Origin of the sequence: Cupriavidus sp. SK-3, from assembly GCF_000611145.1 — a bacterium.
GTDB lineage: Bacteria > Pseudomonadota > Gammaproteobacteria > Burkholderiales > Burkholderiaceae > Cupriavidus.
This window is the reverse complement of the sequence record NZ_JFJV02000049.1, coordinates 71,868-112,444: the sequence shown is the minus strand read 5'-3', so window position 1 is coordinate 112,444 and position 40,577 is coordinate 71,868. Positions and strand designations below refer to the sequence as shown.

Annotated in this window: 41 protein-coding genes; 26 read left to right on the top strand and 15 right to left on the bottom strand. The window is 66.1% G+C overall.

The features are described from left to right. The first annotated feature begins 399 nt into the window (after window positions 1-399). Window positions 400-1,119, top strand: a complete 720-nt coding sequence (locus tag CF70_RS05505; RefSeq protein WP_160172228.1) for a flagellar brake protein — start codon at window positions 400-402, stop codon at window positions 1,117-1,119. A gap of 229 nt (window positions 1,120-1,348) precedes the next feature. On the opposite strand, the gene CF70_RS05500 is transcribed toward CF70_RS05505, so the two are convergent. The 4 genes from CF70_RS05500 to CF70_RS05485 form a co-directional block, all read right to left on the bottom strand. Continuing rightward, window positions 1,349-1,711, bottom strand: a complete 363-nt coding sequence (locus CF70_RS05500) for a hypothetical protein (RefSeq protein WP_035861472.1) — start codon at window positions 1,709-1,711, stop codon at window positions 1,349-1,351. Between the two features lie 131 nt (window positions 1,712-1,842). Then, a complete protein-coding gene (locus CF70_RS05495; protein WP_035861470.1) occupies window positions 1,843-2,109 on the bottom strand; it encodes a hypothetical protein in 267 nt (88 codons plus the stop codon). Window positions 2,110-2,233: 124 nt separating this feature from the next. Beyond that, window positions 2,234-3,583 (bottom strand): NTP/NDP exchange transporter, encoded by a 1,350-nt coding sequence (locus CF70_RS05490; protein WP_035861524.1) that lies wholly within the window; start codon window positions 3,581-3,583, stop codon window positions 2,234-2,236. A gap of 7 nt (window positions 3,584-3,590) precedes the next feature. Further along, on the bottom strand, window positions 3,591-4,505 hold the full coding sequence (locus CF70_RS05485; RefSeq protein WP_035861521.1) for an aldo/keto reductase: 915 nt from the start codon (window positions 4,503-4,505) through the stop codon (window positions 3,591-3,593). 150 nt (window positions 4,506-4,655) lie between these two features. Between CF70_RS05485 and CF70_RS05480 the strand changes: the two genes are divergently transcribed. From CF70_RS05480 to CF70_RS33685, 7 genes are all read left to right on the top strand, one after another. Next, a complete protein-coding gene (locus CF70_RS05480; RefSeq protein ID WP_035861468.1) occupies window positions 4,656-5,123 on the top strand; it encodes a DUF3995 domain-containing protein in 468 nt (155 codons plus the stop codon). Window positions 5,124-5,275: 152 nt separating this feature from the next. Beyond that, a complete protein-coding gene (pobA, locus tag CF70_RS05475) occupies window positions 5,276-6,466 on the top strand; it encodes a 4-hydroxybenzoate 3-monooxygenase (RefSeq protein WP_035861465.1) in 1,191 nt (396 codons plus the stop codon). Between the two features lie 85 nt (window positions 6,467-6,551). Beyond that, entirely contained in the window at window positions 6,552-7,418 is an 867-nt protein-coding gene (locus tag CF70_RS05470) for a branched-chain amino acid ABC transporter permease (RefSeq protein WP_035861463.1), read from the top strand. Then, window positions 7,415-8,440: a branched-chain amino acid ABC transporter permease gene (locus CF70_RS05465; RefSeq protein WP_035861460.1), complete on the top strand. Its 1,026-nt coding sequence runs from the start codon at window positions 7,415-7,417 to the stop codon at window positions 8,438-8,440. Before CF70_RS05470 ends, CF70_RS05465 begins: the two co-directional genes overlap by 4 nt. Further along, window positions 8,437-9,189: an ABC transporter ATP-binding protein gene (locus CF70_RS05460; RefSeq protein ID WP_035861458.1), complete on the top strand. Its 753-nt coding sequence runs from the start codon at window positions 8,437-8,439 to the stop codon at window positions 9,187-9,189. The genes CF70_RS05465 and CF70_RS05460 overlap by 4 nt, the downstream gene beginning before the upstream one ends. Further along, window positions 9,182-9,883 carry an ABC transporter ATP-binding protein gene (locus CF70_RS05455; protein WP_035861455.1) on the top strand — a complete coding sequence of 234 codons (702 nt, stop codon included), beginning with the start codon at window positions 9,182-9,184 and terminating at the stop codon, window positions 9,881-9,883. Before CF70_RS05460 ends, CF70_RS05455 begins: the two co-directional genes overlap by 8 nt. Window positions 9,884-10,018: 135 nt before the next feature. Next, window positions 10,019-10,636 (top strand): DUF6869 domain-containing protein, encoded by a 618-nt coding sequence (locus CF70_RS33685; protein WP_051648055.1) that lies wholly within the window; start codon window positions 10,019-10,021, stop codon window positions 10,634-10,636. Here CF70_RS33685 and CF70_RS05445 read toward each other — a convergent pair. Both CF70_RS05445 and CF70_RS05440 read right to left on the bottom strand, forming a co-directional pair. Then, window positions 10,617-11,792: an ABC transporter substrate-binding protein gene (locus CF70_RS05445; protein ID WP_035861452.1), complete on the bottom strand. Its 1,176-nt coding sequence runs from the start codon at window positions 11,790-11,792 to the stop codon at window positions 10,617-10,619. The genes CF70_RS33685 and CF70_RS05445 overlap by 20 nt on opposite strands. A gap of 198 nt (window positions 11,793-11,990) precedes the next feature. Continuing rightward, entirely contained in the window at window positions 11,991-13,535 is a 1,545-nt protein-coding gene (locus CF70_RS05440; RefSeq protein WP_035861449.1) for a methyl-accepting chemotaxis protein, read from the bottom strand. Between the two features lie 391 nt (window positions 13,536-13,926). Between CF70_RS05440 and CF70_RS37375 the strand changes: the two genes are divergently transcribed. The 11 genes from CF70_RS37375 to CF70_RS05390 all read left to right on the top strand — a co-directional run bounded on the left by CF70_RS37375 (window position 13,927) and on the right by CF70_RS05390 (window position 20,421). Next, on the top strand, window positions 13,927-14,163 hold the full coding sequence (locus CF70_RS37375; protein ID WP_235184893.1) for a hypothetical protein: 237 nt from the start codon (window positions 13,927-13,929) through the stop codon (window positions 14,161-14,163). Then, on the top strand, window positions 14,094-14,297 hold the full coding sequence (locus tag CF70_RS37370; RefSeq protein WP_051648054.1) for a TraR/DksA family transcriptional regulator: 204 nt from the start codon (window positions 14,094-14,096) through the stop codon (window positions 14,295-14,297). The genes CF70_RS37375 and CF70_RS37370 overlap by 70 nt, the downstream gene beginning before the upstream one ends. 129 nt (window positions 14,298-14,426) lie before the next feature. Continuing rightward, on the top strand, window positions 14,427-15,059 hold the full coding sequence (locus CF70_RS05430) for a SagB/ThcOx family dehydrogenase (protein ID WP_035861447.1): 633 nt from the start codon (window positions 14,427-14,429) through the stop codon (window positions 15,057-15,059). 44 nt (window positions 15,060-15,103) lie between these two features. Further along, window positions 15,104-15,802, top strand: coding sequence for a dienelactone hydrolase family protein (locus CF70_RS05425; protein ID WP_414629425.1), 699 nt, complete (start codon window positions 15,104-15,106; stop codon window positions 15,800-15,802). After that, a complete protein-coding gene (locus CF70_RS05420; RefSeq protein WP_035861445.1) occupies window positions 15,799-16,431 on the top strand; it encodes a phosphoribosyltransferase in 633 nt (210 codons plus the stop codon). Before CF70_RS05425 ends, CF70_RS05420 begins: the two co-directional genes overlap by 4 nt. Before the next feature lie 290 nt (window positions 16,432-16,721). Next, window positions 16,722-17,159: a hypothetical protein gene (locus CF70_RS05415; RefSeq protein WP_035861443.1), complete on the top strand. Its 438-nt coding sequence runs from the start codon at window positions 16,722-16,724 to the stop codon at window positions 17,157-17,159. 90 nt (window positions 17,160-17,249) lie between these two features. Next, a complete protein-coding gene (locus tag CF70_RS05410) occupies window positions 17,250-17,456 on the top strand; it encodes a hypothetical protein (protein WP_035861442.1) in 207 nt (68 codons plus the stop codon). A 44-nt stretch (window positions 17,457-17,500) separates the two neighbouring features. Further along, entirely contained in the window at window positions 17,501-17,713 is a 213-nt protein-coding gene (locus CF70_RS05405; protein WP_035861439.1) for a DUF6566 family protein, read from the top strand. Window positions 17,714-17,787: 74 nt separating this feature from the next. Then, window positions 17,788-18,903: an alanine dehydrogenase gene (gene ald / locus CF70_RS05400; RefSeq protein ID WP_035861436.1), complete on the top strand. Its 1,116-nt coding sequence runs from the start codon at window positions 17,788-17,790 to the stop codon at window positions 18,901-18,903. Window positions 18,904-19,445: 542 nt separating this feature from the next. Then, a complete protein-coding gene (locus CF70_RS05395; protein WP_035861433.1) occupies window positions 19,446-19,883 on the top strand; it encodes a universal stress protein in 438 nt (145 codons plus the stop codon). A gap of 295 nt (window positions 19,884-20,178) precedes the next feature. Then, window positions 20,179-20,421: a hypothetical protein gene (locus CF70_RS05390; protein WP_035861430.1), complete on the top strand. Its 243-nt coding sequence runs from the start codon at window positions 20,179-20,181 to the stop codon at window positions 20,419-20,421. A 105-nt stretch (window positions 20,422-20,526) separates the two neighbouring features. On the opposite strand, the gene CF70_RS05385 is transcribed toward CF70_RS05390, so the two are convergent. From CF70_RS05385 to CF70_RS05355, 6 genes are all read right to left on the bottom strand, one after another. Then, window positions 20,527-20,994 carry an HU family DNA-binding protein gene (locus CF70_RS05385; protein WP_035861424.1) on the bottom strand — a complete coding sequence of 156 codons (468 nt, stop codon included), beginning with the start codon at window positions 20,992-20,994 and terminating at the stop codon, window positions 20,527-20,529. A 674-nt stretch (window positions 20,995-21,668) separates the two neighbouring features. After that, window positions 21,669-21,998: a hypothetical protein gene (locus CF70_RS05375; RefSeq protein WP_035861420.1), complete on the bottom strand. Its 330-nt coding sequence runs from the start codon at window positions 21,996-21,998 to the stop codon at window positions 21,669-21,671. Between the two features lie 272 nt (window positions 21,999-22,270). Continuing rightward, complete coding sequence (locus tag CF70_RS05370) at window positions 22,271-23,632, bottom strand: GntP family permease (RefSeq protein ID WP_035861417.1); 1,362 nt, start codon at window positions 23,630-23,632, stop codon at window positions 22,271-22,273. 117 nt (window positions 23,633-23,749) lie between these two features. Beyond that, window positions 23,750-24,142, bottom strand: coding sequence for a RidA family protein (locus CF70_RS05365; RefSeq protein WP_035861414.1), 393 nt, complete (start codon window positions 24,140-24,142; stop codon window positions 23,750-23,752). A gap of 103 nt (window positions 24,143-24,245) precedes the next feature. Then, window positions 24,246-25,739 (bottom strand): N-acyl-D-amino-acid deacylase family protein, encoded by a 1,494-nt coding sequence (locus CF70_RS05360; protein ID WP_035861412.1) that lies wholly within the window; start codon window positions 25,737-25,739, stop codon window positions 24,246-24,248. A 2-nt stretch (window positions 25,740-25,741) separates the two neighbouring features. Next, window positions 25,742-26,647 carry a MurR/RpiR family transcriptional regulator gene (locus tag CF70_RS05355; protein ID WP_035861512.1) on the bottom strand — a complete coding sequence of 302 codons (906 nt, stop codon included), beginning with the start codon at window positions 26,645-26,647 and terminating at the stop codon, window positions 25,742-25,744. 149 nt (window positions 26,648-26,796) lie between these two features. Here CF70_RS05355 and CF70_RS05350 point away from each other — a divergent pair, with 149 nt between their 5' ends. The 4 genes from CF70_RS05350 (at window position 26,797) to CF70_RS05335 (ending at window position 31,564) form a co-directional block, all read left to right on the top strand. Next, on the top strand, window positions 26,797-28,065 hold the full coding sequence (locus tag CF70_RS05350) for an amino acid deaminase (RefSeq protein WP_035861409.1): 1,269 nt from the start codon (window positions 26,797-26,799) through the stop codon (window positions 28,063-28,065). Window positions 28,066-28,136: 71 nt separating this feature from the next. After that, on the top strand, window positions 28,137-29,072 hold the full coding sequence (locus CF70_RS05345) for a sugar kinase (RefSeq protein ID WP_035861405.1): 936 nt from the start codon (window positions 28,137-28,139) through the stop codon (window positions 29,070-29,072). A 102-nt stretch (window positions 29,073-29,174) separates the two neighbouring features. Then, the gene (gene eda, locus CF70_RS05340) at window positions 29,175-29,819 is read left to right on the top strand and encodes a bifunctional 4-hydroxy-2-oxoglutarate aldolase/2-dehydro-3-deoxy-phosphogluconate aldolase (protein ID WP_035861402.1); all 645 of its coding nucleotides are present in this window, start codon (window positions 29,175-29,177) and stop codon (window positions 29,817-29,819) included. An 86-nt stretch (window positions 29,820-29,905) separates the two neighbouring features. After that, window positions 29,906-31,564 carry a phospholipase D family protein gene (locus CF70_RS05335; RefSeq protein ID WP_051648052.1) on the top strand — a complete coding sequence of 553 codons (1,659 nt, stop codon included), beginning with the start codon at window positions 29,906-29,908 and terminating at the stop codon, window positions 31,562-31,564. Window positions 31,565-31,677: 113 nt separating this feature from the next. Here the strand turns inward: CF70_RS05335 and CF70_RS05330 are convergent, their stop codons facing one another. From CF70_RS05330 to CF70_RS05320, 3 genes are all read right to left on the bottom strand, one after another. After that, entirely contained in the window at window positions 31,678-31,809 is a 132-nt protein-coding gene (locus tag CF70_RS05330) for an entericidin A/B family lipoprotein (protein WP_035861400.1), read from the bottom strand. Between the two features lie 157 nt (window positions 31,810-31,966). Further along, window positions 31,967-33,295 carry an EAL domain-containing protein gene (locus CF70_RS05325; protein WP_035861397.1) on the bottom strand — a complete coding sequence of 443 codons (1,329 nt, stop codon included), beginning with the start codon at window positions 33,293-33,295 and terminating at the stop codon, window positions 31,967-31,969. 286 nt (window positions 33,296-33,581) lie between these two features. Beyond that, on the bottom strand, window positions 33,582-34,895 hold the full coding sequence (locus tag CF70_RS05320) for a hemolysin family protein (protein ID WP_035861394.1): 1,314 nt from the start codon (window positions 34,893-34,895) through the stop codon (window positions 33,582-33,584). 392 nt (window positions 34,896-35,287) lie between these two features. Here CF70_RS05320 and CF70_RS05315 point away from each other — a divergent pair, with 392 nt between their 5' ends. Genes CF70_RS05315 through CF70_RS05305 form a run of 3 tightly spaced genes read left to right on the top strand, consistent with a single transcriptional unit; the run spans window position 35,288 to window position 40,335 of the window. Further along, window positions 35,288-37,432 carry a hydantoinase/oxoprolinase family protein gene (locus tag CF70_RS05315; protein ID WP_035861391.1) on the top strand — a complete coding sequence of 715 codons (2,145 nt, stop codon included), beginning with the start codon at window positions 35,288-35,290 and terminating at the stop codon, window positions 37,430-37,432. Between the two features lie 11 nt (window positions 37,433-37,443). Then, window positions 37,444-39,768: a hydantoinase B/oxoprolinase family protein gene (locus tag CF70_RS05310; protein WP_035861388.1), complete on the top strand. Its 2,325-nt coding sequence runs from the start codon at window positions 37,444-37,446 to the stop codon at window positions 39,766-39,768. A 60-nt stretch (window positions 39,769-39,828) separates the two neighbouring features. Next, window positions 39,829-40,335, top strand: a complete 507-nt coding sequence (locus CF70_RS05305) for an acetone carboxylase subunit gamma (RefSeq protein WP_035861384.1) — start codon at window positions 39,829-39,831, stop codon at window positions 40,333-40,335. Window positions 40,336-40,577: the final 242 nt, after the last annotated feature.

Below are 40,577 nucleotides of genomic sequence, written 5' to 3'. Positions count from 1 at the left end.
CCGCCCGTACACCACTTTCAACTCTAGCTCGGCCCGGCGCGGAGTCAGGCCCAGGCTGGCAAGCGAAAGCGGAAAGGAATGTGACCGCGAAACGACTCCTAACGGCGGGAGCGATCAAATCTTTAGCCCGCCGGGGAAGGGCGGAATGGCGCCGCGACGGAAAAGATGGGGAAGAGAGCGCTGGACTTCTCAAGAACCTGTCTGGCAATGCCGTTAGAGCGGTCGGCATGCAACGGAACATGCGAGGCAACGAATATGCCCTCGAAACTGGAAAGTCGCGAGAAACTTCCGATCAAATACCTTGAATGGGTTAGTCCCGATGAATCGTAGCGCTAGCGCCGCAGTGTTCCCGGACCAGTCTGCAACACCGTCATGGCCTCGAACGCCTTAGGCGCGCCTTTGCCGCTCCCGTGGGCGGCTGGCAGCGATATCGAACGGCTCAGCGATCCGGTCCGGATACTTCAGATCCTGCAGGATCTGGCCCGCGTGCGTACCCGGCTCCATCTTCAACCTGCGCAGGAGTGGCGGGTTGCTTCGTGCTTTCTGTCCGTCGACCCGTCCAGGGGCACCTGCGTGCTTGCCTGGTGCCGCAACGGCCTGGAACTGGAAGCGATCCTGAACGCCAGCGAACTGGCCGCCTCGGCATCGCTGGGTGATATCACGTTCCACTTCCGGTTCGCCACGCCGGCAGTCACCCGCTTCGACGGCGGACCGGCGTTTCTCGCTTCCTTGCCGGCCGGGATCTATATGGTTCCGCGCCGCAGGCATTTCCGCGTCCGCCTGCAGCAGGACAGGGACTTTCGCTGCCAGATCCTGCTAAGCGACGGCCAGCTTGTTGAAATGGAAGTCGCGGACCTGTCGGTATCCGGGGTGGGCTTGCGCTCCATGCGCATCGGACCGGGTCAGTTGCCGGTCGGGACCAGCATCCCGCAATGCTGCCTGGAGCTTGGCGACCTGGGTGCGATGAAGCTTGCGCTGCAGGTGGTGCGGCATCGAAAGGCATGGCACGGCAACGAGGCGCACAACCATTTCGGCTGCCGTTTTGGCCAGATGGATGGGCAGAGCGGCAAGTGGCTGCAGCGCGTGGTGTTTGCCCTGGAGCTGGCGGGCCGCCCGTGAGCAGGGCGTCCGGCAGGACCGCCATGCCACCCGGAGACGGGCCAGCCTGCGCCGGTCCCCGCAACAACGGCGCCACTGCATCCGGCACCGCCGCCTCGAAACGCGGTTGCGTACCGGCGAGCGCCTCGCTCAGCTTTTGCGCCCGCGGGCGCGCGAGGATGCCGGCGGTGCCATGGCCAGCGAGGCGGGCGCTGCCGATGGCATCGCCGGATCTGACGGGCCGTCGCGCTCAGTATCCTGGGTATCGCGGCAGCGGTGCTTCCTGATAGTAATAGGGCGCCGGCTGCGGCGCGCATGGCACATAAGCGCGATCGTAATCGCGATAGCAATATCCCGGCGGCGGCCCGTAAGCTGGCCCATAGGCCGGCCCATAAGTTGGCGCGGGCGGGGCGGCCACGACGACCGGCTGGCTGGCCACGGCGGTACCGACCACGGCCAGCCCGACGAGGGCGCCGATGGCCAGCGCGACCGCGCCGGCTGAGTCGCCGTCGCCGTGGCCGCGTCCGCGTGCGGAGGCGGGACCTGCGGCCAGCAGCGCGGCGGTGAGCAGGCCTGCGCCGACGATGCGGGCGGCACGATTGGGTTTGCGCATGACTGACTCCTTGTGGCTGCATGTAAGGGCCAGCGACAGTGACAGCGGCTGGCCTTGCAGGCATCTTAGGGGTCAGGCGTCGCCGGAATCTGTCCGCACGGTTAGCAGATGTAACGCCGGAGCCCTGGCGATCAGGGTGCCGGACTCGGCAGCGGCGGCGGCGAAGCGTCGGGTGACGGGGCAGCCTGCGGCGCCGGGGCCTGCTTGTCAGGCGTCTTTTGCTTGGGCTTCTTGTGTTTCTTATGCCGCGGCGGCTGTGGCGGCAGGGGCTTTTGCGTGGCGCGCTCGCCTTGCGGCGTTTGCGGCCCGGGGGGCGGCAGCGCGGCGCAGGCCATGCCACTGACGGTCAGGGCGGCAAGCAGGGCGGCTGCCTTGCGCATCGAAATTCCGGGCTTCATGAGGAGTTCTCCAAAAATAATCTGTCACAATCGTCACAACTCTCGGCAAATGCGGGGGCTGAAGTGCAGGAAAGCACCTGAACCGTGCATGGCATTTGCCTCCCGGCGTAGCTGGCGAGCGTACTCATGCACCGCCCCGGTCGCGAGGCACCGCCGCCAGGCGGGCGGTAGACGCCGGCGATGCGGCCCCGTGCTGGCCTTCATGCTGGCGGCCAAGCCACCATCCCAGCCAGGCCCATCCCAGTGCCAGCGCAGCCCCGGTGAGCGCCACCACGGCCGGGTGGCCGGATAGCCCGTCAATGGCGGTCTTGATCCAGGCGCTGACCGCATCGCCGGCGCGATAAACGGCGGTGTCTATCACGTTCTTGGCCTTGTATTTGGTTTCGGCATCCACCACCGTGAACAGCATCTCCCGGCCCGGCCGCAGCAATGCATATTCGCCCACCCGGCGCAGGATCATCACGCCGGCCAGCACGCCGAAGGCTGGCCATAGCGCCAGCACCAGGAAGCCCGCCGCCACCGCCAGCGGCACCGCGCTGAGCAGGGAAGTCACGCCATAGCGCCTGGCGATGCGGCCCGAGAAGAACACCTGCACCACAATGGTCAGCGCCTGCACGATGGCGTCGATGGCGCTGAAGACCTGCGTCTGCTGCGTGCGGCTGGGAAAGGTCTGTGCCACCAGCCTGGCCTGCTCGAAGTAGAGAAAGGTGCTGGCGGTGGCCAGCAGGATCACGAACAGGCTGATGCCCAGCAGGTAGTGCGAACGCGCCACCAGCGTCAGGCCGGCCCAAAGCCCGCCGCCTATGGGCCGGGCCGGGTCCTGAGCCGGGACCGGATCGTCCGCCGCCGGCACCCCGGCACCGGCGCGCCGGCGCCAGCCGAACAGGTAGCCCACGCCGGGCAGCGTGGCCGCCAGCAGCGCGGCGGACAGCAGCATCAGCCCGGTCAGGCCGATGCGCGGCACCAGCCAGCCGCCGAGCAACGGCCCGGCGAGTCCGCCCGCGCTGGCGCCGGCGGCCAGCAGGCCGAACAGGCGCCGCGCCTGGCCGGGACGGAATACATCGGCCATCAGGCTCCACGCCACCGACACCACGAACAGGTTGAATACCGACAGCCAGACGTAGAACACCCGCGCCAGCCAGATACTGTCTGGCGCGGCGCGCGTGGCCAAGGCAAAGCCCAGCAGGTTGGCGATAAAGAACGCATAGACCCACGGCACAAAGCGCCGGCGCGGCAGGCGCGCGCTGCACAGGCCATAGCAGGGAATCGCCACCAGCATGACCACGAAGGTGGCGGTGAACAGCCATTGCAGGTTCTGCACGCCGCCGGCGATGCCCATGGTCTCGCGCACCGGGCGCAGCATGAAGTAGCTGGCGAACAGGCAGAAGAAGAACACGAAGCCGGCCGCCACCGCGCTGCCTTCGCCGGGCTGGATGCCGAGGCCGTGGCGGGCCGCTTGCGTGGTGCTGGCCATGACAGGATCAGGCCAGCAGCGCGGCGATGCGCTCGCGCTGGCGGGCATCGGGCATGCGGCCCAGGCCCGCGCCGAGGTTGTCGCGCATGTTCCTGGGCTTCGACGTGGCGGGGATCGCCGCCGTCACGGCGGGATGGCTGACAATGAACTTCAGGAAGAGCTGGCCCCAGGAGTCGCAGTCGATCTCGCCAGCCCAGGGTGGCAGCGGGCGGTCCTTGACCGCGCGGAACAGCCGGCCGTCCTGGAACGGGCGATTGACCAGCACCGCCACGCCGCGCTCCTGGCACAGCGGCAGCAGCGTGCGTTCGGCATTGCGCTCGGCGACCGAGTAATTGAGCTGGACAAAATCCACGCGTTCGCTGCGCACGATCTGGGCCAGCGCCTCGTGCGCGTCCTCGCGGTAGTGGGTGATGCCGGTATAGCGCGTCTTGCCGCGTTCCTTCAACTGGCGGATAAAGCGCAGGTTGTCGCGCCAGTCGATCAGGTTGTGCACCTGCAGCAGATCGACGTTTTCGCTCCGGAGGTCGCGCAGGGATTGCGCCCATTGCGCCGGCGCGTTGGCGGCCGACGCCGAGATCTTGGTGGCCAGGAAGACCCTGGCGCGAGCGCTGGCATCCAGCAGCAGGTCGCCGGTAACGGCCTCGGCGCTGCCGTAGCTGGGCGCCGTGTCGATCACCGGGCCGGGCGTTTGCAGCAGCAGGGCCATTACCTCGGCCAGCGGCGCGCGCTCGCCGGGCTCAGTACCCACGTTGAAGGTATCGGCGGTGCCCATGCCGATCACCGGCAGCGTTTCGCGGCCGCCGGGCAGCGCACGGCGCAGGGGGGCCGGGGAGGGCAGGGCAGCAAGCGTGGCGACGGGCGAGGCCAGGCCGGCGGCAAGCAGCATGCTGCGGCACAGGAAGCGGCGTCGATCAGATGGCATGACGGTCTCCTTGCTGGTGGGCACGGATTCTGGCGGCCGGGATTCCCGGTACTGCGGCATATGGTCACGGCTTCGCATCGCGCACCCCAGTTGGATTAAGCTGGATGCCCCGGTCCGGGGCATCTTCTCACAGATAGGAATCCTGCTGCTATGGTCGCTTTGGTCGCTCTTCTGCTGGTCTGCATCTACCTGTTGCTTGCCGGCGTGCATGTCTACTGGGCGTTGGGCGGCTCCCTGGCCAAGGATGCTGCGGTGCCCCGCATTCCGCGCAAGGTATCCCCAGGCGAAGGGGCTGCTGCGATGGCTGCGATGGTTCCCGCTTTCACGCCTTCGCGCACCGGCACGCTGATGGTGGCTGTCGGGCTGGCGGTGGTGGCATCGATGGTGGCCGCGCGCGCCGGGCTGTTCGCCGCGCCATCCACGGGGCCGCTCCTGCAATGGGCCATCGGCCTGGTGGCGGTGGCCATGCTGGCGAGGGCGGTGGGCGATTTCCGCCTGGTTGGTTTCTTCAAGCGCATCACCGGCTCTCCGTTTGCGCGGCTGGACACGCGGGTCTATTCGCCCCTATGCGCAGTCCTGGCCGCCGGTCTGGCGTACGTGGCGATCCTGCCAGCCTGATCGTCCTGCCCGCTCCCGCCGGTGGCCCGCGCGGTATGGCCGGAACCCCCGATTGCAAATTGGGGGCGAGCGCCTGAAAATGCCCCTCATCCAAGACCGGGCGCCGCAGCCAGGGCCGTGGCAAGAGGCTGAACGGGAGACGGGAGACCACGATGCGCACCCAGGTAGCGATCATCGGTGCCGGGCCGGCGGGCCTGCTGCTGGGGCATCTGCTGCGCCGCGCCGGCATCGATGCCGTGGTCATCGAGGATCGCAGCCGCCAGCACGTCGAGGCGCGCATCCGCGCCGGTGTGCTGGAGCAAGGCACCGTGGACCTCCTTGTGGCCTCCGGCGCGGGCGAGCGCCTGCAGCGCCAGGGCCTGCGTCACCACGGCATCGACCTGTTGTTCGGCGGACACCGCCACCACATCGACCTGTCGGGGCCGACCGGGGGCCGTGCCATCACCGTGTACGGCCAGCACGAGGTGGTCAGGGACCTGATCGCCGCGCGCCTGGCGGATGGCGCGCCACTGTTGTTCGAGGCCAGCGGCGTGGCGCTGCATGGCATCGATGGCAAGGCGCCCGGCGTCACGTTTGCACACGGGGGGCGGCGCCACACGCTGCATTGCGATTTCGTCGCCGGATGCGATGGCTTTCGCGGCGTCTCGCGCGGAGCGATTCCGGCATCCGCGCTGCAGGTGTTCGAGCGGACCTATCCCTTTGCCTGGCTTGGCATCCTGGCCGAGGCCGCGCCCGCCGCGCGGGAGCTGATCTATGCCAGCCATGCGCGCGGCTTTGCCCTGTTCTCGATGCGCTCACCGCAGATCACGCGGCTCTACCTGCAGTGCCGTCCAGACGAGGATCTCACCTTGTGGCCAGATACGCGGATCTGGCAGGAACTGCACGCCCGCCTGGAGACCGGCGACGGCTGGCGGCTCAACGAAGGCCCGGTGCTGCAAAAGGGCATCACGCCGATGCGCAGCCATGTGGTGGAGCCCATGCAATATGGCCGGCTGTTCCTGGCCGGCGACGCGGCGCATATCGTCCCGCCGACCGGCGCCAAGGGCATGAACCTGGCGGTGGCCGACGTGCGCACGCTGGCACGCGCGCTGGCGGCACACTATGGCGATCGCCGCGAAGACCTGCTGGCGGCGTACTCCGCCACCTGCCTGCGGCGGGTCTGGCGCGCCGAGCATTTCTCCTGGTGGATGACTTCGCTGCTGCATCGTTTCCCTGACCAGACCCCCTTTATGGCGCGGCTGCAGCGCGCCGAGCTGGAATACGTTGCCGCTTCACCGGCCGCGGCCGCGTCTCTCGCGGAAAACTACGTCGGGCTGCCCTTCGCTGCCTTCGAGGGCGAATGAACCCCATCCATCCCTTTGGAAATTCAGGAGACTTCATGACTGAGCGCAGTGGACGGGCCTCATCGCAACGCGGGGAGGGCCGGCGATGATCGCCAGCTTCCTTGGCGTGCTGTTCGACGGGCTGGCCTATGGCTGCCTGCTGTTCCTGATCAGTGTCGGGCTCTCTGTCACCATGGGCCTGATGAATTTCGTCAACCTGGCCCACGGCGCATTCGCCATGTTCGGCGGCTACGTGGCGGTGGTGCTGATGAGCCGTGCCGGCGTGCCCTTCCTGGCGGCCCTGCCGCTGGCCTTCGCGGGTGCCGCGGTGGTGGGCTGGGGGCTGGAGCGCACCTTGTACCGGCGCCTCTACCGCGCCAGCCATCTCGACCAGGTCCTGTTTTCCATCGGGCTGACCTTCATGGCGATCGCCGCCGCCACCTACGTGTTCGGGCCCGGCCAGCAGCCGGTGGAACTGCCCGCTTTCCTGCGCGGGCAGGTGCGGCTTGGCGGGCTGGATCTTGGCGCCTATCGGCTGTTCCTGATCGGCGTGGTGGTGGCGATCACCGCCGCGCTGGGCTGGCTGGTAGCCCGCACGCGCTTTGGCGCGCAGGTGCGCGCGGCGGTGGACAACCAGCAGGCGGCGCGCGGCCTCGGTATCAATGTGGAGCGTGTCTTCAGCCTGACCTTCGCGCTCGGTTCGGGACTGGCGGGCCTGGGTGGCGGGCTTGGCATCGATGTGCTGGGCCTCGATCCCTCCTTCCCGCTCAAGTACATGGTGTATTTCCTGCTGGTGGTTGCGGTGGGCGGCGCGGGCACCATCCGCGGTCCGCTGGTGGCGGCGCTGCTGCTGGGCGTGGCCGATGTGGCCGGCAAGTACTACGTGCCGGCGGTGGGCGCCTTCGTCATCTATGCGCTGATGGTGGTGTTGCTGGTGCTGTTCCCGGCTGGTCTCTACGGGAGGCGGGCATGAGCGCGCTGGACAAGGTATCCGATGTGGCCAGCGCGGGTGGCGGAGTACTGCGCGAGCGCCTGCCGGACGGGCGCTGGCGAGCCGGCGAGATCGTATTCTGGCTGCTGCCGGTGGCGGCCTGGTTCCTGTTGCCCGGCTACCTGATACTCGGCAGCCAGGTGCTGATTACCGGCCTGTTTGCGCTGTCGCTGGATTTGTTGCTGGGGTACGCGGGCATCGTCTCGCTCGGGCATGCGGCGTTCTTCGGGCTTGGCGCCTACACCGCCGGCCTGCTTGCCGCACATGGCTGGGGCGAGCCGTTGTCGGGTCTGCTTGCGGCGGGCGCGGTGGCCGGCGTGGCGGGCTGGCTGGCGAGTTTCCTGGTGGTGCGCGGCGGCGACCTGACCCGGCTCATGGTGACGCTGGGCATCGGGCTGATGCTGTTCGAGGCGGCCAACAAAGCGGCCTTCCTCACCGGCGGCGTGGACGGACTGTCGGGCGTCACCATGTCGCCGCTGCTCGGGTTGTTCGAGTTCGATCTGTTCGGCAAGACCGCCTACCTGTACAGCCTGGTGGTTGTCTTCGTCTTGTTTGCGCTGGTGCGCAGGCTGGTGGACTCCCCCTTTGGACTGTCGCTGCGGGGCATGCGCGAAGGGGCGCGCCGCATGCCCGCGCTGGGCGTCAACGTGCCGCGCCGGCTCGGCGCGGTATTTGCCGTGGCGGCGGCGCTGGCCGGCGTGGCCGGCGGGCTGCTGGCGCAGACCACGCAGTTCGTCGGCATGGACGTGCTGGGCTTTCCGCGCTCGGCGGAGTTGCTGGTGATGCTGGTGCTGGGCGGCGCGGGCAGGCTGTACGGCGCCCTGGTTGGCGCGGCCGTCTTCATGATCGCGCAGGATGTGCTGGCGGGCCTCAATCCGGTCTACTGGCAGTTCTGGATCGGCCTGTTGCTGGTGGTGATCGTGCTGTTCGCGCGCGGCGGGGTGATGGGCGCCGTTGACGCCTTGCGCGGCATGCGCCGCAAGCCGGACGGAGGCCAGCCATGACGGCCATCTTGCGCACGGAAGGGCTTTCCAGGTCCTGGGGCGGGTTTGCCGCCAACAGCGAGATCTCGCTGCGTTTCCCGCCGGGCGCGCGCCATGCCCTGATCGGGCCGAACGGCGCCGGCAAGACCACCTTCATCAACCTGCTGACCGGCGCCTTGCCGCCCAGCAGCGGCACCATCTGGCTCGGCGACGAGGACATCACGCATCTGCCGCAGCACGCGCGGGTGCGGCGTGGCATGACGCGCACCTTTCAGATCAACACCTTGTTCCCCGGGCTGACCGTGCTGGAGTCCGTGGTGCTTGCGGTGGCCGAACGCAGCGGCGCTACACGTATCTGGCATCGCACCGTGGCATCGCAGAGACCGCTGGCCGACGAGGCCATGGCGGTGCTGGCCAGCCTGCGCCTCGACCGCGATGCCGATACCGAGACGCGCAGCCTGCCTTACGGCAAGCAACGCCTGCTCGAAATCGCACTGGCGCTGGCCACCCGGCCCGCCATCCTGCTGCTGGACGAGCCCGCGGCCGGCATCCCGGCCGGCGAGAGCGCCGAGCTGTTCGGCGTCATTGCCGGCTTGCCGCGCGACATCACCATCCTGTTTATCGAGCACGACATGGACCTGGTATTCCGCTTTGCCGAGCGCATCACCGTGCTGGTCGGCGGCCGTGTGCTCACCGAAGGCACGCCGGCGGAGATCGGCGCCGATCCCCGCGTCAGGGAGGTGTACCTCGGGGAGGCCGCGCATGACTGAATTGCTGCGGGCAGAAGGGGTGTGCGCGGGCTACGGCGAGGCCGTGGTGATCGACGGGATCGACCTGACGCTCCGCGCCGGTGAGAGCCTGGCCCTGCTGGGCCGCAACGGCGTGGGCAAGAGCACGCTGCTGATGACCCTGATGGGCCTGACGCGGCTGCGGCGCGGCAGCCTGCGCTGGCAGGGGCGCGACCTGTCGCGGCTGGCCGCCCACCAGCGTGCCGCCGCCGGGCTGGGGTGGGTGCCGCAGGAGCGCTGCATGTTCCCGTCGCTGACGGTGGAAGAGCACCTGACGGCGGTGGCGCGGCCGGGCTTCTGGAACGTGGCGCGGGTCTATGAGATCTTCCCGCGATTGCAGGAGCGCCAGGGCAATCTGGGCAACCAGTTGTCGGGTGGCGAGCAGCAGATGCTGGCGATTGGCAGGGCGCTAATGGTAAACCCGATACTGCTATTGCTGGACGAACCGATGGAAGGTTTGGCACCTATTATTGTTCAGGAATTGCAGAACGTGATCCGCCGCTTGATAGACGAAGGCGGCATGGCTGTGATTGTGGTGGAGCAGCACGCGCGCCTGGCGCTTGGCATGACCCGGCGCGCGATGGTGCTCGACCGGGGCAAGGTGGTACATGCTTCGACCAGCACGGAGTTGCTGGCGGACAAGGTCACGCTGGACAGGTTGCTGACGGTCGCCTGAGCCAGGCCACGGCATGGTCAACCGGGGTCTGGCGGTGGTGGGCGGCCGTTGACGAACCACGCCGGCACGGGCGGCAAAGCCGTGGCCGGAAATCGGGCTATGCCCATTTTTGCAGACGGGTAGTAACGGGGGGCTATGGAAACCCATGAGCAGAAGCGGCTGGTCAACGCCTATATCAAGCGTTACAGCCGGTACGACCCGGCCATCGGTCGGCACGAGGTGCGCTCATTCTGGGTCTGGCAGGCCTGCGACTGGCTGTGCGTCAACGATCCCGAAGGGCTGTGGCGGCTGGTGCTGGAGGTCCTTGCCCATACGGAGAGTCCCCGCGTGCTGGGCGCGCTCGCCGCCGGCGAACTCGAAGACCTGATCGAATACCACGGCCCGGCGTTTATCGGGCGCATCGAGCGGCAGGCCGGGCGCGACCCGCGCTTCCGCCGCCTGCTGTGCGGCGTCTGGCGCAGTTCCACGCCCCAGGTCTGGGCGCGTATCCTGGCCGCCAGCGATGGCAATTTCAATGAAGTGCCGCAGCGCGCGATGTGGATGTGCTACGACCTGCAGGGCATCGGGCTGCCGGACGGACCGGCGCCTGGCGGCGCCACGGCGGATCTTGCGCAGACGCAGCGCGCAGCTGAAAAAGTGCCTGCCCGCATCGTGAAGCCGCAGCCTCCGCGCCAGGCGCGCCAGGGAGCGCGGGCCACCATGTCCCTTGACCCGCAGCATCCCGGCGCGCGGCCTACTTCCCCGGATCCTTGACGTTGTCGAACTTGTCGAACTCCACGTTGTAGAGTTCGCCGCCGACCTTCTCCACGCGCCGGATATAGACCGTCTGCACCACGTCGCGGGTGTCCGGGTCGATCAGGATCGGGCCCCGCGGGCTGGCGATCTTCATGCCTTTGAGCGCTGCCAGCAGCTTGTCCCCGTCAGTCGCGCCGCCGGTCTTCTTCAGCGCTTCGTAGATCGCGCGGATGCCGTCGTAGGCGGCTGCCGCCATGAAGTTAGGCCGGCCGGCGCCAGGGTTGGCTTCGGCGAACGCCTTCAGGAAGGCCTTGTTTTCCGGCGAATCGTGGGCCATCGAATAGTGGAAGGACGTGATCACGCCCAGCGTGGCGTCGCCCATGGCCGGCAGCACGTGGTCGTCGGTAAGGTCGCCGGTGGCGATCACGCGGATGCCCGCCTCGGCCAGGCCGCGCTCGCGAAAGCCCTTCATGAACGCCACGCCCTGCTCGCCCGCGGGCAGGAAGAGGAACACCGCCTCGGGTCTGGCATCCTTGATGCGCTGGATGAACGGGGCGAACTCCGGGTTGCGCAGCGGCACCCGGATGGATTCGATCACCTGGCCGCCGCCGCCGATGAAATTGGTCTTGAACGCGGTTTCCGCATCGATGCCCGGCGCGTAGTCCGCAACCAGCGTCACCACCTTGCGCACCTTGTTCTTGATGGCCCAGGTGGCCATCGGCGCCGAGATCTGCGGCAAGGTCATCGAAACCCGCGCGATATAGCCCGACTTGGTGGTGACTGAAGACGACGCAGCGTTGAAGATCACCATTGCCTTCTTCGCCTGCTCGGCGACCGGCGCCACCGCCAGCGCCTCCGGCGTGAGACCGAAGCCGGCCAGCACATCGACCTTGTCGCGCACCACCAGTTCTTGCGCCAGGCGCTTGGCCACATCGGGCGCGGGGCCGGTGGTGTCCTTGCTGATGATCTGCACCTTGCGGCCCGCCACGGTGTCACCGTTGAGCTTCTGGAACGCCTTGATGCCACCCTCCATCTGCTTGCCGTAGTCGGCGAAGCTGCCCGAAAAGGGCGCGATCAGCCCGATCTTGACGGGGTCGGCGGCGCGGGCGAGCGTTGGCGCCACGGCAAGCACGCTGCACGCCGCAAGGGCGCGCAGCAATGGGGCAAAGGTCATCGATGGTCTCCTGGTTGGGTGCGCCCTGATCCCGGCGCCAGGCCGGGCGCGTGCCGGCGCGGGCACTGGCTGTGGAGTTTAGGGGGATGGGGGATTTGGTGCAATCGGGGAGGGCCGCGCATTCATGGCGGCCGTATCGATCCGGCGTTGGCCAGCGGAACCTCGCGCGGAGGCGCCGGCTAACGCCGGTTGTCCGCGTCAGGCAGCAACAAGGCGGAACGAGGAGACCGCCTGCTGCAGGCGCTGGGCCTGCTCTTCCAGCGATCCCGCTGCGGCTGCGGCTTGTTCCACCAGCGCGGCGTTTTGCTGCGTCACCGTGTCCATCTGGGTGACCGCCTGGTTGACCTGCTCGATGCCGGCGCTCTGCTCGGCCGAGGCCGCGCTGATCTCGCCCATGATGTCGGTTACGCGCTTGACCGCGCCCACGATCTCTTCCATGGTGTGGCCGGCTTGCCCCACCAGCTGCGAGCCCTTTTCCACGCGCTCGGCGGAATCTCCGATCAATGTCTTGATCTCCTTGGCGGCTGTCGCGCTACGCTGGGCAAGACTGCGCACCTCACCGGCCACCACGGCGAAGCCACGGCCTTGTTCGCCGGCACGGGCGGCTTCCACCGCGGCATTCAGCGCGAGGATGTTGGTCTGGAAGGCGATGCCTTCGATCACGGCGATGATATCGACCACCTTTCTGGACGCGCCGTTGATCTCATCCATGGTGTCGACCACCTGGCCGACCACTTCGCCTCCCCTGACCGCGATTTCGGAAGCATTGACCGCCAGCGAGCTGGCTTGCTTTGCGTTGTCGGCATTCTGCCGGACGATGCTGGTCAGTTCCTCCATGCTGGAAGCGGTCTGTTGCAAGGACGACGCCTGTTCCTCGGTCCGCTGGGACAGGTCGGTGTTGCCAGCGGCAATCTGGCTCGTGCCGGAAGCAATGGACTCCGTGCCCGTGCGTACCTGGGTGACGATGCGCAGGATATTGCCGTTCATCTCGTTCAGCGCTTGCAGCAACTGGCCGGTCTCGTCCTTGCTATCCACGTCGATGCGGCTGGTCAGGTCGCCGGCCGCCACTTTCCGGGCAAAGCCAACGGCGCGATGGAGCGGCTGCGTGATGCCGATGGTCAGCCACAGCGAAAATGCCACGCCGATCGCCAGCACCAGCAGGCCAAGCACGATCAGGCGGTTCCGCGTGGTTTCATAAATCCCGTTGATGTGCTGCGCGGTCGTATCGATGCTGGTGCGCTGGATATCGAGCAGCTTCTGGATTTCGGCGAGATAGGCGTTGCCGGCAGGCACGAACTCGGCTTCCAGCACCCGGTTGGCTTCATCCGTGCTGCCTTCTTCCTTGAGCTTGGTGATCTTGTCGCGGGAGTCGTTATAGGGCTTGCGCACGGCCTGGATCGTCTGGAATGCCGCCTTTTCCGCTTCCGAGGAGAGCATCGGCTCGATCTTGTCCCGCAATGCAGCGATGGCTTCGACGGAGCCCTTCGTCTCCGCGGCAAAGAACGCGCCGAGGCCCGGGTCCGAGCTCCGCGCCACCGCGGTAGTGCGCCGCACGCTCGTGTGCATCAAGCGATACCAGTCGCTGACGACGCGCTCCTTGGCCAGCGGCTGCTGCATCATGTCGTGCGTGCGCTGAGCGACTTCGTGCAAGCCCATGACGCTGAACACCGTCATGAACGTTGACAGTAGCAGCACCACGCCGAAGCCAATACCGAGACGTACCCCAATTCCAAGATTTTTCATTTCTTCTACCTGAATGGAAATAACAATGGTGGCGAAATGCTGGCCCCGAGGGTGCCCATTCGCTCTTTTGTCTGCCGCACCGTGCTATGACGAACGCACCTGTAGGCAATGGTGAATAACGGCAGGCGGGACACAGACTTGAGTACCGGTGTTACCGGTGCGCTTGGGGAGGCGCCAGCTACGTGTGAAACGCTGTGCCGCCAGTCAGAATGCCTTGGCTGCGTTGGGCCCCGCGATGCAGCGTAGTGTCCGCACGCCGTGCGGCCGGGAAGCCCAGCGTTAGCGGGCGTAATTGCCAGGCGACCCCACAACGCTTGATCCAGCGCAAATCAAATGCCTGACGCCATCGCAGAATTAAACAGGCGCGCATCCGCGCGCTCGGGAGACCACGATGTCGGTATTGACCCTGGAGCAACTCAACACCCTGGCCGTGTTGCTGGATAGCCGGGAGGAACGGATCCGCGGGCAGATGGATGCGGCGAATGTTGCCCGTGCCGTTTCCACACGGCCCGAAGCGGGCGACATGGCGGACCTGGCGGAGCAGGCGCCGAAGAGCGCATGGACGACGCGGTGGTGGACCACTACCGCGTGGAACTGGCCGATATCGCGGCCGCGCGTGCACGGATAGCGCAGCAGGCCTACGGCGTCTGCCTGGATTGCGGGGAGTCCATTCCGTATTTGCGCCTGCAAGCGTACCCGACGGCCAAGCGCTGCATGCCGTGCCAGCGCAGGCATGAGCACACGTTTGGTGCGGCGTCTTGAATCCCTGATGAGAGAGCGCCACCTGATGGAGCGCACGACTATCCCACCGCAGAAGAGACGCTGCGCGTTCATTGGCATCGGGCTCGAGCGCAGTCATCCTGCGCCGCCCGATGATGCCTGGAGACCAGCATGACCCATCCCATCGTGACACCCGACGCCGTTCCTGAGTATGTCGAATTGCCCGCTCCGCAGATGGAAGGCGGCATGCCGCTGATGCAGGCGCTGCGCCTGCGGCGCTCCACCCGGGCCTTCAGCGGCGATCCGCTGGCGCCGGAGCTGCTCTCCAGCCTGCTGTGGGCAGCGTTCGGCATCAGCGAACCGAAAACGGGCCGGCGCACCTCACCATCGGCGCGCAACTGGCAGGAAATCGACCTGTACCTGGCGCTCGCCGATGGCCTCTATGTGCTGGAACCTGCTGCCTGGCGCCTGCGGCTGGTTAGCGGGGAGGACGTGCGCGCCGCCACCGGGCTGCAGGACTACGTGGTGCAGGCGCCACTGGACCTGGTGTTCGTTGCTCGCCTGTCCAGGATGGATGAGCAGGCAAAACCGGTGCGTCAGTTCTACATGGGGCTGGACACCGGATACATCAGCCAGAACGTGTATCTGTTCTGTGCTTCCGCCGGTCTGGCGACGGTGGCGCGCGGCCTGCTGGACAGGCGCGCCATGGCGGGCGCGATGCGTCTTGATGCGGACCAGCGCGTGGTGCTGGCGCAAAGCGTTGGTTTTGCCGCGGCGGATGGCGAGGCGGGGCATCTCGCTTAACGGCCCGCAACAGGCATCCGGGCACCGGTTATTGATTGGAGGGCATGATGAGCACAATCTTGCGGGAAGAGATCGGCATCGATCTGAGCGGTGTGGTGCTGCCAGGCGACCTGGTCTGTCCGCCGCGTGCTGCCGGCCTGGTGCTGTTCGCGCATGGCAGCGGCAGTTCGCGGCTCAGTCCCCGCAACCGCTATGTCGCTGGCCATCTCAACCACGCCGGCATTGCCACCCTGCTGACCGACCTTTTGCTTCCCGAGGAAGACGTCGGGCTGGCACAGCGTTTCGATATTGGCCTGCTGGCCACGCGCCTGGAGGGCATCACCTGCGCAGTTAGCGGCATGGCGCAACTCGGCCATCTGCGCCTGGGGTACTTCGGTGCGAGTACCGGTGCGGCGGCTGCGATCCGGGCCGCCGCGATGACTGGTGGCCGCTATCGGATCGATGCCGTGGTTTCGCGCGGCGGCCGCCCGGATCTTGCTGGCCATGACGCCCTCGCGGCGTTGTCCGCACCGACCTTGCTGATCGTCGGCGGCGCGGATACCGAGGTGCTGCACCTGAATGAGCGCGCCTACGCATGGATGTCCTGCGAGAAGCACTTCGAGATCGTTGCCGGCGCAACCCATTTGTTCGAGGAGCCGGGCGCACTGGAAGTGGTGGCACGGCTGGCTGCCGGGTGGTTCGCCACACATTTGGCAGGGCGGCGGGGTGCGGAGCCGGCAACCGGTGAACAGGAGACATCATGATGTTCCAGGACAGGACCGAAGCCGCGACGCGGCTGGCGGAAGCGCTTTCGAAGTACCGGGGCACACATCCCGTGGTGCTGGCCATTCCGCGCGGGGCGGTACCGATGGGCAGGATCGTGGCCGACCAGCTCGGCGGCGACCTCGATGTGGTGCTGGTCAGGAAGCTGGGCGCGCCGTTCCAGCGTGAGCTGGCAGTGGGTGCCGTGGACGAGAGCGGCTGGGTCTATGTCACGCCGTTTGCCGAACAGACTGGCGCCGGTCCGGCTTATATCGCGCAGGCACGCAGCGAGCAGATGGAACTGCTGCGCCGGCGGCGTGCGCTTTACACGCCCGGGCGCACCGCGCCTGCGCTCGGCGGCCGCACGGTCATTGTGCTGGATGACGGCCTGGCCACCGGTGCCACCATGATTGCCGCGCTGCATGCGGTGCGGCAGCAGCAGCCTGCACGGCTGATATGCGCCGTGCCCGTTGCGGCTCCGGACTCCCTTGCCCTGGTGGAGGGCTATGCGGATGAAGTGGTCTGCCTGGCCGCGCCCGCCAATTTCCGCGCGGTCGGCGCGCACTATCGGGAATTCCCGCAGGTCGACGACACCGAGGTGGTCGCCTGCCTGGCCGGGGAGGGGGGATGAATGCGCCGGGCGCGCGCATCCACTGTACCGCCAGGACCGGGACAAATTTCCACCGCGGATCTACCCGGCCTGGCGGGATATTGACATGCATCAAGTCTGGCCTTCGGGCGCCGCCAATAATGAAAATTGCCGGGCCGTTGCCGAGGAGGCGCGGATGCGCGCAAGTGGTTCTCGCGCTCCAGGGTTGCGTTTCCCTGTGGACAGATAAGGGGGCCGCGTCCGGGCCGCGGTTGCCAGTGCGTGCCCGAAACTGAAAGAGGCACACAGCACGTTGACCTGGAGAAGGAGCCATGAAGGCGCAGATTGATGGAGGCACCCTGGAAATCTGGGGGGAGAACCCGACGGAAACCTGGGCGTTGGGCCGGTGGCATCATGAACACAGGATCAGTGCTGGCACGGTCAGCATCTACCCGGTTTCGCCAGAGATACAAGACAAGCCGCTACTCGGGAGCATGGAAGGACTGGTAGTGCAAGCCCACGACCAGGAGACGGATATGCTGACAGTCAGCCACAGTCCCAATGGTGTTTTGGTGGATGCGATCGATTTGGCACCGTTTCAGATTCCGCGTATTTCACTATCGATGCTGCTGGGCAGAAACCCGCTCTCCATCCATGTGGGGGACGTTCTGGATTTCTACGTCCATCCGCAGTTTACTGAGTGGATTGATGCCTGCAAGAAAGAGATCGAAACGCAGGCGACGAAGCACTCGCTGACTTACCCGGGGTGAGGGCAATGGGGAGACTCCGCAGCCACCCTGGCAATCGGGGCAATTCGGGCCAATGCCTCGGCAGGATGCTCGATATTGTGGGGCGCTAACATGGAATTGAAATACAAAGGCCGAACCGTCTCGATCCACATCGTCAAGGCCGCCCTCGATAGTTGGGACTGGTCTTACGTCATCCACGGAGTCGAAGCCAGGCGGCATGCCGATGTGCTTGCCCGGTCGGAAGATGCTGCGGTGGAGTGCGCTTTTCAAACGGCCCGGAAAGTCATTGACCGCTTGTCGGAAGAGGACAACGACTAGCGTCTTCACACGCAGGGATGGATCGACAGGAGCGGAGGCAGCCAATGGATAGCGACACCATGGAGTACAAGGGGTTCGTCATCCATGTCTTCTGCGAGATGATCGAGGATGGCTCGTACACCGCATCGTGCGAAATCTGGGAAGACGCGGCTGTCGTGCACGATGCCAGATCGATTGGCCGGAACTCCGCCACTGCCGCGGATGCGAAGGCGGCGGCTTACGGATGGGCGAGGCAGTGGATAGACAGCAATCCTTGAGCATGAGGCGGGGCCGGTACCTCGCCGGCGTTCGGCCGGATCTGATCTCAATGACACCTCGACAGGGGTAGAGAATGCTGATTGGCGTGCCAAAGGAAATCAAGGACCAGGAGTATCGGGTTGGACTGACACCGGCCAGCACGCGGGAATTGACCAGCCGGGGCCACGAGGTGCTGATCCAGGCGGGCGCTGGCGCAGCGATCGGCCTTCCGGACGAAGCCTACACGGCGGCCGGGGCGGCGATATGCGGCGACGCACGCGAAGTCTTCAGCCGCGCCGACATGATCGTCAAGGTCAAGGAGCCGCAAGCGGCCGAGCGCGCCATGCTGCGGCCGGGACAGATTCTGTATGCGTATCTGCATCTGGCCCCCGATCCCGGGCAAACGGCGGATCTCCTGCAGTCTGGCGCCGTCTGCATCGCCTACGAGACGATCACGGGGCCCGGCGGTGGCCTGCCATTGCTGGCGCCCATGAGCGAGGTTGCCGGCCGCATGTCGGTCCAGGTGGCCGCGTCCAATCTTGAAATATCGAAGGGAGGCATGGGCTTGCTACTGGCGGGCGTGCCGGGTGTGGCGCCGGCCCATGTCGTCGTGATTGGCGCCGGGGTGGTAGGGACGCACGCCTTGCAGGTAGCCATCGGCATGGGTGCCAGAGTTACGGTGCTCGACAAGAATGTGGAGCGTTTGCGGCAGCTCGACCTGATCTTCGGCAATCGCATCACGACGCTTTACTCCAGCGAACATAGCATCGAGGCGTCGGTATTGAACGCCGACGCGGTGATCGGAAGCGTGCTGGTGCCGGGCGCATCCGCTCCCAGGCTCGTCACGCGCGGCATGGTCGCGCGCATGAAGACCGGCTCGGTGGTCGTGGATGTAGCGATCGACCAGGGCGGGTGCTTCGAGACGTCGCACGCGACCACGCATACAGAGCCAACCTACCTGGTCGACGGCGTGGTGCATTATTGCGTGGCCAATATGCCCGGGGCCGTGGCCAGGACTTCAACGTTCGCGCTGAACAATGCAACCATCGGCCACGCTATCGCACTGGCGGACAAGGGATGGAAGCACGCGCTCGCGCAGGACAGGCACCTGAAGGCAGGCTTGAACGTGTGCGAGGGCCGTGTGACGTACAAGGCGGTGGCCACGGCGCTGGGCTACGAGTACACGCCTGCCGACCAGTTGCTGGACTGATTCCGTGCCGCACAACTTCGCCCCGGGTTGCTGCACTAGCCATCAGGGTGTGTTGGAGGTGCGGTTCAAAATACATCCGCCTGTTCTTGGCAAGGCACGGCGACCGGCAACGCACCCCTGGCGAATCAGGGAGGTCTTCCGGGGGTATCGCCTCGCGGGCTCGTCTTCATTGCGCGATGCCATCCACCTTTTGTGCCCAAAAGATGGGCGGCCGCGAGTATGCTGGATGAGGTAGACGCTCACCTGACTAATCGGAGGGACTCATGACCGCGCCAGTAACACCCCAGGTTATGCCTAAGTGCCCGTCATGCGGCGCGCAAGGAATGGATAAGATTGCCCACCGTCATCAGCTCTCGCACAGCAATGTTCCCATCTTTGTCGTCGTTCACTGTAATGAGTGCGGGCATGTTTACGGGGTCCTGCCGCACTCGCAGGCATAGGCAGGTCCGCGCTACGCGATACGATGTCCCGCTGGTTAAACGACAGTGACAAAATTGGCCCGCGGAGTCAGCGCCGCTCGTCCTGGCCGCGAGGAGGCAGCTATGTTCAAGCATCTTCTGGTACCCACCGACGGATCCCAACTCTCCGAAGCCGCGGTCAGAATGGCGGTGACGGTCGCCAGGGACTTCCGCGCGAAGGTCACAGGATTTCACGTCATTCCCGAGTTCCGCGTCTTCACCCATCGAATCGACATGCTAGAGGATACGCAGGAGCGCTTTGCCCAAATGGCTGAACACCATGCAGAGCAATACCTGGGAGTGATCGCGCAAGCCGCGAAGGAAGCCGGGGTGGAATGCGAAACGGTGTGTGTAACCGGCGACCATCCTTATGAGGCGATCATCCGGGCGGTGGAGGAGCGCGGCTGCGACCTTGTCGTCATGGCCTCGCACGGCCGATCTGGCGTTCAGGGGCTGCTGATCGGCAGCGAAACCCAGAAGGTCCTGACACATAGCACGATCCCGGTTCTTGTCTATCGGTGAGGGATCGTGTCCGGCCGACAGCCCGTAAGCGCAACGCCTTCGTGAGCGCAGCTCTGCGGCTCTACCATTGCCTTGCGAAGGCTGGCTTCAGTCTCGGGAATCCGCATGTCGCCGCGATCGTGTCCGATCTGACATGGATCAACGCAGCGCCTTGCCCGCGCACTAGAGTGAATGTGCGTTCAGGCGGCAATGGTGCGTGACAAGGCATTAGGATCGGCATGTGGCGGCGAAATCCGCTTGCCAATGATTTTTAGCCGAGTCCCGGTAGTCCTGGAAAATCTTGTTGGAGACAGGCATGATAAAAAATACCGGTAGCGCGGATCAAATCCAGGCTGAGATTCGGCGCAGGATACAAGAGAGCGCGGATCTCGGCGATAGCTGTCGCGACTGCGACGTTCCGGCCCCGCGCAAGGTGGATCCAGCTACGAATGGCGGATGCAACTGGATCATCGATGCATTCCCTGATGTCAGGCAGGAATGCATCGGCGCGCTGAAAGCCATCACGATCGAAATGATGCGCGAGTACGAACTGGCTTAGCGTCTGGAAATCAGTCCTTCATAACCCGTGCCCGCTTGCGGATAGTGGTTGGCGGAAACAAAAGGGAGCCGCGCGGGCTCCCCTCGTTCAACAGGCCGGCACGGCTTACAGTGCGGCGTCTTTCAGCTTCTTCATCGGGCGTACCTTGACCTTGACGGTTGCCGGCTTGGCGGCAAACCACTGGTCTTCGCCGGTGAAGGGGTTCTTGCCGAAGCGCTTCTTGGTGGCGGGAACCTGGGTGGCGACGACCTTGAGCAGGCCCGGCAGGGTGAACTCGCCGGCGCCCTTCTTGTGGACAGCGCTGAGCACCGTGTTTTCGAGATGGGCCAGCACGGTCTTGACCGTCTTGGCATCCAGTTCGGTCTGGGCGACCAGGTGGGCGACCAGGCTGGATTTGTTGAAGGTGTCCTTCAGGGGCTTCACCGCCGGTGCGGCTGCTGCGACCTTCTTGGCCGGCGCGGCCTTCGTTGCCGGTGCTGCCTTCTTTGCCGGCGCTGCTTTCTTTGCCGGCGCTGCCTTCTTGGCGGCAGGCTTGGCGGTGCTCTTTACGACAGCATTTGCTTTGGTAGCCATGGGTCTTGAATCTTGTGTTCGTTGAATTGCCGCCTGCTGCCGACGGCAGCAGGCGCGCGGCGAGCATAGCACTCCGCGCGGCGCATGCCAAACGCGCGCCATCGGTGCGATTCAGGCTGACATGGCCGTCGATGGCCGCGCGGATCATGGCTTGCAGGCGCTCCGGTCCGCGGATGTGGAGAATAAGGCTATCAAAATGCGAACGATCCGACGCGGATAGAGCTAGAGCTAGAGCGCGTACGACATGAGGCAGCTCGTTGCAAAGCGCCGCGAACCGTCGCGGAACAGGCGCAATTTAATGGGCGGGTCCGCTGCCGGCTATCGGAGGATCGCGGAGATTGACGTAGGCCTGTTCTGACCTGTCCAGCGTGGCAAGTCCAGTGGCGCCAGGCGCAAGGCAATGGTTTCGGGGCGCGTGCGTCTTGGTGTCGCGCACCCCGTAGCCCTTGAGGAGGACGATTTCGCCATCCTGGATTACGGCGCGCGCGAGACCCGGCGCTTTGCTGTCCGGCATCGACACTGCGATGAGCCGGCGGCACGCTCCGCATCGGATTGGAGCTAAGGCGCGCATGCACGTGCACCCGTGCCAGGCAATGCGCGATCCGGTTACGCGCCTGGCAACCACGCGCGGCGGCGCGCCATGTGCACGCCATTGGCGCGGCAGGAAAGACGCTTTACTTGGCGGGCGCTTCTGCCGCGCGCTTGTCGGCGTCGCGCAGCCGCTTGACGGCTTTGCCCAGCAGGCCGCCTTCGCTATCGGATACCGCGGCTTCCAGCGTCGCCAGCGCTGCCTTGATCTGCGCGCCGTGGGCGGCGGAGAAGGCCTGGTCTTCAATCAGGGCGTCGGCCTCCTTGCGGGCGCGCTTGCCCAGCTTGCGGGCGAACTCGGGGTCGAGCTGGCCCTGGGCGGTGGCGTTGGCGATATGGTCGAGCAGGGCGATCAGGCCTGGCGCCGTAGTGGTGGCCGGCACGGCTTCCTCGGTCTTCCTGAGTTTTTTGGGCATAGTTCTTTTCCTCCGGTTGGGGCTCGATTCTATCGCTGGGGCAGAAGCGGGGCCTGCTTCCAAATATGAAAGATTTATGACTGTCACGAGCAAGGCAGGCCTCGGTACCCAGCGATTTGCTGCGGTGCACACCATAGCACATCGCGGCACGGAATCCCCGGGCCGGCACCACTGGCACCGCGGCACGGGGCATGAAAAAAGGGGAGGGGCACTGTGTGCGCCTCCCCTTTNGTGCCCCCCCCCTTTTTCTGTGGCTGCCGCCCTGCGGATGGTCAGACCACCGTGGCCAGCGCCAGGGTCAGCAGCAGCGCGATCACCGAGATCAGGGTTTCGCAGACCGACCAGGTCTTGAAGGTCTGGGCCACGGTCATGTTGAAGTATTCCTTGACCAGCCAGAAGCCGCCGTCGTTCACGTGTGACAGGATCAGCGATCCGGCGCCCGTGGTCAGCACCAGCAGTTCGGGCCGGGTGCCCGGCACGCTGGCGGCGATCGGCGCGACGATGCCGGCTGCGGTGGTCATGGCTACCGTGGCGGATCCGGTGGCGATGCGGATCAGCACCGCGACCAGCCAGCCGAGCAGCAGCACCGACACGTGCGCGCCAGTGGCCACGTCGACGATGGCGTTGGAGATGCCCGAATCGCGCAGCACGCGGCCAAAGCCGCCGCCGGCGCCGACCACCAGCGTGATGATGGCGGTGGGCGCCACGCACTCGTTGGTGAACTTCAGGATGTTTTCCCGGTTGAAGCCGCGGGCCTTGCCGAAGGTATAGAAGCTCACCAGCGCGGCAATCAGCAGCGCGATCACCGAATTGCCGATCAGCTTGAGGAAATCATTGAAAAAGGTCTTGGGCGTGCTGATGACATCCGCCCAGCTGCCGATCAGCATCAGGAACACGGGCAGCAGGATGGTAAACAGCGTGATGCCGAAGCCGGGCAGCTGGTGCGATGCCTTGACGCTCTCGTCTTCCTCGGTGAACTGTTCGGCCAGCGGATTGATATCCGGCAGCTTGACGTAGCGGTCCATCAGCTTGGCGAACAGCGGGCCGGCGATGGCGGCGGTGGGGATGCCGACGATCAGCGCGTACATGATGGTCTTGCCGATGTCCGCCTTGTAGGCGGTCACCGCCAGCAGCGCGGCGGGGTGGGGCGGGATCAGCCCGTGCACCACCGACAGGCCTGCCACCATCGGGATGCCCACCAGCACCATGGAGGTCCCGGTGCGCTTGGCCACGTTGAAGGCGATCGGCACCAGCAGCACGAAGCCCACTTCGAAGAACACCGGCAAGCCGACGATAAAGGCGATGGTGACCATGGCCCAGTGCACGTTCTTCTCACCGAAGGCATCGATCAGCGTGCGCGCGATGCGTTCGGCGCCGCCGGATTCGGCCATCATCTTGCCGAGCATGGTGCCCAGGCCCACGACCAGCGCGATGTGGCCCAGGGTGCCGCCCACGCCGGCCTCGAACGATTTGACGATGTCGCCCATCGGCATGCCCACGGCAAAGCCGAGCAGCACCGATACGACAACCAGTGTGATGAAGGGGTTGAGCTTGAACTTCGCGATCAGCACGACCAGTGCGATCACGGCGATCAGCGCGTAAAGCAAGAGTGTGGTTCCGGTTACGGCGCCCATATTGTCTCCTTTGTGCGGGGTCCGCCGGTGGCCCGGCGGGGCTCCCCCGCGTCCGCTATGAAAAGGGCCGCGCTGGCGGCGGCCGGTTCAGGTTGTTCGTGGCAGGCTGGCCTGCGTTCAGGCCGCCGGCTTCTTGTAGGCGATGCAGTCCACTTCCACCTTGCAGTCGACCACCATGCTCGACTGCACGCAGGCGCGCGCCGGCGGGTTGGCGCCGAAGTATTCCTTGAAGATCTTGTTGAAGGAGGCGAAGTCGCGCGCGTCGTCCAGCCAGACGCCGCAACGCACGATGTGCTCGGTGCCGTAGCCGGCTTCGGCCAGGATGGCCAGTACGTTCTTGATGGCCTGGTGGGTCTGGGGCACGATGCCGCCGTCGATCACCTCGCCGGCCACCATCGGCACCTGGCCGGACACGTAGAGCCAGCCGTCGGCTTGCACGGCACGGGCAAAGGGCATGTGCTGGCCGCCGGTGCCGGCGCCGCCTTCGACGCCAAATCGCTTGATATCCATGGGGAACTCCTGAAGCAAATTGCAGATTGGGTTGATTGCTGGCCGCGCGGCATGGGGCGCGCGGCCGGGATTCGCCACGCGGGTTGCCGGCCGCGCGGCCTCGTTACTGTGGCGTTGCGGCGTTCGCCCCTGCGGGCTTGCCGCGTGCAAGGAAGCGGCCCGCGCGCGTGCCGGTGGGCCGGCGCTGTTGCCACGACAACTCGCCGTTGACCCACACCGCGGCGATGCCCTCGGCCGGTTGCATGGGGTCGGTGAAGCTGGCCGCATCGCGAATCGTGGCGGCGTCGAACAGGACGAGGTCCGCCCAGTAGCCTTCGCGCACGAAGCCGCGTTCAGTCAGGCCGAAGCGTTCGGCCGACAGCCCCGTCATCTTATGGATCGCTACCGTCAGCGGGAACAGTTCGCGATCGCGCGCGTAATGGCCAAGCACACGCGGAAAAGCGCCCCACAGGCGCGGGTGGGGCAGGGGATCGTTGGGCAAGCCATCGGAACCCACCACGGTGGCGGGGTGGCTCAGGATGCGGTCCACGTCCGCGTCTTCCATGCAGTGATAGACCGCGCCGGCCGGCTGCAGGCGGCGCGCGGCGTCTTCCAGGCTGAGCTCCCACTCGGCGGCGATGTCGGCCAGCAGCCGGCCGCCCATGTCCGGGTGCGGTTCGGACCAGGTCACCATGATGTCGAAATCGCTGGTGACCTGCTTGAGGTCGAGCGTGGAGGAACTGGCGGTGTAGGGATAGCAATCGCATCCCACCGGCTGCCAGCGCTGGGCCCGCTCCAGCGTGTCCAGCACCTCGGCGCTGCGGCCCCAGTTGTCGACGCCGGCGCATTTCAGGTGCGAGATCACCACGGGCACGCGCGCGTGCCGGCCGATGCGGAAGGCTTCGTCCATTGCTTCCAGGATCTCGGCGAACTCGCTGCGCAGGTGGGTGGCATAGAGCGCGCCGGCGCGGGCCAGCGGTTCGGCAAGCGCCAGCACTTCGCCGGTGGTGGCGGAGAATGCATTGGCGTAGGCCAGCCCGGTGGACAGGCCAAGCGCGCCATGGTCGAGCGCTTCTTCAAGCTGCGCGCGCATGGCGGTGATCTCGGCCTCGGTGGCGGTGCGGTCCAGCCGGTCCATATGGTTGCTGCGCAGCGCGGTATGGCCGACCAGGGCCGCCACGTTGACGGCCGGCTGCGCCGCCTGCACGGCTTGCGCGTAGGCGCCGAAATCGGGATAGCGGAAGGCGTCGGCGGTGCCCAGCAGGTTCATCGGATCGGGCGGCTCGCCGCGCAGCGCGACGGGCGCGGCGCTGATGCCGCAATTGCCGACGATCACGGTGGTGACGCCTTGCGACAGCTTGGGCGTCATCTCCGGCTGGCGTACCACATTGGTGTCGTCGTGCGTGTGCACGTCGATAAAGCCAGGGGCCAGCACCAGCCCTTGGCCTTGCACCACATGCGCGGCGCTGCCGGGATCGATGCCGTCGGCACCGTCCTCGAGCATGGCGATGCGGGCGATGCGCCCGGCGCGCAGCGCCACGTCGGCCAGGCGCGCTTCGGCGCCGGAACCGTCGAGCAGGGTCGCGCCGCGGATCAGGGTGTCAAACAGTTCAGGCATGGTCAGTCTCCGAGCGGCTGGCGGCTTTCCGGGGCATCCGGTCCGGCAGTGGTGCCGCGGTGCGCGTCGAGCACGTACTTGAGCCGCCGCAATTGCTCCTGGCTCTGGTCCTGCTGGAGCAGGGCGAGCTGGGTGGCCAGCACGTCCATGACCAGCAGCATCGCGTAGCGCGAGGCCGAGGGCTTGAAAATAAAATCGGTTTCCAGCGTGCGCACCGGCAACAGCACGTCGGCGCGTGCCGCCAGCGGCGAGCCCAGCGCGGTCACCGCGACCAGCTTCGCGCCGTATTCGCGGGCGATATCGCAACTGGCCAGCATCTCGGGCACATTGCCCGTGGCGGAGAAGGCAAGCACGACATCGTCCTTTTGCAAGGTGGCCGCCACCATCTTCTGCAGCAGCGCGTCCTGGTAGCTGGCCACGGGACGGCCCAGACGGGCCAGGCGGTAACGCGCCTCGTCGGCCATGAAGGACGAGCCGCCACCCATGCCAAAAGCGTAGACCATGCGCGCCTCCAGCAACAGGCGCGCCGCATGCTCCATATGGTCGGGGTCGATCAGCTTGCGGTTGACCTCAAGTGAGTCCAGGATATCCGCATGAATGCTGTCGGCCAGCGTGGCCGGGGACGGCTCCGCAGCGCGGGCGACTCCCGCCTGCAGGAAGCGCTGGCCCACCGCGGTGGCTTGCGCCAGGCGCAGCTTCAGATCGCGCACGTCGCGGCAGCCGATGGCCTTGGCGAAACGGGTCACGCTGGCCTCGCTCACCCCGGCCTGGCGCGCCAGTTCGTTGATGCTGGTGGCCGCCGCGCCAGCCAGGTCCTGCAGGATCACTTGCGCGACCTTCTGCTCGGCCAGGCGCAGCGTGGGGCCACGCTCGGCAATGCGGGTCAGGATGTCGAAGGGCGCGGACATGGTTGGCAGGTCGGTGGTGGAGGCAAGCGGGTCCATCGGGCCGATGTCGACCCGGAGCCAGCTTTGAATGTTACTTTATAACAAGGGTGAAATATCGTAATTTCAAGGCTATCATTACGTCAATCGGAATTTTTCAGGATGATGGCAACATGCGTGAAATAAAGTACCAAGCCGGCACGATCGATCCGCTCAACAAGGCGCTGGGCAAGCTCGAGGCGCCGCTGGCGCCGGATGACGCTGGCCAGGTAGGCTGGAAATTGCTGGCCGAAGACCTGAGCCTGCCGGCGGCGGTGCTGTATGAAGAGCGCCTGGTGCATAACCTGGAGTGGATGCGCCGCTTCATGGGTGAGTACGGCGTGCAGCTGGCGCCGCATGGCAAGACCACCATGGCACCCAAGCTGTTCGCGCGCCAGCTTGCCGCCGGCGCCTGGGGCATCACCCTGGCCACCGCGCACCAGACCGCCGCCGCGTATGCGCACGGCGTGCGGCGCGTGATGATGGCCAACCAGCTGGTTGGCCGCCGCAATATGGAAATCGTGGCCGACCTGCTGCGCGATCCGGATTTCGAGTTCTTTACGCTGGTGGATTCGCCTGAACTGGTGGACCAGCTCGGCGCCTATTTCAGTGGCCGGGGGCAGCAGCTCCAGGTCTTGCTGGAGCTAGGCGTGACAGGCGGCCGTACCGGCGTGCGCGACGCGCGGCAGCAGGAGGCCGTGCTGGCGGCGCTGGCGCGCTGGCCCGGCGTGCTGTCGCTGGCCGGTGTGGAGATCTACGAAGGGGTGCTGAAGGAAGAGGCCGACATCCGCGCGTTCCTGCAACGCACCGTCGCGGTGACGCGCGAACTGGCCGCGGCGGGGCGCTTTGGCCGCAACCCGGTGGTGATGTCCGGCGCGGGCTCGGCCTGGTACGACGTGGTGGCGGAGGAGTTCGCCCGCACCGACATCGGCACGCCGATCGACATCGTGCTGCGCCCCGGCTGTTACCTCACGCACGACGTCGGCATCTACCGCGCCGCGCAGCAACGCATCCTGGCCAGCAACCCGGTCGCGCAGAAGATGCGCGAGGGCCTGCTCCCGGCGTTGCAGCTGTGGGCCTATGTGCAGTCGATTCCCGAGCCCGACCGCGCCATCATCGGCATGGGCAAGCGCGACGCCGCCTTCGACGCCGGCATGCCGCTGCCCGCCCAGGTGTACCGCCCCGGCACGGAGGCCCCGGTCCCCGTGCCCGTGCACTGGGAAGTCACCGGCATGATGGACCAGCACGCATACCTGCAGATCCGGCCGGGCGACGATCTCAAGGTCGGCGACATGGTTGCCTTTGATATTTCGCATCCATGCCTTACCTTCGACAAATGGCGCCATATCCCGGTGCTCGACGGCGACCTGCGCGTGATCGACCTCGTGCAGACGTTTTTCTGAAACGGCATCGCAGGCAGCAGTGACGAGCAGCAACGACAGCAACGACAGCAACGACAGGGGACGCTTGCACCATGAGCATCGACATTCTCGCTTTCGGCGAAGCACTGGTTGAATTCAACCAGCAGCCCGACGATCCCACGCGCTACCTGCAAGGGTTTGGCGGCGACACTTCCAACTTCTGCATCGCGGCCGCGCGGCAGGGCGCGCATGCCGGCTATATCAGCGCGGTGGGCGAGGACACCTTCGGCGAACGGCTGCTGGCGCTATGGACGCAGGAGCGGGTCGATACCCGCCACGTGCGCATCGATGCCGGCGCGCCGACCGGCGTGTACTTCGTCACCCACGACGCGCACGGCCACCGCTTCGACTACCTGCGCAGCGGCTCCGCGGCCAGCCACTACAGCCACGAGAACCTGCCGCACCACGCCATCGCCGAGGCGCGCTACCTGCACGTGTCCGGCATCAGCCTGGCGATCAGCACCAATGCCTGCGACGCCGGCCTGGCGGCAATGGAGCACGCGCGCAAGGCGGGTTGCAAGGTCTCGCTCGATACCAACCTGCGCCTGCGGCTCTGGACGCTGGCGCGCGCGCGCGGCATCATGCGCGAGGCCTTTGCGCTCACCGACGTATGCCTGCCCAGCTGGGACGACATCACGGTGCTGACCGGTCTCAACGACCGCGACGCCATCGTCGACTACCTGCTGGGCTGCGGCATCGGGCTGGTGGCGCTGAAGCTGGGCGAGGAGGGTGCCTATGTGGCGACGCCCGACGCCCGCTCGCTGGTGCCGCCGTATCCGGTGCGCCCGCTCGACGCCACCGGCGCCGGCGACTGCTTTGGCGGCAGTTTCGTCGCTCGCCTGGCCGCTGGCGACGATCCCTTCGAGGCCGCGCGCTATGCCAACGTGGCGGCCGCGCTGTCCACCACCGGCTACGGCGCCGTGGCGCCGATCCCGTTTATCGAAACCGTGCTGGCGCGAATGGCCCAGTCCGTTTCCGTGATTGCCTGATACCGCCTGGCGCCCGGCGCGGCCCAACGGGCGGCCGGGCAGGCCGGCTTGCAACCCCAAGCGCCAAGTCCCATCGTCTGACCTTACCGAACACCAATTGCCATGCAAACTCAATCTCCCTCGCTGATCGAACGCCTTGTTAACGTGCCGGTGATCCCGGTGCTCGAGTTTTCCTCCGTCGACGAAGCCCTGCATGTGTCCGAAGCCCTAATCGGCGGCGGCCTGCCGGTGCTGGAGATCACGCTGCGCACGCCCGTGGCGCTGGACGCCATCAAGGCCGTGGCGGCTGCGTTTCCGCAGGCCTGCGTGGGCGCGGGGACGGTGCTGACAGCGGCGGACCTCAAGGCCGTAGGCGATGCCGGCGCGCAATTCGCGGTCTCGCCCGGGCTCACGCCAGCACTGGCCGTGGCGGCGCAGGGCGCCGGCGTGGCGCTGCTGCCTGGCGTGGCCACCGCCAGCGAAGCGATGGCGGCCATGGAGGCCGGCTTCAAGTTCCTGAAGTTCTTCCCGGCGGAAGCGTCGGGTGGGGTGCCGATGCTCAAGTCGCTCTACGGACCTTTCGCGCAGTTGCGCTTCTGCCCCACCGGCGGCATCGATCTCGCGCGTGCGCCAAGCTATCTCGCTCTGCCCAATGTGGTGTGCGTGGGCGGCTCCTGGGTGGTACCCAAGGACGCCGTGGCCAAGGGCGACTGGGCGCGGGTGCGTACGCTGGCGCAGGAGGCTGCCGCGCTGCGCAAAACCGCCTGACGCCTGCCTGGGGCGTCGGACAAAGGCGGATAGCACGCCGCTTCGCCAGGTTCTAAGCTTGCCTTATCCGGACTGCTGGAGGCAGCATGTTTGCGCGATTGGCGGGAAAGGCGGCGGGTAGCGCGGCAAGCTCCGCGGGAAGCTGGGCCCGCCGGCTGCGCCGCGCGCTGGTTTGCGCGCTGGTCCTGTTCGCCGAGTCCTGCGCCAGCCTGCCACCGTCTGTTCCGCGCGAGCAAACCGCCGCCCTGTCCGACCCTGCCACCACCGCCCTGGGGCGGTTGGTCGTGGAAAGCTCGCCCGACCCGGCCCTGTCTGGCTTCCACGTGATCGCGTCCGGCGAGGAAGCCTACGGCACCCTGATTTCGCTGGCGAACCACGCCACGCGCACGCTGGATCTCCAGTACTACATCATCGAGGCCGACGAATCCTCCCGCGAAATCCTGCACCAGGTGCGGGCCGCCGCCGAGCGGGGCGTGCGTGTGCGTGTTCTGGTCGATGACCTGCACAGCGATGGCGAGGACCGGGCCTTTCTGCGCTTCGCGGGACATCGCAATATCGAAGTGCGCATGTTCAACCCCTTCCCGGCGGGGCGCTTCTCCAAGTTCACGCGGATGCTCTCGTCCGCCACCGACGTCCGGCGGCTGAACCGGCGCATGCACAACAAGGCGTTTATCGCCGACAACGCACTGGCCATGACCGGCGGGCGCAACATAGGCAACGCCTATTTCCTGAGGGCACCGGATACCAATTTCGTCGATCTCGACGTGATCGCGGCCGGGCCTGCCGTGCGCCGGCTCTCCGCTGCCTTTGACCAATACTGGAACAACCCGCTGGCGGTATCGGTGGAAACACTCGCGACCCCGGCCGAGACGGCGGACGCGGCCGCCAGTGCCGGTGGTGCCAGCGCGGCACGGCCCGGGCAGACCCTGGTCGGCGCGGAAACCGAGCGCAAGCGCATCGAGGCACAGGGCATGACGCCGCCCGGCACAATCGACGCACGCGCCAGCTTCCTTGGGCGCCAGTTCACGGGCGGTGGCAAGCTGGCGCTCGAATGGGCATCCGCCAGCGTGATGGTGGATGCGCCGAGCAAGGTGTCGCCGGACCAGGCGCCCGCCGCCGGCGAGACCATGGGTGAAGAACTGGGCCGCATGCTCAGCGGGGCGAACCAGGAGATCATCCTGATCTCGCCATACTTCATCCCTGGCGACCGCGGGGTGGCATGGATGGCGGATCTGGTCAGGCGCGGCGTGAAAGTGCGCGTGCTGACCAACTCTCTGGCCGCCACCGATGCGCCCATCGTCCACGTCGGCTACCGGCGCTACCGGCCCGACCTGCTGCGCGCGGGCGTGGAGCTGCATGAGCTGAAGTCTCGACCCGGCCGGCCGCAGAAAATCATCGGGGATTACACGTCGTCGCAGGCCAGCCTGCATGTGAAGGCCGCGGTCGCGGACCGTACCAACCTGTTCGTGGGTTCGATGAACTTCGATCCCCGCTCGGCCAGCCAGAACACCGAGACTGGCCTGATCATCCACAGCCCGAAGCTGGCGCAGCAAGTCGCACAGCTATTTGCCGGGGCGATCGATGACAACAGCTACTTGCTGCGCTTGTCCGGACAGGGCGCGGTGCAGTGGGTGGATGGCAAGGGAGACAAGGCGGTGGTACTGGATACCGAGCCGGATACCAGCTGGTCGAAGCGCACCTGGATCGACGTGCTCGCGCCATTCACGCCGGAGGAACTGCTGTAGCACCCCCGGCGCGCTGGTCGGGGATAACGAGCAAGGCGGCGGGGGGCGACGGGCCGGTCGCGCAATGCCAGGCCCGCGCCGCCAGGCACCGGAGCCGGTGCCTGCGACACATCTTATTTGCTGCGATCCGCCGCGCCTTCGAGCTTCTGGCCGCCCTTCTGGATATCCTGGCCGAGCCCGGCCATGGTGTTGCAGCCAGCCAGCAGGGTGGCAAACAGAATGCAGAAGATCCATCCTTTTTTCACGCCAGACTCCTTTCGATCATTGAATTCGCCGCAATTCTACCGTTGTCGCGGGGCACTATGAAGCGCGACGCCCGCCATTTTGTAACCGTTCGTGCCAGGCGAAACGTGCAACAGGACACCGCATTCCGGGGACGAGGCGGCAGCACGGGCGGCCTGCCTACGCCAGCAGTTCGCGCGCACGGGCGCAGATGGCCGCATGTGTCTGGGCCAGCCACCGGGCCGGGAAGGGCTGGGCCAGCAGGTAGCCTTGCACGGCACTGCAGCCCCAGTTGCGCACCTCGGCCAGTTGGTGCCGCGTTTCGATGCCCTTGGCGCAGACTGGCAACGCAAGGCGCTGTGCCTGCTCGCAGGCGGATTGCAGCCGCGCGGCGCCGGCACTTTCCTGGTTTGGCTGCGCGGTCGTGCCGATGCAGCGCGCATTGAAGGTCAGCAGATCCGGGCGCAGGCGCTCCAGGGTCGCGCTGCCGCCAGGTGCGTCGGCAAAGTCGCTCAAGGCAAAGCGCACGCCGGCGCGCCGCAGCGTGGCCAGCTTCGCGGCAGCCACGTGGTCGGTGGCGAGCAACGCTCCGGGGGGGATCTCCAGGCAAATCCTGGCCGGGTCCAGATGCCGGCGTTCCAGCGTGCGCAGCAGGGTATCGATCATGGGGGTACCGTGCATCTGCGCGCTGGACACCAGCAGGGAGAGTTCCACCGGTTCGCCGATGCCCGGGCAATTCAGCAGGGGCAGGGCGTTTTCCATCAGCCAGCGCGCGACGTCGCCCATCATGCCGAGCGATTCCAGCGCAGGCAGGAAGTCCTGCGGCGCAACGCGCCCGAACTCGGGGCTCTGCCACCGCAGCCTGGCTGTATAGCCTGTCACGCAGCCCGTGGACAGCGATGCCCGTGCCTGCAGGTTCAGAGCAAGCTGGCTTCGCGCCAGCGCGTGCGGGAGGGCAGCCAGCAGGGGCGTGGAAAGCGGCTGGGACGTCGTGGCAGCGCTGGCGGCAACGCCGTCACCGCCGCGCTTGCGCACACGCAGCATTGCGTCATACGCTTCGCGCAGGCTGCGCTCGGCCGGCTTGTCGGGGTCATCAAGCGCCACGCCGACGCTGCTGGACAGGAACAATTCGAACCCATCCTGCAGGAAAGGGCGTGCGAGGCCGGCGGCCACGCCGCGCGCCAGGCGCAGTGCGGCTTCCATGTAATCGGCCGCCGCCAGGGGCAGCGGCACAGCCGCGCCGATGTCCGCTTGTCCCAGCCATGTCATCTCCGCCGGGGGCGCCAGCGCGGCTACGCGCGCCACTGCCTGCGCGCGCAACCGTCCGGCCAGATGCGCGCCGAGCATTTCGCTGGCGTGGGTAAAGCGGTCCAGGTGGATAACAAGGACCGCGAATCGTTGCGTGGCGGGCGATAGTTGCTTGCGCGCTGCCAGCGCGCAAGCAAAATCGCTAGTATCCCGTGGGTCCACCTCCGCCGAGCGGACATCGTCGTCTGCGTCAGGATGCATGGGGGGTCCCTGTCGTGATCCGGGCACGATCCGGCCATGCCGTGACCGCACCAACCGCCATGCCATCCGTGCGCCGGCCTGGGGATCTTGTCCTCAAGCCGCAGTCAGGAGTGGCACGGCACAGCCAGATCATACGGCACGGCAGGCGCCGCCCGAAGGGCTGCGGATACAGGGATAGTGCGGATTCGCGGGGGCTTGACGGAGGTTGAAATCCGGCGCCCGGCGTAACCAGACCCGGTGCGGCAGGCGCGGCGCGGAGCCCGCCAGGGCCTGGCGGGCGGGGTGATCAGCCGGTGGTTTCGGCGTCGGCGCCGTCCTCGGGCGGCACGCGCGAGGCCAATACCTTGTCGATGCGCTTGCCGTCCATGTCGACGATCTCGAACTTCCAGTCGGCCCAGCGCACTGTGTCGCCGGTTTGCGGGAGCCGGCCCAGCAACAGCAACAACATGCCGGAGAGCGTGTGGTAGCGCTCTTTGTCCTCTTCCGGCACGTGGCGCAGGCCAATGCGGTCTTTCAGCTCGGGGATGGGGATCAGGCCATCGAGCAGCCAGGAGCCATCCTCGCGCTGCACCGCCCATTCCTCGCCGACACCGTCCTGTTTGAATTCGCCCGTGATGGCTTCGATCAGGTCCTGCAGCGTGACCAGGCCCAGCACCTCGCCATATTCGTCGATGACGAAGGCGATCTGGCCACCCGAGATGCGGAAATTCTCCAGCAATTCCATGCCGGTCACACTCTCCGGTACGAAAACCGGAGGTTGCACCACGGCGGCCAGGTCGGTGGGCTCGCCGCGCAGGCGGCGCGCAAGCAACTGGCGCGCGCTGACCACGCCGAGCATGTCGTGCATGCCGCCGCGCACCACCGGGAAGCGCGAGTGATCGGACTCCTCGATGCGGCGCAGGTTTTCTTCCAGCGGGACTTCCACGTCCAGGCAGACCACGTCGCCGCGCGGCACCATCAGCGAGGTGAGCTGGCGGTCGTCGAGGCGGAACACATTGCGCACCATGGTGTGCTCGTGCTGCTCGATGACGCCTGCCTCCGAGCCTTCCACCAGCAGCGCATGGATCTCTTCTTCGGTGACGGCCGGGCCACGGCCGCTCTTGACGCCAAGCATGCGCAGCACCAGCCGGGTCGAGCTGGAGAGCAGCTTGACAAAGGGCGTGGAGGCCAGCGCCAGGAAGGAAATCGGGCGTGACACCAGGCGGGCGATGGTTTCCGGCGCCATCTGGCCGAGACGCTTCGGCACCAGTTCGCCAAGCACGATGGAAAAGTACGTCAGGCCAGCCACAACGATGATGGTTGCCACGTAACCGGCGGTCGACTCCTGCAAGCCAAGGCCTTGCAGCCACACACCGAGCGGCTGGGCCAGGGTGGACTCGCCAACCACACCGTTAAGCACGCCGATCGAAGTGATGCCGATCTGCACGGTCGAGAGGAAGCGGGTGGGGTCTTCGCCCAGCTTGATCGCCTCGATGGCGCCGCGGTCGCCTTCTTCGATGCGCCGTTGCAGGCGGGCCTTGCGAGCCGTCATCAGGGCGATTTCGGACATCGCGAACAGGCCGTTGATCAGAATCAGCGCCAGTAATATGGCAATTTCCATCAGGGTGCGCGCCCTGTGCGCGCAGGAGTTATCGAGGCCCAAAGCATAACATCGCTGTGTGTCAGGACCGCTTCCGGCCTTGCATGGAGTGGCTTATCCATCGCCCTGCGGCGCTCTGCGCCGAACGGGCCACTGCCCTGCACGCAGCGCGAAAACCGAACGATGCACCGTTCGAATTCACGACGTTCGAGACGGTGGAAGTCGCTTGCCCTCACTTCCTGAAGCTCGAAAATAGTCGGTATCTCATTGATGTAAAAAGAAAAAACGCTTGTCTCCGCTGGCTGGCACAGCGGTTGCGATACAGACACCGGACCACCGCGCCATGTGGTGAGTCTGGCAACGGCGCTGCCTGGCAGCCGCCGTGAACGCTGTCAAAGCAAGGAGACAAGGATATGGAAGTGCAATCACAAGTCCAGGTGATGGGCATCGACGCCGGCGGCACGATGACCGACACCTTCTTTGTGCGCGCCGACGGACGGTTCGTCGTCGGCAAGGCCCAAAGCAACCCGGAAGACGAATCCCTGGCCATCTTCAACTCCTCGGAGGACGCGCTTGCGCACTGGCAGCGCGGCGTCGACGACGTGTATCCCGAACTGCTGACCTGCGTGTACTCGGGCACCGCGATGCTCAACCGCGTCGTGCAGCGCAAGGGGCTGGATGTGGGCCTGATGGTCAACAAAGGCTTCGAGCACGTCCATTCGATGGGGCGGGCCATCCAGAGCTACCTGGGCTACGCGCTGGAGGAGCGTATCCATCTCAACACGCACCGCTATGACGAACCGCTGGTGCCGCTGTCGCGTACCCGCGGCGTGACCGAACGCACCGACGTGCAGGGTGAGATCGTCATCCCGCTGCGCGAAAACGAAGTGCGCCAGGCGACGCGCGAACTGGTGGCGGCCGGGTCCAGGGCCATCGTGATCTGCTTCCTGCAATCGCACAAGAACGGCACCAGCGAGCAGCAAGCGCGCGACATCGTGCGCGAGGAACTCAAGAAGCTGGGCGCCGATATCCCCGTGTTCGCCTCGGTGGACTATTACCCGCAGCGCAAGGAAAGCCACCGGATGAACACCACGGTGCTCGAAGCCTACGCGGCCGAACCGTCGCGGCAGACGCTCAAGAAGGTCAGCGACCGTTTCAGGAAGCACGGCGCCAGGTTCGACCTGCGGGTGATGGCCACCCACGGCGGCACTATCAGCTGGAAGGCCAAGGAACTGGCACGCACCATCGTCTCCGGCCCGATCGGCGGCGTGATCGGCTCCAAGCTGCTGGGCGAGACCCTGGGCTACGACAATATCGCCTGTTCCGACATCGGCGGCACCTCGTTCGACATGGCGCTCATCACCAAGGGCAACTTCGCCATTGCCGCCGATCCCGACATGGCGCGCCTGGTGCTGTCGCTGCCGCTGGTGACGATGGACTCGGTGGGCGCCGGCGCGGGCAGCTTCGTGCGGCTCGATCCCTATAGCGGCGCCATCAAGCTCGGTCCCGACAGCGCGGGATACCGCGTCGGTACGTGCTGGCCGCAGAGTGGGCTGGACACGGTGTCGGTTTCCGACTGCCATGTGGTGCTGGGCTATCTCAATCCCGACAACTTCCTTGGCGGCGCCATCAAGCTGGACGTCGAGCGGGCGCGCCAGCATATCAAGGCGCAGATCGCCGATCCGCTGGGTTTGTCGGTGGAGGATGCTGCAGCGGGCGTGATCGAACTGCTCGACCTGCAACTGCGCGAGTACCTGCGCTCCAATGTAAGCGCCAAGGGCTACAACCCGACCGAGTTCGTCTGCTTCTCCTATGGCGGGGCAGGGCCGGTCCATACCTACGGCTACACCGAAGGGCTGGGGTTCAAGGACGTGATCGTGCCGGCGTGGGCGGCGGGCTTCTCGGCATTCGGCTGCGCCTGCGCGGACTTCGAGTACCGCTATGACAAGAGCGTCGACCTGGCGCTGCCGCAGGACGCCGCCGAAGTGGACAAGGCCCAGGCGGCCCAGACCATCCAGAAAGCGTGGTCGGACCTGGCCGCCAAGGTGATCGAGGAGTTCAAGATCAACGGCTTCAAGCCCGAAGACGTGATCCTGCGGCCCGGCTACCGCATGCAGTACATGGGCCAGCTCAACGACCTGGAAATCAGCTCGCCTATCGTCAGTGCCGCCACGGCCGGGGACTGGGAGCAGATCGTCGATGCCTTCGAGGAAACCTACGGCAGGGTGTACGCCAGTTCGGCGCGTTCGCCGGAACTGGGCTTCTCCGTCACCGGCGCGATCATGCGCGGCATGGTGATTACCCAGAAACCGGTGCTGCCGGAAGACCCGGAAGGCGGGCCGAAGCCGCCCGCGCAAGCCCGCCTGGGAACGCGCCCGCTGTACCGCCAGAAGCAGTGGCGCGACGCGGTGCTGTGGAAGATGGAGGCGCTGCAGCCCGGCAACATCATCACCGGACCGGCCATCATCGAGTCGGACGCGACTACTTTCGTGGTGCCCGAGGGCTTTGCCACCACGCTCGACAAGCATCGCCTCTTCCACCTCAAAGAAGTGAAGTAAGGAGACACGCCATGAACATGATGTCCAGCAAGGAAGTCGGCCTCGCCGACCTGCTCAAGACCGGCGAAACGCTCAAGCAGTTCCGCGACGCCATCCTGGAGCGCACAGCCAGAACTGGCCACTACAACGGGCTCACGCGCCTTGAATTCCGCGAGCGGGACCCGATCCGCTACGAAAAGCTCTTCTCCAAGCTGCGCGGCGGCCTGGTGCATGCGCGCGAAACCGCCAAGAAGATCGCCGCCAGTCCGATTGTCGAGCAGGAGGGCGAACTGTGCTTCACGCTCTACAACGCCGCGGGCGATTGCGTGCTGACCTCGACCGGGATCATCATCCACGTCGGCACGATGGGCGCGGCGATCAAATACATGATCGAAAACAACTGGGAGGCCAATCCCGGCATCCATCCCGGCGACATGTTCACCAACAACGATTGCTCGATCGGCAACGTCCATCCTTGCGACATCGCCACCATCGTGCCGATCTTCGCGCACGGCAAGCTGGTCGGCTGGGTGGGCGGCGTGACCCACGTGATCGACACCGGCGCGGTGACGCCGGGATCGATGTCGACCGGGCAGGTGCAGCGCTTCGGCGACGGCTACATGATCACTTGCCGCAAGACCGGGGTGAACGACACCCCGTTGCGCGACTGGCTGCATGAGAGCCAGCGCTCGGTACGCACGCCGAAATACTGGATCCTGGACGAGCGTACCCGCATTGCGGGCTGCCACATGATCCGCGACCTGATCGAAGAAGTGATCGAGGACGAAGGACTGGAAGCCTATGAAGAGTTCTCCTACGAGGTGATCGAGGAAGGGCGGCGCGGCCTGCAGACGCGCATCAAGGCGATGACGTTGCCCGGCAAGTACCGCAAGGTCGCCTTCGTCGACGTGCCATACAACCATCCGGACGTGCAGACCTCGTCGGCTTTCGCCAAGCTCGATTCGATCATGCATTCGCCGGTGGAAATGGAAATCCGCAAGGACGGCTCGTGGCGGCTGGATTTCGGGGGCGCGAGCCGCTGGGGCTGGCACTCGTACAACGCGCACCAGGTGGCCTTTACCAGCGGCATCTGGGTGATGATGACCCAGACCCTGGTGCCCACGCAGCGCATCAATGACGGCGCTTACTTTGGTACCGAATTCCATCTGCCCAAGGGTACCTGGATGAACCCGGACGACCGCCGCACCGGTCATGCCTATGCCTGGCACTTCCTGGTCTCAGGCTGGAGCGCGATGTGGCGCGGCCTCTCGCAGGCTTACTTCAGCCGTGGCTACCTGGAAGAGGTCAATGCCGGCAACGCCAACACCTCCAACTGGCTGCAGGGCGGCGGCATCAACCAGGACGGCGAGATCCACGCGGTCAACAGTTTCGAGGCGTCCTCGTGCGGCACCGGCGCCAGCGCCATCAAGGATGGGCTGAATCATGCCGCGGCGATCTGGAACCCGGAAGGCGACATGGGCGACATCGAGATCTGGGAAATGGCCGAGCCACTGCTCTACCTGGGGCGCAACGCCAAGGCCAATTCCGGCGGCTACGGCAAGTACCGGGGCGGCTGCGGTTTCGAGACGCTGCGCATGGTGTGGAAAGCGCAGGACTGGACCATGTTCTTCATGGGCAATGGCTATATGAACAGCGACTGGGGCCTGATGGGCGGCTATCCGGCCGCCACCGGCTACCGCTTCGAGGCCCACAAGACCGGCCTGAAGGAGCGCATTGCCGCCGGCGACAGCCTGCCGCTGGGCGGCGATGCCAATCCGGACCTGCCGGATTACGAGAACCACCTCAACGCCGGCGCGGTGGTCAAGCGCGACCAGCAGTGCATGACCACCGAGGACTGCTACGACAACTACGACCTGTACCTGAACTACCTGCGCGGCGGCCCGGGCTTTGGCGACCCGCTCGACCGCGAGGCGGAAGCCATCGAGCGGGACCTGAACAACGCCTTGCTGCTGCCGGAGTACGCGCAGAAGGTCTACGGCGCCGTGGCGACCAAGGATGGCAACGGCATCTGGAAGGTGGATGCCAGGGAAACGGCTCTGCTACGCGTCGAGATCCGTAACCAGCGCCTGGCGCGCTCGCAGCCCGTCCAGGAATGGATGAAGGGCGAGCGCGAGCGGATCCTGGTCAAGCACGCCTCGACCCAGGTACAGCACATGTTCGCCACCAGTTTCGGCCTGTCGAAGAAGTTCGAGCAGCAGTTCCGCGCGTTCTGGGATCTGCCGGACTCGTGGACCCTGACCGAGGACGAACTGGACGTGCCGACCTATGGCTCCAAGTACCGCATGGACCTGTCCAAGATGCCCGACGTCAACACCGTCGTGCTGGTCGAGGAATGACGCCCGGCCCACGCCCGCGAACACAGACATAAGGCAATACGCCACCAGAGAGGATTCAATATGTCCACCTACACCAGTGAACAGGTCAAGAACCTGGTCGACGGCAAGCTCGACTGGGACACCACCCTGCGCATGCTGTCGATGCCCAAGGATGCCGCGCGCTTCCAGCTTTACGTGGAAGCACTGCAGAAGAAGCTCGATTGGGACGACCGCATCGTGCTGCCGCTGAGCCCGCACATGTTTATCGTGCAGCAAGCCAAGACCAGGAAATGGGTGACCCAATGCGACTGCGGCCATGTCTTCTGCGACTATCGGGAGAACTGGAAGCTGCACGCCAACGTCTATGTGCGCGATACGGACGAAGCCATGGCCGAGGTCTATCCGCAACTGATGGCGCCGGATACCCAATGGCAGGTGTACCGCGAGTACTACTGCCCGAAATGCGGGACCATGCACGACGTGGAAGCGCCCACGCCGTGGTATCCGGTGATCCACGACTTCGAGCCGGATATCGAGGCGTTCTACACGGACTGGGTGAAGTTGCCGTTGCCGGAGCGCGCGGATTGATGCGCGCATCGGCACGGAAGTAATTGTTTCTCCACTTCCTGGCCCGGGGATGGATCGACCATCCCCGGGCGGAAGGCCTGGCGGCCGTTCGATTTTCGGACGGCCGTTTGGTTTTCGGCCGGTCGCTGGCGGACGATCCGGCACGCGCGCGGCCCGGCGGGGCGCTCGGCCGGCGGCTGGCGCGTGGCCTGGAACTTGCACGTAGGCAAGTCCCGGCTGGATTTGACGGCAGCGTCGGGAGT

Coding starts and splice junctions, on each gene's coding strand:
- CF70_RS05500 (WP_035861472.1), bottom strand. CDS start 1,711: ATGCGCAAACCCAATCGTGCCGCCCGCATCGTCGGCGCAGGCCTGCTC.
- CF70_RS05495 (WP_035861470.1), bottom strand. CDS start 2,109: ATGAAGCCCGGAATTTCGATGCGCAAGGCAGCCGCCCTGCTTGCCGCC.
- CF70_RS05490 (WP_035861524.1), bottom strand. CDS start 3,583: ATGGCCAGCACCACGCAAGCGGCCCGCCACGGCCTCGGCATCCAGCCC.
- CF70_RS05485 (WP_035861521.1), bottom strand. CDS start 4,505: ATGCCATCTGATCGACGCCGCTTCCTGTGCCGCAGCATGCTGCTTGCC.
- CF70_RS05480 (WP_035861468.1), top strand. CDS start 4,656: ATGGTCGCTTTGGTCGCTCTTCTGCTGGTCTGCATCTACCTGTTGCTT.
- pobA (WP_035861465.1), top strand. CDS start 5,276: ATGCGCACCCAGGTAGCGATCATCGGTGCCGGGCCGGCGGGCCTGCTG.
- CF70_RS05470 (WP_035861463.1), top strand. CDS start 6,552: ATGATCGCCAGCTTCCTTGGCGTGCTGTTCGACGGGCTGGCCTATGGC.
- CF70_RS05465 (WP_035861460.1), top strand. CDS start 7,415: ATGAGCGCGCTGGACAAGGTATCCGATGTGGCCAGCGCGGGTGGCGGA.
- CF70_RS05460 (WP_035861458.1), top strand. CDS start 8,437: ATGACGGCCATCTTGCGCACGGAAGGGCTTTCCAGGTCCTGGGGCGGG.
- CF70_RS05455 (WP_035861455.1), top strand. CDS start 9,182: ATGACTGAATTGCTGCGGGCAGAAGGGGTGTGCGCGGGCTACGGCGAG.
- CF70_RS33685 (WP_051648055.1), top strand. CDS start 10,019: ATGGAAACCCATGAGCAGAAGCGGCTGGTCAACGCCTATATCAAGCGT.
- CF70_RS05445 (WP_035861452.1), bottom strand. CDS start 11,792: ATGACCTTTGCCCCATTGCTGCGCGCCCTTGCGGCGTGCAGCGTGCTT.
- CF70_RS05440 (WP_035861449.1), bottom strand. CDS start 13,535: ATGAAAAATCTTGGAATTGGGGTACGTCTCGGTATTGGCTTCGGCGTG.
- CF70_RS37375 (WP_235184893.1), top strand. CDS start 13,927: ATGTCGGTATTGACCCTGGAGCAACTCAACACCCTGGCCGTGTTGCTG.
- CF70_RS37370 (WP_051648054.1), top strand. CDS start 14,094: ATGGACGACGCGGTGGTGGACCACTACCGCGTGGAACTGGCCGATATC.
- CF70_RS05430 (WP_035861447.1), top strand. CDS start 14,427: ATGACCCATCCCATCGTGACACCCGACGCCGTTCCTGAGTATGTCGAA.
- CF70_RS05425 (WP_414629425.1), top strand. CDS start 15,104: ATGATGAGCACAATCTTGCGGGAAGAGATCGGCATCGATCTGAGCGGT.
- CF70_RS05420 (WP_035861445.1), top strand. CDS start 15,799: ATGATGTTCCAGGACAGGACCGAAGCCGCGACGCGGCTGGCGGAAGCG.
- CF70_RS05415 (WP_035861443.1), top strand. CDS start 16,722: ATGAAGGCGCAGATTGATGGAGGCACCCTGGAAATCTGGGGGGAGAAC.
- CF70_RS05410 (WP_035861442.1), top strand. CDS start 17,250: ATGGAATTGAAATACAAAGGCCGAACCGTCTCGATCCACATCGTCAAG.
- CF70_RS05405 (WP_035861439.1), top strand. CDS start 17,501: ATGGATAGCGACACCATGGAGTACAAGGGGTTCGTCATCCATGTCTTC.
- ald (WP_035861436.1), top strand. CDS start 17,788: ATGCTGATTGGCGTGCCAAAGGAAATCAAGGACCAGGAGTATCGGGTT.
- CF70_RS05395 (WP_035861433.1), top strand. CDS start 19,446: ATGTTCAAGCATCTTCTGGTACCCACCGACGGATCCCAACTCTCCGAA.
- CF70_RS05390 (WP_035861430.1), top strand. CDS start 20,179: ATGATAAAAAATACCGGTAGCGCGGATCAAATCCAGGCTGAGATTCGG.
- CF70_RS05385 (WP_035861424.1), bottom strand. CDS start 20,994: ATGGCTACCAAAGCAAATGCTGTCGTAAAGAGCACCGCCAAGCCTGCC.
- CF70_RS05375 (WP_035861420.1), bottom strand. CDS start 21,998: ATGCCCAAAAAACTCAGGAAGACCGAGGAAGCCGTGCCGGCCACCACT.
- CF70_RS05370 (WP_035861417.1), bottom strand. CDS start 23,632: ATGGGCGCCGTAACCGGAACCACACTCTTGCTTTACGCGCTGATCGCC.
- CF70_RS05365 (WP_035861414.1), bottom strand. CDS start 24,142: ATGGATATCAAGCGATTTGGCGTCGAAGGCGGCGCCGGCACCGGCGGC.
- CF70_RS05360 (WP_035861412.1), bottom strand. CDS start 25,739: ATGCCTGAACTGTTTGACACCCTGATCCGCGGCGCGACCCTGCTCGAC.
- CF70_RS05355 (WP_035861512.1), bottom strand. CDS start 26,647: ATGTCCGCGCCCTTCGACATCCTGACCCGCATTGCCGAGCGTGGCCCC.
- CF70_RS05350 (WP_035861409.1), top strand. CDS start 26,797: ATGCGTGAAATAAAGTACCAAGCCGGCACGATCGATCCGCTCAACAAG.
- CF70_RS05345 (WP_035861405.1), top strand. CDS start 28,137: ATGAGCATCGACATTCTCGCTTTCGGCGAAGCACTGGTTGAATTCAAC.
- eda (WP_035861402.1), top strand. CDS start 29,175: ATGCAAACTCAATCTCCCTCGCTGATCGAACGCCTTGTTAACGTGCCG.
- CF70_RS05335 (WP_051648052.1), top strand. CDS start 29,906: ATGTTTGCGCGATTGGCGGGAAAGGCGGCGGGTAGCGCGGCAAGCTCC.
- CF70_RS05325 (WP_035861397.1), bottom strand. CDS start 33,295: ATGCATCCTGACGCAGACGACGATGTCCGCTCGGCGGAGGTGGACCCA.
- CF70_RS05320 (WP_035861394.1), bottom strand. CDS start 34,895: ATGGAAATTGCCATATTACTGGCGCTGATTCTGATCAACGGCCTGTTC.
- CF70_RS05315 (WP_035861391.1), top strand. CDS start 35,288: ATGGAAGTGCAATCACAAGTCCAGGTGATGGGCATCGACGCCGGCGGC.
- CF70_RS05310 (WP_035861388.1), top strand. CDS start 37,444: ATGAACATGATGTCCAGCAAGGAAGTCGGCCTCGCCGACCTGCTCAAG.
- CF70_RS05305 (WP_035861384.1), top strand. CDS start 39,829: ATGTCCACCTACACCAGTGAACAGGTCAAGAACCTGGTCGACGGCAAG.